The sequence below is a fragment of the Collimonas sp. OK307 genome, assembly GCF_900113705.1.
Taxonomy (GTDB): domain Bacteria; phylum Pseudomonadota; class Gammaproteobacteria; order Burkholderiales; family Burkholderiaceae_D; genus Collimonas.
In genome coordinates this window covers 115344-161330 of the sequence record NZ_FOQI01000014.1, presented here as the reverse complement: position 1 = coordinate 161330, position 45987 = coordinate 115344, and the positions used below count along the sequence as shown (strand labels likewise).

Annotated in this window: 37 protein-coding genes, 1 tRNA gene, 1 rRNA gene and 1 pseudogene (1 of these 40 cut by a window edge); 17 read left to right on the top strand and 23 right to left on the bottom strand. The window is 55.7% G+C overall.

Translation table 11 applies throughout. The features are described from left to right. The first annotated feature begins 64 nt into the window (after positions 1–64). Positions 65–177: ribosomal RNA gene (gene rrf, locus BM205_RS17990) — 5S ribosomal RNA — on the top strand. Between the two features lie 298 nt (positions 178–475). On the opposite strand, the gene katG is transcribed toward rrf, so the two are convergent. The 3 genes from katG to BM205_RS17980 all read right to left on the bottom strand — a co-directional run bounded on the left by katG (position 476) and on the right by BM205_RS17980 (position 3923). Then, positions 476–2620 carry a catalase/peroxidase HPI gene (gene katG, locus BM205_RS17985; protein WP_092416232.1) on the bottom strand — a complete coding sequence of 715 codons (2145 nt, stop codon included), beginning with the start codon at positions 2618–2620 and terminating at the stop codon, positions 476–478. Between the two features lie 36 nt (positions 2621–2656). Next, entirely contained in the window at positions 2657–2854 is a 198-nt protein-coding gene (locus BM205_RS24095; protein WP_139227315.1) for a hypothetical protein, read from the bottom strand. A gap of 175 nt (positions 2855–3029) precedes the next feature. Beyond that, entirely contained in the window at positions 3030–3923 is an 894-nt protein-coding gene (locus BM205_RS17980) for a LysR family transcriptional regulator (RefSeq protein ID WP_092416231.1), read from the bottom strand. A 112-nt stretch (positions 3924–4035) separates the two neighbouring features. Here BM205_RS17980 and BM205_RS17975 point away from each other — a divergent pair, with 112 nt between their 5' ends. Together BM205_RS17975 and BM205_RS17970 are read left to right on the top strand one after the other, a co-directional pair. Beyond that, the gene (locus BM205_RS17975; protein ID WP_092416230.1) at positions 4036–5454 is read left to right on the top strand and encodes an aldehyde dehydrogenase family protein; all 1419 of its coding nucleotides are present in this window, start codon (positions 4036–4038) and stop codon (positions 5452–5454) included. A 247-nt stretch (positions 5455–5701) separates the two neighbouring features. Next, positions 5702–7936 (top strand): NADP-dependent isocitrate dehydrogenase, encoded by a 2235-nt coding sequence (locus tag BM205_RS17970; protein ID WP_092416229.1) that lies wholly within the window; start codon positions 5702–5704, stop codon positions 7934–7936. Positions 7937–7997: 61 nt separating this feature from the next. Here BM205_RS17970 and BM205_RS17965 read toward each other — a convergent pair whose 3' ends face one another. Next, positions 7998–8204 (bottom strand): SymE family type I addiction module toxin, encoded by a 207-nt coding sequence (locus BM205_RS17965; protein ID WP_092416228.1) that lies wholly within the window; start codon positions 8202–8204, stop codon positions 7998–8000. A 355-nt stretch (positions 8205–8559) separates the two neighbouring features. On the opposite strand from BM205_RS17965, the gene BM205_RS17960 reads away from it, so the two are divergent. Both BM205_RS17960 and BM205_RS17955 read left to right on the top strand, forming a co-directional pair. Continuing rightward, positions 8560–9627 (top strand): DUF2157 domain-containing protein, encoded by a 1068-nt coding sequence (locus BM205_RS17960; RefSeq protein ID WP_092416246.1) that lies wholly within the window; start codon positions 8560–8562, stop codon positions 9625–9627. Then, complete coding sequence (locus BM205_RS17955) at positions 9624–10463, top strand: DUF4824 family protein (protein ID WP_092416227.1); 840 nt, start codon at positions 9624–9626, stop codon at positions 10461–10463. Before BM205_RS17960 ends, BM205_RS17955 begins: the two co-directional genes overlap by 4 nt. A 45-nt stretch (positions 10464–10508) precedes the next feature. Here BM205_RS17955 and BM205_RS17950 read toward each other — a convergent pair whose 3' ends face one another. The 3 genes from BM205_RS17950 to BM205_RS17940 all read right to left on the bottom strand — a co-directional run bounded on the left by BM205_RS17950 (position 10509) and on the right by BM205_RS17940 (position 15097). Further along, on the bottom strand, positions 10509–10955 hold the full coding sequence (locus BM205_RS17950) for a hypothetical protein (protein WP_092416226.1): 447 nt from the start codon (positions 10953–10955) through the stop codon (positions 10509–10511). A 101-nt stretch (positions 10956–11056) separates the two neighbouring features. Beyond that, on the bottom strand, positions 11057–12985 hold the full coding sequence (locus BM205_RS17945) for a diguanylate cyclase domain-containing protein (protein WP_092416225.1): 1929 nt from the start codon (positions 12983–12985) through the stop codon (positions 11057–11059). A gap of 366 nt (positions 12986–13351) precedes the next feature. Next, positions 13352–15097: an autotransporter outer membrane beta-barrel domain-containing protein gene (locus BM205_RS17940; RefSeq protein WP_092416224.1), complete on the bottom strand. Its 1746-nt coding sequence runs from the start codon at positions 15095–15097 to the stop codon at positions 13352–13354. A 158-nt stretch (positions 15098–15255) separates the two neighbouring features. Here BM205_RS17940 and BM205_RS17935 point away from each other — a divergent pair, with 158 nt between their 5' ends. Together BM205_RS17935 and BM205_RS24345 are read left to right on the top strand one after the other, a co-directional pair. After that, on the top strand, positions 15256–16245 hold the full coding sequence (locus BM205_RS17935) for a helix-turn-helix transcriptional regulator (protein WP_092416223.1): 990 nt from the start codon (positions 15256–15258) through the stop codon (positions 16243–16245). 266 nt (positions 16246–16511) lie between these two features. Further along, positions 16512–16616: pseudogene (locus tag BM205_RS24345) on the top strand (NADP-dependent isocitrate dehydrogenase); the annotation flags it as partial. A 120-nt stretch (positions 16617–16736) separates the two neighbouring features. Here the strand turns inward: BM205_RS24345 and BM205_RS24785 are convergent. The 9 genes from BM205_RS24785 to BM205_RS17890 all read right to left on the bottom strand — a co-directional run bounded on the left by BM205_RS24785 (position 16737) and on the right by BM205_RS17890 (position 27237). Next, the gene (locus BM205_RS24785) at positions 16737–16943 is read right to left on the bottom strand and encodes a SymE family type I addiction module toxin (RefSeq protein WP_092416222.1); all 207 of its coding nucleotides are present in this window, start codon (positions 16941–16943) and stop codon (positions 16737–16739) included. Between the two features lie 402 nt (positions 16944–17345). Continuing rightward, positions 17346–17636 (bottom strand): BrnA antitoxin family protein, encoded by a 291-nt coding sequence (locus BM205_RS17925; protein ID WP_092416221.1) that lies wholly within the window; start codon positions 17634–17636, stop codon positions 17346–17348. Then, a complete protein-coding gene (locus BM205_RS17920; protein ID WP_092416245.1) occupies positions 17611–17889 on the bottom strand; it encodes a BrnT family toxin in 279 nt (92 codons plus the stop codon). The genes BM205_RS17925 and BM205_RS17920 overlap by 26 nt, the downstream gene beginning before the upstream one ends. 698 nt (positions 17890–18587) lie before the next feature. Further along, positions 18588–19232: a hypothetical protein gene (locus BM205_RS17915; protein WP_139227314.1), complete on the bottom strand. Its 645-nt coding sequence runs from the start codon at positions 19230–19232 to the stop codon at positions 18588–18590. 227 nt (positions 19233–19459) lie between these two features. After that, positions 19460–20356 carry a trypsin-like peptidase domain-containing protein gene (locus BM205_RS17910; protein ID WP_175511309.1) on the bottom strand — a complete coding sequence of 299 codons (897 nt, stop codon included), beginning with the start codon at positions 20354–20356 and terminating at the stop codon, positions 19460–19462. A gap of 129 nt (positions 20357–20485) precedes the next feature. Then, positions 20486–21682, bottom strand: coding sequence for a GIY-YIG nuclease family protein (locus tag BM205_RS17905; RefSeq protein ID WP_092416218.1), 1197 nt, complete (start codon positions 21680–21682; stop codon positions 20486–20488). After that, positions 21675–23795: a DEAD/DEAH box helicase gene (locus tag BM205_RS17900; protein ID WP_092416217.1), complete on the bottom strand. Its 2121-nt coding sequence runs from the start codon at positions 23793–23795 to the stop codon at positions 21675–21677. Before BM205_RS17900 ends, BM205_RS17905 begins: the two co-directional genes overlap by 8 nt. Continuing rightward, a complete protein-coding gene (locus BM205_RS17895) occupies positions 23792–26593 on the bottom strand; it encodes a class I SAM-dependent DNA methyltransferase (RefSeq protein ID WP_092416216.1) in 2802 nt (933 codons plus the stop codon). The genes BM205_RS17900 and BM205_RS17895 overlap by 4 nt, the downstream gene beginning before the upstream one ends. Before the next feature lie 567 nt (positions 26594–27160). Then, positions 27161–27237 (bottom strand) — tRNA-Pro (locus BM205_RS17890). 150 nt (positions 27238–27387) lie between these two features. On the opposite strand from BM205_RS17890, the gene BM205_RS17885 reads away from it, so the two are divergent. Beyond that, positions 27388–28509 carry a M14 family metallopeptidase gene (locus BM205_RS17885; protein ID WP_092416215.1) on the top strand — a complete coding sequence of 374 codons (1122 nt, stop codon included), beginning with the start codon at positions 27388–27390 and terminating at the stop codon, positions 28507–28509. Positions 28510–28616: 107 nt separating this feature from the next. On the opposite strand, the gene BM205_RS17880 is transcribed toward BM205_RS17885, so the two are convergent. Then, positions 28617–29321 (bottom strand): isochorismatase family protein, encoded by a 705-nt coding sequence (locus BM205_RS17880; RefSeq protein WP_217646059.1) that lies wholly within the window; start codon positions 29319–29321, stop codon positions 28617–28619. Between the two features lie 109 nt (positions 29322–29430). Continuing rightward, on the bottom strand, positions 29431–30303 hold the full coding sequence (locus BM205_RS17875; protein ID WP_092416214.1) for a pirin family protein: 873 nt from the start codon (positions 30301–30303) through the stop codon (positions 29431–29433). A gap of 135 nt (positions 30304–30438) precedes the next feature. Here BM205_RS17875 and BM205_RS17870 point away from each other — a divergent pair, with 135 nt between their 5' ends. After that, the gene (locus tag BM205_RS17870; protein ID WP_092416213.1) at positions 30439–31344 is read left to right on the top strand and encodes a LysR family transcriptional regulator; all 906 of its coding nucleotides are present in this window, start codon (positions 30439–30441) and stop codon (positions 31342–31344) included. 306 nt (positions 31345–31650) lie between these two features. On the opposite strand, the gene BM205_RS17865 is transcribed toward BM205_RS17870, so the two are convergent. From BM205_RS17865 to BM205_RS17845, 5 genes are all read right to left on the bottom strand, one after another. Further along, complete coding sequence (locus BM205_RS17865) at positions 31651–32904, bottom strand: DUF2863 family protein (protein ID WP_092416212.1); 1254 nt, start codon at positions 32902–32904, stop codon at positions 31651–31653. 385 nt (positions 32905–33289) lie between these two features. Next, the gene (gene acnA, locus BM205_RS17860) at positions 33290–36001 is read right to left on the bottom strand and encodes an aconitate hydratase AcnA (RefSeq protein ID WP_092416211.1); all 2712 of its coding nucleotides are present in this window, start codon (positions 35999–36001) and stop codon (positions 33290–33292) included. Between the two features lie 26 nt (positions 36002–36027). Further along, positions 36028–36525: an MliC family protein gene (locus BM205_RS17855; protein WP_254783937.1), complete on the bottom strand. Its 498-nt coding sequence runs from the start codon at positions 36523–36525 to the stop codon at positions 36028–36030. Between the two features lie 50 nt (positions 36526–36575). Next, the gene (locus BM205_RS17850; protein ID WP_092416209.1) at positions 36576–37547 is read right to left on the bottom strand and encodes an HpcH/HpaI aldolase/citrate lyase family protein; all 972 of its coding nucleotides are present in this window, start codon (positions 37545–37547) and stop codon (positions 36576–36578) included. An 80-nt stretch (positions 37548–37627) separates the two neighbouring features. Beyond that, entirely contained in the window at positions 37628–38617 is a 990-nt protein-coding gene (locus tag BM205_RS17845) for a malate dehydrogenase (RefSeq protein WP_092416208.1), read from the bottom strand. A gap of 463 nt (positions 38618–39080) precedes the next feature. Between BM205_RS17845 and BM205_RS17840 the strand changes: the two genes are divergently transcribed. From BM205_RS17840 to BM205_RS17805, 8 genes are all read left to right on the top strand, one after another. Continuing rightward, positions 39081–39875 (top strand): GntR family transcriptional regulator, encoded by a 795-nt coding sequence (locus tag BM205_RS17840; RefSeq protein ID WP_092416207.1) that lies wholly within the window; start codon positions 39081–39083, stop codon positions 39873–39875. 243 nt (positions 39876–40118) lie between these two features. Further along, positions 40119–40529 carry a succinate dehydrogenase, cytochrome b556 subunit gene (gene sdhC, locus BM205_RS17835; protein WP_092416206.1) on the top strand — a complete coding sequence of 137 codons (411 nt, stop codon included), beginning with the start codon at positions 40119–40121 and terminating at the stop codon, positions 40527–40529. 2 nt (positions 40530–40531) lie between these two features. Then, the gene (gene sdhD, locus BM205_RS17830; protein WP_092416205.1) at positions 40532–40900 is read left to right on the top strand and encodes a succinate dehydrogenase, hydrophobic membrane anchor protein; all 369 of its coding nucleotides are present in this window, start codon (positions 40532–40534) and stop codon (positions 40898–40900) included. A gap of 2 nt (positions 40901–40902) precedes the next feature. Next, positions 40903–42681: a succinate dehydrogenase flavoprotein subunit gene (gene sdhA / locus BM205_RS17825; RefSeq protein ID WP_092416204.1), complete on the top strand. Its 1779-nt coding sequence runs from the start codon at positions 40903–40905 to the stop codon at positions 42679–42681. Positions 42682–42764: 83 nt separating this feature from the next. Then, the gene (locus tag BM205_RS17820; RefSeq protein WP_092416203.1) at positions 42765–43478 is read left to right on the top strand and encodes a succinate dehydrogenase iron-sulfur subunit; all 714 of its coding nucleotides are present in this window, start codon (positions 42765–42767) and stop codon (positions 43476–43478) included. A gap of 129 nt (positions 43479–43607) precedes the next feature. Then, the gene (locus BM205_RS17815) at positions 43608–43877 is read left to right on the top strand and encodes an FAD assembly factor SdhE (RefSeq protein ID WP_092416202.1); all 270 of its coding nucleotides are present in this window, start codon (positions 43608–43610) and stop codon (positions 43875–43877) included. A 104-nt stretch (positions 43878–43981) separates the two neighbouring features. Further along, a complete protein-coding gene (gltA, locus tag BM205_RS17810) occupies positions 43982–45286 on the top strand; it encodes a citrate synthase (RefSeq protein WP_092416201.1) in 1305 nt (434 codons plus the stop codon). Positions 45287–45626: 340 nt separating this feature from the next. Further along, positions 45627–45987, top strand: partial view of a 2-oxoglutarate dehydrogenase E1 component gene (locus BM205_RS17805; protein ID WP_092416200.1) — the 5' portion only. The gene runs 2495 nt beyond the window's last position; only the first 361 of its 2856 coding nucleotides appear in the window; it begins with the start codon at positions 45627–45629; its stop codon lies off the right edge, out of view.

Genomic DNA, 45987 nt, shown 5'->3' with positions numbered 1-45987 from the left:
TACTTCTTCTAGATTGCGTTGTGCGTTGCTCCACCTGGAGAACGAACAGCGGTTACAAGTTATGCCTGATGACCATAGCGATTTGGTACCACCCCTTCCCATCCCGAACAGGACCGTGAAACGAATTTGCGCCGATGATAGTGCTGCAACCAGTGTGAAAGTAGGTCATCGTCAGGCTTTTATTAAAAAACCCTCTGAGCTTATCCTCAGAGGGTTTTTGCTTTGCGCGAACGCTTTGTACAACACCTGAAAAGCCGCGGAATACGATGCCGATATATACATCCGCCCCGGGCAAATTCACGAGTGATACACGATTATTACAGGCATAAAAAAGCCAGTCAGCTTACGCGACTGGCTTTTTGCTTGTTCATTCTATCAATCGTGATGTTCGTCGCTAGCCGGAGCGCAAGCCTATCGACGCTGGCGCAGCAGGCCCTGTCTGTCCTTGAACCAGACAAGGCCCCTGCAGTCGACATTACGCGAGATCGAAGCGGTCCGCGTTCATGACCTTGACCCAAGCCGCGACGAAGTCCTTGGCGAACTTCTCCTTGGCATCCGCAACTGCATAGACCTCGGCATAAGCCCGCAGCACCGAGTTGGAACCGAAGATCAGATCGTTGCGCGTGCCTGTGTACTTGACCGCGCCGGTCTTGCGGTCGCGTCCTTCGAACAATTCGGCCTCGCTGTCCACGGCTTTCCACTCCAGGTCCATGTCCAGAAGATTGACGAAGAAGTCATTGCTGAGTACGCCGACCTTGTCGGTGAACACGCCGTGCTTGCTACGATCAAAGTTGGCGCCGAGTACCCGCAGGCCGCCGACCAGCGCGGTGAGCTCCGGTGCAGTCAGTGTCAGCAACTGAGCCCGGTCGACCAGCAACGCTTCGGTCGCAGCACTGGACTTGCCCGGATTGTAGTTGCGGAAACCGTCGGCGAGTGGCTCCAGCACGGCAAAGGCCTCGACATCCGTCTGTTCCTGTTTGGCGTCGGTGCGGCCCGGAGCGAAGGGCACCTCGATTGAGATCCCACCCGCCTTGGCTGCCTGTTCAACACCAACACCGCCGGCGAGCACAATCACGTCAGCCAGCGAGGCCTTGCCCGAAGCCTTCTGAATGTCGACCAGCTTTGGCAAAACACTCACTGCCGTCGCGTTGACTTCCCAGTCCTTCTGAGGGGCCAGAGCCAGGCGTGCGCCATTGGCGCCGCCGCGTTTGTCACCGCCACGGAAGGTGGAGGCGGAAGCCCAGGCCACCGACACCAACTCGGCTACCGATAGACCGGAGGCTGCGATCTTGGCCTTGATATCGGCAATGTCGGCCGGTGAAGGCTGGTGCGTCGCAGCCGGCAATGGGTCCTGCCAGAGCATATCTTCCTGCGGCACTTCGGGGCCGAGGTAACGTGCCTTTGGGCCCATGTCACGGTGGGTCAGTTTATACCAAGCGCGCGCAAAAGCTTCTGCAAAGGCTTGCGGGTCCTCATGGAAGCGCTTGGATATCTTGCCGAACTCCGGGTCGAAGCGCAGCGTCAGGTCGGTGGTCAGCATGGTGGGCTTGTGGAACTTGCCTTGTATATGCGCGTCGGGAATGATGTCCTCGGCATTCTTGGCCACCCACTGTTTGGCTCCAGCCGGCGAATGGGTGAGCTCCCAGTCGTACTTGAACAGGTTCTCGAAGAAGTTGTTACTCCACAATGCCGGGGTTTTGGTCCAGGTCACTTCCAGGCCACTGGACACGGTGTCTTTGCCGTGGCCGCTGCCAAAGTTGCTGTTCCAGCCCAAGCCCTGGGCTGCGATGCCTGCGCCTTCCGGTTCGGGGCCCTTGTGCGATTCGGGCGCGGCGCCGTGCGCTTTGCCGAAGGTGTGGCCGCCGGCGATCAAGGCAACGATCTCCTCGTCGTCCATGGCCATGCGGCTGAAGGTGGCGCGAATGTCCTTGGCTGCAGCCATGTAGTCGCCACTGGCGTTCGGGCCTTCCGGGTTCACGTAGATCAGGCCCATGTGGGTGGCCGCAAGGTTGTTGTCCAGTTCGCGGTCACCATGGAAGCGCTTGTCGGTCCCCAGCCAGGTGGTCTCGGCGCCCCAGTTCACGTCCAGATCCGGTTCCCACACGTCTTCACGGCCGCCAGCGAAACCGAAGGTGCGGAAGCCCATGGACTCCAGCGCCACATTACCGGCCAGGATGAAAAGGTCGGCCCAGGAGATTTTCTGGCCATACTTTTGCTTGATCGGCCACAACAGGCGGCGCGATTTATCAATATTGACGTTGTCCGGCCACGAATTGAGCGGTGCGAAACGCTGTTGTCCACGACCGCCGCCGCCTCGGCCGTCGAGGGTGCGATAGGTGCCGGCCGAATGCCAGGCCATGCGGATGAACTGCGGACCATAGTGACCAAAATCGGCCGGCCACCAGTCCTGGCTGTCGGTCATGAGTTTGATCAGATCTGCCTTGAGCGCCTTGTAGTCAAGTTTCTTGAACTCTTCAGCGTAGTTAAACTTCTCGCCCAGCGGATTGGATTTATTGGAATGCTGGTTCAGCAAATCAACGCGCAGCTGATTCGGCCACCAGTCTTTGTTCGTTGTGCCGCCGCCGGCGTGGTGGAAAGGACATTTGGCTTCAGTTGACATGGGGATCTCCTTTGTCGTGGGTAAGTTGGGTGATTACTACAACATCTCTTTAACCAAGTCGTTCGGGCCAACAGTTTGTAAACTTTGATTATCGCCTATTACTGCGCCCTTATCCCGAGTGGGAGCTGCTGCAATACTTGGACCGCTGCCAAGGGCAATGACCGCCACTGCGATGGTCGCTAGACATAGAGCTGGCAGCCCGATATAGCGCCCGGGAAGTGAAGTATTTTTCATGAAGCATCTCTTGATTATCAAATGGCGTATTTATAATAATTTCAATTCACTGATAAATGAAATTAATTATTTCCATTAAATTGATAGCTATATGCAATCACTTTAATTGCAATCACTCTGATCGTACGCTCCGCCATATACAGAGCTTTCTTAAGTGCACTATTTACCGGTGATGCTAGTCGCTAAGCTCATGAACCAAGTCAACCAGCGCGCGCAGGCCTGCGGCCATGTGCCGGCCTTGCGCGTAATAGAGTGCCAGACCGGGAAATGATGGCGTCCAATCGTCCAAGACACGTATCAACCGCCCAGCCTCGATGTCTTCAGCGACGTACCACTCGCCCAAATACGCTAGACCGGCACCCACGCGCGCGGCATCGTAAATCAAATTGGGCTCGTCAAGCGTGAGCACCCCGGGCACATCGACGCTAATCGTCTCGCCACGCCGCGCAAACTCCCAAGGTGAGGCTGCACCGCTGGGAAACCGAGTGCGAACACACCGATGCGCGGCAAGATCGGCCGGCGACACGGGGATCGGGAACTCAGAAAAGTACCCGGGAGACCCAACCACCGCCATGCGCAGTTTCGCGCCGATAGGCACCCTGACCATATCGCGCGGAACCATTTCGCTCAGCCGGATGCCGGCATCGTAGTCTTCACCCACGACGTCAATCATGCGCCCCTCGGTAACGATTTCCACTTTCATTTCTGGATAACGCCGCAGGTACTCCGCGATTACCCTCGAAAAGACCATCCGCGCCGCTCCGGCGGAGGCATTAAGGCGCAGCGTTCCTTTTGGAGTCTGCCGGTGCTCGTTAATTCCCTCTATGGCGCCGTGAATCTCAACCATGGCCGGCGCAACGCGCGCAACGAATTGCTCTCCTGCCTCCGTCAGGGCGACACTTCGTGTGGTCCGGTTAAACAAACGCACACCGAGTCGCGCCTCCAGCCCGGCCACCGCATTGCTCACGGCGGTCGTGGACATCCCAAGCGCTGTCGCCGCTGCCCGGAAACCGCGGCATCGGGCCACGGCAAGCACCGCCTCCAATTCGATCAAACCTGATTTATGCATTGTTCCGATTTTCGTAATGATTAATCATGTTTTATCTATCTTATCAGGCTAGTTGCTCGCGCGTAGACTTACAAGCACAAGCCAGGTTTGGCTGCACTTCAAAGGAACAATCATGCGACTTCTCGACCAATTCTATATTGACGGTGCCTTCGTGGCGCCACACGGCACGGACACCTTCGACGTTATCAACCCGACCACTGAACAGGTCATAGCCATAGTCACCTTGGCCGACACCGAGGACACGCAGCGAGCCGTCGCTGCGGCAAATCGAGCTCAACCCGCATTTGCCCGGACCACCAAGGCGGAGCGCATCGCGATGTTGACGCGACTGCACGCAGCCATCTTGGCCCGAGCCGACGCGCTGCGTGACGCCACGATTGAGGAATACGGTGCGCCTGTGTCGCGCGCAGCCTGGATTGCAAATTTCTCAGCGCAGTCCTTCCTCGACGCTGCCCAGGTATTGGAGAGCTACGGCTTCACCCGGCAAATGGGGAGCTCAATCGTGACGATGGAATCGGTAGGCGTTGCTGCACTCATTACACCGTGGAATAGTTCTGCAGGGTCCATCTGCAGCAAGCTGGCCATGGCAATCGCGGCGGGCTGCGCTTCAGTGATCAAGCCTAGCGAGATGAGCGCCCTCCAAAACCAAATCGTAATGGAAGCGATTCACGACGCCGGATTGCCGGCGGGTGTCGCCAATGTGGTAACGGGGCGCGGCGACATCGTAGGTGGTGAATTGAGCACGAATCCGAACGTTGCCAAGATCTCCTTCACAGGCTCGACAACGGTTGGCCAGATCATCCAGCGAGCGGCTACGGCTACCATGAAGCGGGTCAGCCTTGCACTAAGCGGCAAGTCGCCCACCCTCATTCTGGACGATGCCGACCTCTCGCAGGCCGTTCCCCTCGCTCTGAACGCGGCCTTCATGAACAACGGCCAAGCCTGCATTGCCGGCTCTCGTCTGATCGTGCCGGAGGGGCATTTAGCCGAAGTGATCGAAATCGTCAAAGCAGTCGTTGCTCAAATGAAGGTGGGCGAGCCGAGTGACCCGGCTACTGTTATTGGTCCGCTCGCCAGCCGAGCTCAGTTCTCGCGTGTGCAAAACTACATCCAACTTGGGTTGCAACAAGGCGCCACACTGATTGCTGGCGGTGAGGGCCGGCCGGAAGGTCTTGAGACGGGTTATTTCGTCAAGCCGACTGTCTTTGCAAACGTTCGCAACGACATGGCCGTTGCACGTGAGGAGATATTCGGCCCCGTGCTCTCCATTCTCACGTATCGAAGTGAAGCCGAAGCCATTGAGATAGCGAACGATACGATCTACGGGCTTCAGGCCTATGTGCATTCGACCAGCGTGGAACATGCCAAGGTAGTTGCCACGCAGCTGCAGGCCGGTCGTGTATTGATAAACTGCCTCCAGCACGATCCGCTCGCGCCATTTGGCGGCTTCAAGCAGTCGGGGATCGGTCGCGAATATGGCGTGCTCGGGTTGGAGTCGTACCTGGAAGCGAAAACGTTAATTGGTGCGTAAGCACCGAAATATGATGCGGAACACCTGCGCAACGGATTCAAGGTAAACTGCCGGCTGAATTTTTGTTTGGCGCTTAAACGGCAGGTCGAATAAACTTCACCTCTTGGGAAATGTGGCTTGCATTCAAGGATACGTTGTCTCCATGTAATCGCAGTTTCCAGACTAATTCAGCGCGCCCTCAAGGGGGCAGGACGCACCAAACCAATGCGGCAGCGCCAACCGACACATCAACCGCAAGGAGATTAAAGTGACTGCAGGTAAATCAACCATCATCTATACGCTTACCGACGAGGCACCGCTTCTGGCAACCGCTTCTTTGCTGCCTATCGTCAGGACCTTCGCCGCAGCGGCCGATATTGACGTCGTCGAGAGTGACATCTCGGTATCGGCTCGGATTCTTGCCGAATTCTCCGATTGCCTCGCTGATGACAAGAAAGTGCCGGACAATCTGGCCGAGTTGGGACGCCTCACTCAGGAACCCGATACCAATATCATCAAGCTGCCGAACATCAGTGCCTCGGTGCCGCAGCTGATCGCGGCTATTCGCGAACTGCAGGCACGCGGCTACAAGATCCCCGACTTCCCCGAAGACCCGAAGACCGACGAAGAAAAATCCATACTGAAGCGTTATTCAAAGACGCTGGGTAGCGCGGTCAATCCGGTGTTGCGCGAGGGTAATTCCGACCGCCGTGCACCAGCGGCGGTGAAGCGCTTTGCGCGCAAGAACCCGCACTCCATGGCCAAGTGGAGCCCGGCATCCCGCACGCACGTATCCCACATGCACGGTGGGGATTTCTACGCCAGCGAAAAATGCATGACGCTATCCAAGGCCTGCGACGTGAGGATGGAGCTGGTCGCCAAGGATGGCGCAGTCACAGTCTTGAAGAACAAGGTATCGCTGCAGGAAGGCGAGATCATCGACAGCATGTTCATGAGCAAGAAGGCGCTGTGCGCATTCTACGAAGAACAGATGGAAGACGCGCGCGAAACCGGCGTGATGTTGTCGCTGCACGTCAAGGCGACGATGATGAAAGTCTCGCACCCCATCGTTTTCGGGCATGCGGTAAAGATTTTCTACAAGGACGCCTTCGCCAAGCACGGCAAGCTGTTCGATGAACTGGGCGTCAATGCGAATAACGGTTTGAGCAGCGTCTACGAGAAGATCGCGACCCTGCCGGAATCAAAGCGTGATGAAGTGATCAAGGACCTGCACGCTTGTCATGAACACCGTCCGGAACTGGCGATGGTGGACTCGGCCAAGGGTATCTCCAATCTGCATGCGCCTAACGACGTGATCGTCGATGCTTCGATGCCGGCCATGATCCGTCTCGGCGGCAAGATGTGGGGTGCGGATGGCCGTCCGAAAGACACCAAGGCGGTGATCCCCGAAAGCACGTTCGCCCGGATCTATCAGGAGATGATCAACTTCTGCAAGACCAACGGCGCGTTCGATCCGACCACCATGGGCACCGTGCCGAACGTCGGTCTGATGGCGCAAAAGGCCGAGGAGTACGGCTCACATGACAAGACTTTCGAAGTTCCGGCTGATGGCGTGGCGCGCATTGTCGACCTGGACGGCACCGTGCTGCTGGAGCAGAACGTCGAGCAGGGCGACATCTGGCGCATGTGCCAGGTCAAGGACGCGCCGATTCGCGACTGGGTCAAGCTGGCGGTGAACCGCGCCCGCCTGTCGGGCATGCCGGCGATTTTCTGGCTGGACGAGTACCGCCCGCACGAAGCCGAGCTGATCAAGAAGGTGAAGACTTACCTGAAGGACTACGATCTGACTGGTCTCGACATCCAGATCATGTCGCAAGTGCGCGCCATGCGTTACACCCTGGAGCGCGTGATCCGCGGCAAGGACACCATCTCGGTGACCGGCAACATCCTGCGCGACTACCTGACTGACCTGTTCCCGATCATGGAACTTGGCACCAGCGCCAAGATGCTGTCGATCGTGCCGTTGATGGCTGGCGGCGGCATGTTTGAAACAGGCGCGGGTGGCTCGGCTCCGAAGCATGTCAAGCAGCTGGTGGAAGAAAACCACCTGCGCTGGGATTCGCTGGGCGAATTCCTGGCACTGGCGGTGTCGCTCGAAGATATCGGCATCAAGACTGGCAACAACAAGGCCAAGATCCTGGCGCAGACCCTTGATGACGCTACCGGCAAGCTGCTGGAGAATAACAAGTCGCCTTCACCACGCACCGGTGAGCTTGATAACCGCGGCAGCCATTTCTATCTGGCCATGTACTGGGCACAGGCGCTGGCGCAACAGACTGAAGACGCAGAACTGCAGGCGCAGTTTGCTCCACTGGCCAAAAAACTGACCGAGAACGAGCAGGCCATCCTGGCGGAATTCAAGGCGGTGCAGGGTAATCCGGTGGATATCGGCGGCTACTTCATGGTCGACCAGGAGAAGCTCAAGACAGTCATGCGGCCAAGCGCAACCTTCAATACCGCGTTGAACGCCGCGGGCATCTGACGGTAAGGTAATACGGATCTGCAGCAATGCTGCAGATCCGTACCGGCGATGTCAGTGAAATCTAGTCACTGGTAATCATCAGGCAACCGGTCATGACCCTGACACGCACGTTTGCATCGGGGCTGAAACCTGTTTGTTTGATCCCGTCGCCATGCAGGCGAATCCAGAGTGTTTCAGGATCATCATCCTGATAGAAGGACACGTTGAGCCGTTGTGCTGCGTTTACTATCGATGTGCTGGTATCTCGCGTACTATTGCGCTTAGCCATATTCAACTCCGGTTTAGTTGCTTGTGGTTAGCGGGTCATGGGTGCTGGTACACCTCTGATCCGCGTCTATTTGCTGCTCTGCATAACGCTCGTTACTCCGAACGCATTCTTAAAAATAGCACGTGCGCATGTTTAAAGACATCGTTATCGTGCATCGATAGATTTTTAAGAAAATGCAGATACTTGGGGTTGTTGGCATCGACATCGGCGGAGCGTTATACCATCGGCATATCAGAGGTTAATAAGAAAATACCACGGCAAGCTATAGATTATCCGCGTTAAAACATGAAATGTGTCATTGCAAGGCTTGCCCCCGATCTCGCTGACGCAACACCATACAAATGACGACGAGACCATGAGCATACCCACGCAAACAGAAGCGCAGCGCCGTGTAGATGAAATCAACGTATTCCAGCAAGAACTGGGACGGCTGCAACAGGGTGGCGTCCTTACGCTATCAGAAGAGCAGCAGCATTCAGTGTCGTCGCACTACCAAGCATTGCTCGCTGACCTTTCCCGTACGTTCGATATAGACCGAAACATCCAGTCCCGGCAACTCTCGTCAGGAATGCGCATCGCTTCCTTTTTAGGGGCATTAGCGTTAGCCGCGAGTATTTTCTTTCTGTTCTATCAGTTCTGGGGAACGCTATCGACTCCTGTGCAGGTAGCAATCCTGGTCTTGGCGCCGCTTGGTACTTTTCTAGGCACGATGTGGGTACAAAAGCGCGACTCGACCGGCTATTTCGCCAAACTCGTGGCCATGGTGTCCTTTGCCTGTTTTGTGCTCGACATAACCATGCTCGGACAGATATTCAATATCACGCCGTCCGACAACGCCTTGATTGCGTGGGCTGCGTTTGCCATGCTCTTGGCATACACGTGCGAACTGCGCTTGCTGCTGGCAGCAGGGATCATTTGTCTGATCGGCTTTGTCTCCGCCCGTACCGGAACCTGGTGCGGCATGTATTGGCTGGATTTTGGCGAACGCCCGGAAAATTTCTTTCCGGTGGCCATCATGCTATTCCTCATTCCGCAATTTGTGTCGCATTCGCGGTTTGCCGGTTTTGCGACGCTATATCGCGTGTTTGCTCTTCTGAGCCTGTTTTTGCCGATGCTGGTATTGGCCGACTGGGGCGGAAACAGCTATCTTGATATTGACACCGATTTCATCAGACACGGTTACCAACTCGCGGGATTCCTGTTCAGCGCGGGCGCGATCTGGCTGGGCATACGCCGCCACTGGCCAGAAGTGATCAACACCGGCGTGACTTTTTTCGTCATTTTCCTGTACACCAAATTTTTTGATTGGTGGTGGGAGTCGATGCCCAAATACTTGTTCTTTTTAGTGCTTGGGTTGACTGCCGTTCTGGTTCTGGTGATTCTCAAGCGTTTGCGGACAATGCAGGCCGGGGAGGGAGCATGATGAGCTGGACTCGCCGATATTCCATGATCACAGGGGTGGCGCTGATCCTCCTGGCGAATCTGATCGCGCTGCTGGGCGTCATGTTCAATCGTAGCGGATTGGCAGACAGCACCCTCCAGTTGTCTCAACGTGAATTGCAAATCCCCTACCGCAGGACGCAGAATAATGACAATAACGGGATCTCGCTCGGACTGCAATGGCGGCTCCTGGGCTCCGTGAATCAATACCAGCAATACCGCGGCAACGATCCTGGCTGGCTAGACAAAGCGAAGCTGGCGTCATTGGGTTTCAATGTTTCGATGCCGATTGATACTGAGCGTGGTCGGACGGCTTATCAAAAGCAGCTTTCTAAACCGGTGTTCCTGGTCATGGAATTCGATGGCCCCGCATATCAACAGTCCATCGAACTTGCAAAACAGGAGGATGCGGATGACTCAAAGAAAAAGGCAGAGGATGACAAAAAAAAGAATCAGCCGACAGCTTTGTCACAAGAGTTGAATTTGAATAGCCGGCTATTCATCGTCGATGCCAGTTCGGATCGTGAAATGCTTCGTGCGAAATACCCGGATACGCATCACTACAGCATTGTGCGCGGTCAGATTCAACCGAAGGTGAATTACAACAAGGAAAAGCAGCCGCTGATGACCGGATACATAAAAGATGTTAGCGCGCAAAGCATCAATGTACCTTTTGAATTCCGAGACGTGTTCGAGCCGACGCTGAGGAAAAGTCAGAAATATGGTTACGCCGGCAATGACAAACTGCCTTCCATCGAAGCGACGGTTGCGTTCGGCAGGCGGCTCGAACCTTGGATAGTGGCGGCTTCAACAAAGTAATAACGGCGGCCATTGCGGGATCCAGCTGATAGCCGCACGAAGGCGTCATTCGCTCGGCTTCAAATCAACGCCTTCCAGGTTATTGACAATATCCTTCCCGCCAGAACAGTTAACAGTCGCCACAGGTTTATTGTCGATTGAGACGTTTACGCCACTTTCAATGTTGTGGTCGCCAAGCTTGTCAGATGAGAAAAAGACGCTGTATGTTGTATTCCCGTTCGGGATATCAACCGAGTAGGTCATATCCCGCCCGATGCCCTGGTACTGGCTAGTTGATGCAAACTTGCGCGGAACCGCCAGGGCGATGTCAGGTTTACTTTGTGGTTTTCCGAAGGAATAGCTGATCGTACTTCCTGCATCGCAAACTTCTATTTGTTTACCGCTTTTCGCAGAGCACGAAAATAGCGTCTTGCTACCCCCCTCACATTTTGCATAAGCAAAGCTTGAGAACATGGCTGCTATTACAGGAAGTGCGATCAAATATTTATACATTATTTTTTTTCATGGGAGGCTCATTGTTGATGTGGCGGGGCAGGAAATTTATTGGTTAACCGTGGCGCCAGAGAGCGTGATCGTCACGTTGAAAATAGCCGTCAGTACTCAATCCCGTGCTCACTGAATCGCTCCTCATAGAATCGAAATTGTCCCTTGCCTGCGGACTTGGCAGAATACATGGCAATATCCGCATTCCTGAGCAGTGTTGCTGAATCGTTGCCATCGTGCGGGAATAGACTTATTCCGATGGACGTACCGACGAAAACGACTTTTTTTTGCTCTGAAATTTCAAAGGGTACGGAAAATTTCTGGTTGATGCGTGCCGCTACCTGAGCAACTTCTTCCTGGCTGGCGAAAGAATCGAGTAATAACGTGAACTCGTCCCCGCCGAGGCGAACCACCTTATCTACCGGCCTCAATACTGACTGTAGTCGTATCGCTGCTTCCTGCAACAACTGGTCTCCGGCTTCATGGCCCAACGTATCGTTGATAGCCTTAAAGTTATCCAGGTCAATGAAAAGAATGGCAAACATCGTATTGCGCTTTCTTGCCTGGTTTAGTGCCGCGGGTAAAAATTTCATCAGCCAATGACGATTGGGGAGCGAGGTGAGGGCGTCTATATTCGCCATCTTCAACAGAGCTTGTTCGTAAGATTTTTTCTCGGAAACGTCTCTTATCGTCATCGCCAAACCGCGTCCCGAGCGGACTAGTCGCCGAAACATCCAAATAGTTTGCTGCGAATTATTATTACGATTATGCGAAGCCTTGAATTCGTCTTCATAAAAACCAATCTCCATCGCCCTACGGAAAATGGCGAGTACGCGCTGAGAAACCGCGCCTGAATACAGGTCGGAAAATTTTTTCCCGACGAGTTCTTCCTTTGTGTAACCAACCAGAAGAGCGCCGCGGTCGTTACAGTCCTTTATCATGAAGTCGACCACATTTTGTTGTGGATCGTAGAGCGCGCGCACCATGTAAAAACCCTCGCGAGCGCCGTCGATTGCCAGTTGATAGGTGTTTTTCACTTCATTCGCTTGATATTTTCGCCAAGCCAGTCGCGATAAAAGGAAAATGCCGGCCGTAGCAAGCAGAAGCAAAAGCGCGCTGCCCGCAATCGCAATATTGCGATAGTTATCCGCGGTAGGCTGATACGCGGCAAGCGCAGCTGCGTCGGATAAACTGACGAAGGAAACAAGCGGATAGCTACTTAGCTTTTGCCAGGCAACGATGCGCGACTCGCCGTCAACAAATTTATCCCCCGGTATGCGCCTGATACCGCCAGGCAGTTCAAATACCTGAGGAGAGCGGTATATCGTAGGCAATGACCTGATGCGGTCACCCATTTTGGCGGCCAATACGACGCCATCCGTATCTTTTATAGCCAGACTATCGCTCGTTCCCAGGCTTGACTCGTCGGTGAATGCGGCAAGAAAACCTGGTTCGATACCGACTACGACTATGCCATCAAATGAGCCGTCTGCATTGTCCAGTCGTCGCGTAAAGCGAATGACTTTTCTCCCGGAACGCCCCCCTTTGCCTGGTTTTTCAATACGCAGGATGTTTTCTGGATTCAACTGCCGATTTTTGAAATAATCCCTCTGAGCGATATTGGGCGCAGTGGCCTTATCTAGAGTACTGGTCACAATCGTTCCATGACTATCTATGATTGAGGCATAAATTTGCGCCGACCTTGGGTACAGTCCCTGCTGCAATTGATCTTCCAGCTTTAACGCCCCGTGGAATGTCTGCCAGCCGTATTTAAGATTTCGCGTTATCTGGTCGATTTGATCAACAGAACGAGACAGTTGTTCGGTATAGGCCTTTGAGAGTTGCGTCGCTTTCGTGAAAGTATTCTTTTCAATCTCAGCCTTGTCGCTTTGAATTTTTGCCAGCGATATCGTCCAGACCAAAGCTCCCAATAACACGCACGCCAGAAACCACGCCAGGAGTATGCCCATGCTGCCGCGGAGGAATTCAAATCGTTGAATTTGGCGAGTAAGGCGCTTAGCTAGACTGCTATCAACCATGAAGCGATATCCATTTTGTAGGACGGTCGTAGAAAATAGCAGCAGGCAGGATTTATGTCAGATGGGATGCTTGCTATTCAGCTTCACACACTAATTAAAAGCATATACCGAATGCTTAGCGGGCTTTTGCAATGTAGCAAAAAAATTACGTCTGGGCAATCAATGTTGTGAGTTGCTAATAATGCAAATAAAATTCCGGGCTAATTTGATTTTGGTATCGCGAATTGATTTTTACCGGCCCGACAAGAACCCAAGAAAGCCAGGGTCAGATACCGTCTTGAATAGCAAGCCCGTTGGTTAAATAATTTGGGGCGAGGGCGGTCATCTCCGGCCCCAACGCAGCTGCGGTGGGGCCGGCAGTGTTGATCAGGGCTGGTCTATGCCCATCTGGAAGGCGTTGAAGCTGGGTACCGATTGCACCGATACGCCCATGCCACGCAGGTTCAGGCTGGTTCGCTCGCGCACCGCTACGCTCGCGCCAGCGGCGCTGGTGGCCGTGGTGGCGGCGCGGAAGTTGTAGCCGGCCCGCGGATTGTTCAGGACGATCGTCTGGTCATAGGTATCGGTACCGCCGGGGCTGACTAACACGGTGCGCGTTACGCTGCCGGTGCCGGCATCGACAGCGGTGACGGTGTATCCGGTGTCGTTGGACAAGGCATTTGCCACTAGGCTGTTGCTAGTGCGTACTGTCCAGTTGCCAGCGCCGAGCGAACCCACGGCAGGCTGGCTAAGAGTGCGCTTCTGTGTCCAGGTCGACACGCTGCCGTTACCGGCGATTTCCACCAGCATCATGTCGCCGTTGCCGGCGCGGTAGGCAAACACGCGGTCTGTCCAGGTATCGCTTACCGCCGTGCTGGTCAGGTCGAAACCGCCGGTGCTATTGCTGCTGAAGCTCGTGCTGGGGCTGACGGTGGTGCAATTGGAACTGCTGGTGGCGCCGTCGCAGGCCGTCACGGTGCTGACTATCCCAGTGCTGCCGACCGTGGCCGAAAAGCTGTCGGTGGCATAGGCGGTACCGGCATCGTTGAGCTCAAAACCCAGACCGTTCCAAGTACCGGCCAACTCCGATACGGCAATGGTTTGCTTGGGGATGGCAACGCTCAGACGGTAGGTGCCATTAGTCAGCACCCGCGCCATCAGCACGCCGGCCTGTGACACGACAACGTCGCTGACGCCGTCAGCAGCCAGGTAGCGGCAACTGGTGCTGCTGGCGCTGAGCACGGTCGAGCTGCCCACCAGATTGGTCATGGTTTTGCTGGCCACATCAAAGCTGCCGCTGGCGAACTGGCTGGAAATGCCGCCGCTCATCGTCGGGCTGATGACCCAGTAGTCGCCAGTGCGTAGCGCAGAGCAGTTGCTGTCTGCTGCCTTCAACAACAGAGAGGCGGGCAGACTGGCCACGTTGTTGTTGCTGTTCGTCGTGGTGCTGGCAGCCGGCGATGCGGCTGCCACGGTGGTGGCCAATGCGTCTAGCGTTGTGCCGCTGGCGGTGAGCCGGGCTTTCAGCGCGTCCAGTATCTGGTCATAGACATTGCCACCGGTGCTGGACGTGGCCGGCACCAATGCTCCGGTCAGCAGATCAGTCAGGCCGGATACATCTAAGCCGGCATTGCTCAGTGTGGTCAGGACCGCCGTTTGAGCGGTGCTGACGTTGCTGGCTGTCACAGTGCCGGCATTGGCGCTGAAATTGGTGAAGAATGTCGCGGGGTCAGTGCCGGCCAGGCTGGCGACCAGCAGTTGGGTCAGCGGGGTGATGTTGGCCACCTGGCCAGTGCTGGCGCTGCTGCCGGTGGTGCTTGGCGTGGTGACGGAATAAAGCACCATGTTGCCATCGCTGCTGGTGGCTTTGAGTACGCAGGGCAGGGTGACGTCTGTAATGTCTTTGGTGTAGCTACCGTTGGCGGCAGTGGTGGCCGTACCTGTACCGCTGGCGCAATTGATGCTGACCGTGGCTCCCGCCATGGCGGCGCCGGTGGCGGCAGTGCCGCTGAAGGTGGTCGCGGGTTTGGCGACGGCCGCCGGCGAGACGTCGCTTCCGCCTCCGCCGCAGGCGCTCAAGCCTAACAAGGTTGTGGTAGCGAGGGCCAGGCGCCATTGAGTGAGATGATTCATCGAGAATCCTTTTTATAAGGTGGTTGGTGGATTTTTCATTGAGAATTTCCCCCGCAGGAGGTGAATTACGGGCTCCCGGATCGCGTATTGATGTAAAGTATCAATCTGGTTACAAAATGTAACAATAGTGCAATTGCACTATGGAACGGAGGCGGCGGATGCGTCATCACGGGAAGATTTCGGCAGACTTCAACACCCTGCTACTGCGGCTGTACCGCCTGTCGCAAGAGTTGCCGATCCAGTATTTCCAGGATGCCGCCCTGGCACAGATCAAAGAGGTGCTGCCGTTTGATTCATCGATGTGGGGCACGGCGACGACCACGCCAGCGGGTATCGATATCCACACCGTGCATTTGCACGAAATCGCGCCCGAGATGCTGGTGGAGTATGAAGCGCTGAAGCACCAGGATGTCACGGCATCCATGGTCTTGGGAGAGTCTGAGGTCACTTACTCGATCAACATCGAAACCCTCTACGCCGGCCGTGCAGCGCGTGAGTACCGCGACTTCTCGCAGCGCTTCGGGGTGGAAAACATGCTTATTGCTGCAGACAACAATCCCCGCACCCAATTTGTCCATTGGATCAGTCTGTACCGCGCCGACAAGGACGCACAGGGCAGCAAGGAGGAGCGCCAGCTGTTGGGCCAGTTGGCCCCACATGTGATGCAGGCGCTGGCGCTGAATCGCGTCATGCATCTGGGCCAGCTCGATGCCGCGGACAAGGCCATGTCGCCCTATGGCTCAGCGATTGCGGATGCACGTGGTGTGCTCTACCACGCAGACCCGCAATTCAGCGGACTGGCGCAAACCGAGTGGGATGGCTGGAGCGGGTTGCATCTGCCTGCGCAACTGATGGTCGATCTGTTGGCCGGCCACGAGCGTTTCCTGGGCCGAGCGATCGTCGTGCACCGTTACTACGAGCACGGCCTGCTGTTTCTCAAAGCCCGTGCACGTTGCCTGGCCGACCAACTCACGCAGCGCGAATGGACGATTGCGCAACTGATTGCCAAGGGTGAAAGCCACAAGGAAATCGCCCAGGCGCTGAACCGCTCGCCAGCCACGGTACGGAACCAGATCCAGGGGATTTATGAAAAGCTGCAGGTCAGCAGCATTGCCAAGCTGATTGACGCCTTGCGGCGCGCAGAGTAAGCCTGCCTCTGTTAGAGCCCCGTCGCACGACCTTGATAGTGGCGGGTTCTGGGTTGCAGCGCACTTGGCATAAGCAAGCCCGTCTTAAAATCGTCGATAGCAGTCTGGGAAAGGCAGGGTCAGATCTTGCAGTGACATGTTTATGTTAGCAAGTTCAAAGATTATAGAGATACATCAGTCATCGGTAACATGCACTTTGACGAACCTGTGAATCGCTGCTTGATCTTCGTGCATGTGTCATTGCAAGACTTGGCCCCCGATCTCCCGATCTGACCGGTCTTGACATCCAGATCATGTCGCAGGTACGTGCCATGCGCTACACCGTGGACCGCGTGATCCGCAGCAAGGATACCATCTCGGTGACCGGCAACAACAAGGCCAGGATCCTGGCACAGAAGAGGTTCGAATTATTGTGAGCGACACACAATTCCCGGCTCCGTTTAGCGCGGAGTCGGGAGCAGCCTTCTGTTTGCCGACGATGTCAGTGAAATCTAGTCACTGGTAATCATCAGGCACCCGGTCATGACTCTGACACGTACGTTGGCGTTAGGGGTGAAGCCTGTTTGCTTGATCCCGTTACCATGCAGACGAATCCAGAGTGTTTCAGGATCATCGTCCTGATAGAAGGACACGTTGAGCCGTTGTGTTGCGTTTACTATCGATGTGCTGGTATCTCGCGTACTATTGCGCTTAGCCATATTCAACTCCGGTTTAGTTGCTTGTGGTTAGCGGGTCATGGGTGTTTCAGCACCTCTGGCCCGCGTCTATTTGCTACTCTGCATAGCGCTCTTTACTCTGAACGCATTCTTAAAAATAGCACGTGCGCATGTTTAAAGACATCGTTATCGTGCGTCGATAGATTTTTAAGAAAATGCAGATACCTGGCGTTGTTAGAATCGACATCAGCGGCTGCCAGGCCGGCGTCATTACCGCGCGCAATGGCAACAACATTGGCAGTGCCATAGTGATCAACCGTGAATATGCCAGACCAGGTCTTTGCGCGAAATATGCGAATATGCTCTGTGGCTTACCTTGACTTATCTCCCCGATGCTACGAGCGAAGATTCGCCGTCCTGCTTAATTGCACGACGGGTTTTTATTTAATGAGTGATCAGATCCGCGGGTGAATGTTCTTTAAGCCAATCGGCAAGAGCTGCATCGACGCGCGTTTGCCAACCTGGGCCGGTCGCACGGAATTGCTCGACCACGACAGGAGACAGTCTGATGGTGATGCGTTCTTTGGTAATTTCAGCAATAGGGCGACCACGCTTTTTAAGTTTGGCTTGAAGCGACGAGGACAGGCCAGAGAACGAGGTCATGTTTACGATGTCGTCCTGGGAGAGCTTGCGGACTTCGCCGCTTGCATCAGTCAGTGGCTTTTTGCGTTTCATAGTCTTTTACCTCTCTTGAGTTTGCTTTGCGAAAACTGATTACGCGAATGCCTGATTCAGTTTCAACAAAGCACAGCACATGCAATCGGCTATCGAGGTAACCGATCGCAACGATACGGGTTTCGCTGTAATCATGGCGATCATCAACGGCGAACAGCGCGGTATCGAAATCAAAGTCGGCGACGCGATCAAAAGACAGCCCGCGCTCAGCGATGTTGCGGTTGCTTTTGTTTGCGTCGTATGTGATAGCCATATAATTACTGTATGCACAATAAATAATCTTGTCAATGATTATTTGTGCATACAATAATCGAACTGCTGTTGATGAAAAACTTGCACTGGTTCGATATTACGGAGACTTCCACGTGGGTGGCGAGCGACCACTGTCAAAACAGAGAGTGGAGGGAGAGAGTCGGGGAATGACGCTGGGAATTGGGCTGCGGTGTGATTCCGCTCACCGGCGCAGGGCGTGGCTCCCCCGCACACTGCCATCATTGTAGGCAGAAAAAAATTCAGCCAAACTGAGGGGCAGACTTGGCGATATTGGCGAATTTGCAAAGTTAGACTCTAGATCTTGCAGGCTAAGTACAAGTCATGGTTAAACAAACCCTATTTGCGCGCAAGCTCGGCTGATTAAGTGTAATGCCTAAGTGTTACGCTGGCGTATACCCTATTTTTACTGTATGACTGCTCACTGTAATCCGATTACAGTGAGGTCAGATATTCGGTCTACCGGAACTGGCCAAAACCACTCATGCATTGGCAAGCGGCGGCCCACGACGGTCAAATTTCGTTAGTGCGTCGCCTTCCGGCTTAATATCGCCGCCAGTGGTCGCACCAGTTGTCGAGCTATAGCGTTGAGACATAGCCTTTGTGACAACTGCTGTCGGATAACACAGAAAGTGAAAACTGTTTCAAGTTAGTGAAAAAAGGCTTCTGAGCGGTGCCTTTTCATTGTTGCTCGGGCACGGTAGCCGACGCCCATATGGCCTCGTAGATTGACGACACTGCGGCAAAGGCGTCTGTAATTTGCGTTAGCGTTGCTGGCGCTTTTTTTGCTGCGTCTTTAAACGAAGCTCCCGATTGATAGCACTCGCGATGATCGATAAATATATATCGATCATGAAAGCCATCGGCAACACGCAGTTCGACATTGATCCGTTCTTGCACCTTGAATAACTCCAAGGCCGGAACTAAAGTTTTTAAACACTTGTATCCTAGCAATCTAACCGTAGTACCTGAACTGACATGGGGCAAATAACGGGACACAAATTCGGCATCTAAATATGGATCGACAAAGAAAATATCGGTATTGCTAGTTTCAATCACTTTGCGAACTTCGTTATAGTAATCGAACACCCGTGTTGCCCCTACGGCCACCGTAAGTGGTCCAACCGTCGACAAGCGTAATTCAGTTCGCACCTGATGTAATGTTGTCAAAATCGCGTGCAATGCCACTTTTGGGTCTTGGGCGCGGAAGCCCACAAGCTTTTCGACCTCCCCTTTAAAAATGACCCCGCGAACGCGGTCCCACAAATCAACGCATGCAGTTGCCCTTCCGAGCCAATCCTCATTTTCCGGGAGAGCGTGGGACATTTTTTCTCGCGACGGCATACTCCTGAGTACATCCTCGACTTCACACAAAAGTTGCTCGTGGGGTATTTTTATCAAAATGGCCAATCCTCTCTATATTTTGGACAATATTTATTTCCGATTGGACATGATATCGCCACTACTTCCGTCATCGTCAAGCCTAAGACAATCCACCTCTGTGAATCGCGGTGCAATAGTTCTAGGCACAGCGCTCTTACGCCTAGAAAAAGTCATTGCGTAGGTCCAGTTCCTGGATGCTGGACGCCGGTAATTCCGGGGAATATCTGTTCGTCGATTTCTCGAATGGCATCGGCATGCAGCGCGATTGCCAGGTTCAGTGACGTGCTGATGACAGGGACCTGCTTCAGAGAGGAGGGAATTTCTACAACTTTTAGTTCGCCCTCCACGCTCGACTCAATTATTCCCCAAACGACACCAATGAGTTGCACTTTTGTACCTGGAGTGAAGGAGCCGTCGGCTTGCCGGAACATCGGCGCTTCATAGGAAAATACAGGGGAGCCACTGGAGCCTTGAAACGCCGCCACATCGACTAAGAATTCTCTCTTGTTCTGATAATGAGCGAGAGGATGGGTAGCCGTAGTGCCAAGTCGCGCGATTGGCATGTTGTTGTGGTGGTCCCACACCCCCCTCGGATAACCAATAACGAGAACCTGCTCGACATCACGCATGTTTTTCTTGTCGATGGACTGGGGTAGCCAGTGCGCATCAAGGCACATCATTCGCAATTGATTGCCAGTCCCCATCACGTTGCCTACCGGAATGGTCACATCGATTCCGCAGAGATCGATCCCTGTATCAGGGTGGGGATAAAGGTTCCCCTCAAGGGGCCAGGCTATTTCCAGGTCCTTGCGACCCACCGGTTGATGTTGTTCATTCAGATCGGCAGCGGACGTTGCGAAAGACAAGACGAAGTGAATGACTTCGGCTCCGCGAACAACATGTTTGTTTGTAATAATTAGTATTTTGGCAATGTTCGCTGTAGGTTCGACGACTTTATAGAAGAACCCTGTTCCTACAGAGGTTGGCGGCGCACCGCTGAAACCGGCACTGAGACGAACTGTGGATCGAACTAATGCGTGTTCGATAGGCATTTCGGCGGGAGTCATTAGCTGTGTCTCTTTTAGTTTGATGGGTAATGATGTTGTCGGCTTGGGTCTCATGCGCGGTTTCGATGAGGCTGGTTTGCCCGTGTTGGTTGCCACAGGACCGCTGCCACCGCGCTATCGCAATCGTTACTACGCTTGGCCGATCAACTGGGCGGTCTTAGGGTCGTAGACCACATCGGTAATCGACCCATCCTGAATTCGCTGAACCGCTTCGTCAATTGCTTGGAGCGGCACTAAGAACCACTCCCTCGGCTTGACCGGATGGCCGAAGCGATCCTCGATGGTCAAGTCTAGCTGTGCTGCGCCGAATAAGCGGTGGAAGATGTTTTCCAGCATGGTGCGGTTCAGGTTGTGGAGCTTGTAGGTGGCGACCACCTCCACGCCGGCCAGCAGGTAGGTGGCATCCTTTTCTGCGCCTGCGATTCGGGCTTCCACCTTGCCGCCGGTTACGCCGATCTTGTGGATCAGTTCGCGGTGTTCGGCGACGAATGGATGGCTGGATAGGCTACGCAGTACATAGATGGTTCCGCTCTCGATGTCCTCAGGCTCCGCTACGTTGCCAAACAGCGGGCCATCGTCCTTCATGATAAGGCGGCGACCTACGGGCGTGTCTCCGTCAGGATAGAGCGAACGCGAAAGGGAGCGCAGCAACAGGTTGCTCTCGGTATGATTGTCAAAAATGACTCGCAGTCGCGGGTTGTCGCGTCCATCCTTGGTCTTAGTGCCCCCATCCATTTCGGCTACGTAAGCTATCTGGCCGCCAATGATGAAGAAATCCCCCAATTCAATACTGGCGTTCTTAATGAAGGGTTTGGTCATCCAGGTGCCAACCTTGAGACCAGCTCCAGCCTCCTCGAACAAAGGCTCGTAGCGACCGAAATCCGCGCAGGGCGTGCGGTTGGCAATTTCTTCCGCCGCCTTGATTTCGACATAAGGACGCACATGGCGCAGCACGGTGATGTCGCTCTGACCGGCAGATTCATTATCAATCCCCAACTCGGCCAGCAAGGCGTCTTCGTCCAGCGTGTCCACGTCGACCTGGGCCGCTGCCGTCCCGGACAACAATCCAGGGCCATCCAGTTCGGACAGCAGTGCCAGCGCTTCCGGCAACTTGCGTAGCTGATCTAGGCGCACGGCATACAGGCGCTCGAAGATGTCACGGTCCTCTCCGTGCAGCGGAGCGCGGCCATGGGCGTGATGAAAGCGCAGGATGTCCTCGAAGCCGGCAATGATGCGTTCCTCACGCGGAGTTCGGCTGGCGGATTTTAGCGTGGCGACTTCTACACCCAGCGCATCCAGCAGTTCGTCATCGTTCATCTCAGCCATTGCCAGACTCCCCCTGCGCTTGTACTGCCTTAACCTGCGCACGGTGACGTGCCAGCGCGGCTACTCCCTCTGCCATGCGCTTTTCCCATGCATCGGCGGAATTGATGTCTGGCAAGCGGCCACGCTCGTGCTTGAACTGCAAAGCGCGCCTTGCCAGCTCACGAGCTTCATCTTCGGGAATGCTCACCTTCTTGGCGGCAATACTTGCCTGCACCTGGCGCAGCGATTTCTCATCCATCGCTTTCGCCAGTACCGCATAGGCGGCATCGAAGGGATTGATGCGGTCGATCAGGTCGATGTCCAGGTCACGCACATTGATGAACTTGCGGACCCCATCTACCAATGCCGTATTGCCCTGCGCCGTGCCGCCGCCGTTGGCATCGGCGTGGGCCAACGCCAACTTGGCCTGCTGCGTGATGTTCATGGCAGCGATGGCATGTTGTCGGATGGCCTCTTGGTCGGCCTCGCCCAAGTCTGGGTAACGCTCGCGCACTATTTTGCCCATGCGTAGCTGAGTAAGCTCTTCGGGCAGGGTGTTTTCCTTGTCGAACAGGCCGCGCTCCAACACGGTTTTGTCCTGCAAGAAACTGGTGACGACTTCGTTCAAGTCCTCCTTGCAGATGCGCGTGGCTTCCGGGCTTTGAGGCGTTGCCAGCCCATTGATCTCCACGTGATACTGGCCGGTTTCCTGATTTATACCGATGTTGTGTCCGCCTTCCTTGTAGCCGTCCTCGCCATAAGTGAAGCCATCAATCGGACCGCTATTCTTTGGCGTAAACTCATAGCGCGGGGCCAGTACCTGTTCCATCAGCAGGCTGGCGGAAATGGCTTTGAGCATATCGTTAACCGCTTCGGCCACGGCGGATTGTTCAGCCGCAGGTTCTGCTATCAAGTTAGTGAAGCGTGACCGTTCCTTGCCCTCTGCATCACGGGTGGCGCGGCCAATGATCTGCACGATTTCGGTCAGACTGCTGCGGTAGCCAATGGTAAGTGCATGTTCACACCAAATCCAGTCAAAACCTTCCTTCGCCATGCCCAGTGCAATGATGACATCCACGCTGTCGCGGTTGTCCTTCTGCGCCGGGTCTTTCAACGCAGATAGCACTTTGGAGCGCTTGGCCGGATCGCTGTCATCCACCAAGTCCGCCACTTTCAGGATACGGCCATTGCGAGCCTGCACCAGATGGAAGCCGGTGGCCGGGTCAACGCCTTTCCATTCGCCCAAGCCCTCCATGATTTCATTCACCTCGCGTTCCTTGTCTTTGAGGCTTTCACGGGCATTAACATTGGGAATATGGACGATGGTTTTCAGTGCCGGGTCCAACACCTTTGCGATGGCATTAACGTAAGGACCTGTGTAAAAGAAGTAGCCGATGTCAAGCGACTTGAGCCAGCGATAGCCGTTGAGTTGCTCGTAGTAGGTGTAAGTGATCGTCTCGAACCTGGCCTCATCCGCCGGACCCAACACAGCCTCGCTGTCGCCACGGAAATATGAGCCGGTCATGGCCACTAGATGCACCTTGTCGCGGACGATGAACGCGCCCAACTGGCTACCCAACTTGTTTTCCGGGTTGCTGGAGACGTGGTGAAACTCATCGATGGCGATTAGGCGGTTATCGAACGCTTGGACACCCAATTCTTCCACCGCAAAGCGGAAGGTGGCGTGCGTACAGACCAGCGCCTTGTCGGTACTCTCAAGGAACTTGCGCACCGCATCCACCTTGGATTTCGCCACGCGTGGCTCGTCCACGCCAGGAGCGTTGCACAGGTTCCACTGCGGGGCCACCTGCCAATCCCAATAGAAGCCGTGTTGACTCAGTGGTTCATCGGCAAAACTGCCGCCAATGGAACGCTCCGGCACCACGATGATGGCCTGCTGCAAGCCTTGGTTGTTGAGTTTATCCAGCGCGATGAACATCAGTGCCCGGGACTTACCTGATGCCGGCGGCGATTTGATCAGCAGATACTGCTCGCCGCGCTTGGCATAGGCGCGCTCCTGCATGGCGCGCATCCCCAGCGCGTTGGCCTTGCTGGACGCGCCGGTACGCGCCGTGGTGATGGAGACCGACGGCACGATGTAGGTGTTGGTCGGGTTGCTGGTTTGCTCGCTCATGCGTTCTTTCCCCTTGTCTTTTTCGTTGCGGGCTTGGACTTGGCGCCTGCCGCCGTCATCTTGGTGTAAAGGTCAAACAATTTTTCGAGCCGTTCGGTGTCGTTCTTGAATCGCCGGCCGATGTAGATACGTTCCAGCACTTCGTCGTTGCGTTCGTGGGCACGGCGCAGGTTTTCCGGCATATTGTCCGGGTCGTAGAGGCCGGCGATGGTGGCGGGGAAATGCGCTTCGCGTGCCAGAAGGATACCCTCGGCGCAGGTGGTCAGGTCAGCCTTGTTCTGCTCGGTCAGCAGCGGCACGGGGAAGGTGTTCCAGCCGATGGTGTTGGAGTAGCGAAAATCCGTTTTCAGCTTGCCGCAGACAGTACCAATCCAGACCAAATGCAGTCGGGAGGCGATAAGGGCCATGTTCCAGAGCGGCGCGTCGTAGAGAGCAAAAGCAAGATTGGTAACTGTTGATTCTTGATCAGCGAGTCCGACAGGCAAATACTCCCGCGACTCTGATGACACGCACGGCATTACAATGGTCTGAGTCAGACCAATATTCATTTCACGCATCTGATGCGGCCGGGTCGCCATATCATTAGCACCTTTATCTCGACTAGCCAGTCGCATCGCTCGCACGCCTTCAATACGCTGCCGTATGGGCGCGATGCGCATGGCTTCATCAAGATGCAGGTCTTCAATCCATAGGCAATAGCGCCCCAAGCCACGAATGAACTCCGCCGAGCCGTAGATACGGCGAATAAAGCGGACCTGTTGCTCTGGCGTCAGGCCAAGTGCATAAACTTCATCTCTGGATAGCAGTAGATGTCCACCATCGTATGGCATATTCCCACGTAGCATTTCTGTCAATTCACCAAATGGGCGAGATGCCTTTTCCACCATCACATTTGCACCAGAGGTCAGATAGGCGTTGATGTGTTCCACTTCCTTCACGTCCATTGCGTCGCCGCCACTACTGGCGATGGAATAAAGGCGTCGCAGCGTTTTGGTTTGCGACGACATGCCCACTATCACGACCGTCACGCCCGCGTTGTGGCTGGCGAGGTTGGCCCACTTGAACGAGCTGTGCGCAAATACGATCTTGTTACCCGTGCTGAAAACTAGCGGCCAAAGAATGGGCACTTGTTGCCCTTGGCAGATGGAGTTGGTGGACACGAACGCAGCGGCGGCTTGGGTCCGAGTGCCGTAATCGGCGGCTTTCATGAACCAGCCTGCCACATAGTCCAGCGACTTCCAGTTCTTGGTGCGTGTAGCGAAGATCGCTTGCAAGTCCGCCTTCTGCTCGTCGGTCTGCCAAGTCGAGCCAAGGTACGGTGGATTGCCGCAGATATATGTCTCGCCACCTTCGTTCTCGAAGTCGATTTCCGTTTGATTGAGTGGCGTGTTAAATAAATCATTTGCCGCCAGCTTTACGCCCGTGCCCGTCGGCGGACACACACTCAGCCAATCCAACTGCAAAGCGTTGTGGCAAACAATCCAGTTCTGCGCGTCCAGCGGCAAAAACTCATCCAGTGCGTCCTTCTGCCCGCGATACAGTACATCGCACTGGTACTCGGCAATGATGAGCGCCAGGCGGGCAATCTCTGCCGGGAAGTCGCGCAACTCGATCCCTCGGAAGTTGGTCAGTGGAATTTCGCTGCCCAGGTGCGGTTCTCTCCGCCGTTGGTTGATTTCCGCCTCGATCTTGCGCATCTGCTTGTAGGCGATAACCAAAAAATTACCGGAACCGCAGGCTGGATCGAACACGCGGATGCGCGCCATGCGCTTACGCAGGTTCAGCAGTTTGCGTTCGTTATCGGCAGCCTCTGCCAATTGATTACGCAGGTCATCCAGGAACAATGGGTTCAACGCCTTCAGGATGTTGGGCACGCTAGTGTAGTGCATGCCCAACGCGCCGCGTTCTTCCTCATCGGTCACGGCCTGGATCATGCTGCCGAAGATGTCCGGGTTGATCTCACGCCAGTTCAAGCCGCCCGTGTGCAACAGATAGGTGCGCGCCATGCGGGTGAAGTGCGGCACTTCGGTGCTGCCGGAGAACAAGCCGCCATTCACGTAGGGGAAGCGATTGGCCCAGTTCGGCAAACGGGATAGAGCATTGGCGCGCTCGGCAACCTTGATGTTCATGGCTCGGAAGATGGCTTCCAGAACCTCATGGGTATTGGAGCCGTCGCGTTCGCTTATCTGCTCGACGGTTTTGGTGAACAGACCATCTCCGCTGAAGATGTCAGTGTCTTCCGCAAAGAAGCAGAACACTAGTCGGGCCATGAAGTGGTTCATGTCGGCGCGGCGTTCCTCCTTGGCCCATCCGGGGTTTTCGCTCAGCAGCTCGACGTACAGCTTGTTCAGGCGCCCGGTGGCGCGCACGTCGATAGGATTGTCCTTGATTTCCTTGATGGTGGAGATGCCAGCCAGCGGCAGGAAGAAGCCGAAGTGGTTAGGAAAGTCCGGGTATGCTGGAGCAATGGCTTCGCCGCTGGCGAGGTCTTCCGCCTCCAAGGTCTGTCCGTCGGTCGCGAGGATGAACTTGGCCTTGGCTTTTGTGGTGGCCGGGCTGGTGCGTAATGCCTTGAGGGTTTCGCTTACGGTGCCGACTTCGCACACGGCGATATGGATGTTGTTGCGTTGGAGCACGCCGCCGGGCACATCCGAGGCGTTGTTGTTACCTGTGCGCAGGCGCTTGAGTGCCGTGTCCTTATTGCCGAAAGCGGCCAGGAACGCGAACGGGAACTCCGCCACGTCTAAGGGCTGAAAGGCCAGTTCCGATATGGCTGCTTCGATTTCTACTACATTCATGGGGCATCTTGCCTATATGACGTCTTGCATACACTTCCCGCCGGGGGACAATTGCTGTTGCGGAGTTGCGGGACACGATCTCGTAAACGGTTGCCCTCGGCATCGAAGCCCTTCAGCATGACGGTGAACGAGATGTAGTTCTGCACATATCGGAAATGTCTTCGGCCGACTCCATGTTTGCGCGCAGCTTGTCGGCGGTGGCCCAGAGTATTTTCTTGATGTCTTCGATCATGCGGAGATGTTAATAATGGCGGTTGGTGAGGAAGCCATCTTATCCCATCTCTTGTATTGCAGACATGAAACCTCATCAAATTACATGCCAGATATGCGGCCCATTTAATCAGCATGGTGGAGTAGGGGGCCGCTCAGATACGGAAACGCTACTTGGTCGGTATGTAACCAGGAAGAGCGTGCTTACCCACTATCTTTGTAATAAGGGGGATCAGGAATGGGCGCAGTTGCTTATCGGCGCACAGCGGTGGTGCGCGATTTAAGGCACGGTTAAGGCACGAAGGTCAAAAACGAGGAAGGGGTTACAGACCGAAATCTGTAACCCCTTGATTCTACTGGTCGGGGCGAGAAGATTCGAACTTCCGACCCCTTGCACCCCATGCAAGTACGCTACCAGGCTGCGCTACGCCCCGACAAGCCTGCTATTATATCAGAGCAAAATTGCTTTGTTTCCAAGGCGATACATAAAATTTTAACTGTTTGTTCGCTCGACAATAGCGGCCCATAGCGCTTCGCAATGCACCGCCAGATCGCCCAGCCAACAATCCTCATTAAATAATCATATGCCAATAAAAATTAGCCAGCAGTTTGACGCCGCCGCAATCGAAGTATTGCGCGCCGATAGTCCTCAGCAGATTGAATTGAAAATCCGTAGCGATTCGCATGCGGATTTCACGCAATGGTTCTATTTCCGCTTGCAGGGCGCCCGTGGCGAGGCTTGCCGCATCCGTTTCATGAATGCCGGCGCCACCACCTATCCCAAGGGTTGGGAAAACTATCAAGCGGTGGCCAGTTACGATCGCGAGACCTGGTTCCGTGTGCCGACCAGCTTTGACGGCGAGGTGATGACCATCACCCATACACCCGAGCGCGACAGCGTGTATTACGCTTATTTCGAGCCGTATTCCTGGGAGCGTCATCTGGCGTTGCTGGGGCACGCAGAGGAATCACCATTGGCACGGGTGGAGGATCTGGGCAGCACGGTTGACGGCCGCGATATGAATCTGCTGGTGATCGGCAATCCGGCTGCGGCCAAGAAGGTTTGGGTGATCGCACGCCAGCATCCGGGTGAAACCATGGCGGAATGGTTTGTCGAGGGTATGGTCGATGCATTGCTTGATCGGGCCAATCCATTGGCGACCAAGGTGCTGCAGCACGCGGTGTTCTACATCGTGCCGAACATGAATCCGGACGGTTCGGTGCGCGGCAACCTGCGTACCAACGCTGCCGGCGCCAACCTGAATCGCGAGTGGATGACGCCGTCGCTGGAGCGTAGCCCTGAGGTATTTGTGGTGAAGAACAAGATGCACGAAACCGGCTGCGATCTGTTCCTGGACGTACATGGCGATGAGGCTTTGCCGTATGTGTTCGTGGCGGGCTCGGAAATGCTGGAAGACTTCACGCCGCGGCAGGGCGTGGAGCAGCAAAAATTCATCGACGATTTCTTGCGCGCCAGCCCGGATTTCCAGACGGAATACGGCTATGCGGCGAGCAAGTACAGTAGTGATGTGCTGACTCTGGCGTCGAAATATGTCGGCCACACGTTCAAGTGCATATCGCTGACCCTGGAGCTGCCGTTCAAGGACAACGTCAACCTGCCGGATGCGCAGGTCGGCTGGGATGGCGCTCGTAGCGCGCGTTTGGGCGCGGTGGTGTTGCAACCGATATTGCGGGCGTTTGAATAATTCCTGTTGCGTGTAATTCGAACACCTGTTGTGAAAAGCCGGGCATGTCAGACATGCCCGGCTTTTTTTATGCTGCGATGGCCAAGTCCCTATGGCCAGGCCTGTGATCAGCCTTTTGCTGTTGCGGCTTCCAGCAGTTCCAGCTTGGTTTCACGGCCGTTCTGTTGCACGCTTTGTGCTTTTGCATAGCTTTCCATCAGTGCCTGATAGCCCGGCACGATGTGGTCGGTCATGATGCCGGCGAATTCCATGGCGTCGGGGCGATTCCAGGTGCTCATGATTTCAGCCAGGGCGGCATAGGTGTCGATTGGCACGGCGCCAGCCTGGGCTACGCGCGCGAGGGTCAGGTCGGTGGCCATCTTGGACCAGTTTCCAGAGGCGTCGATAATGGTAAATACCTTGTAGCCGGCGGCCAGCGCACTAATAGTCGGAAACGCCATGCAGACGCTGGTCAGCGTACCGGCGATCAGCAATGTTTTACGCTTGGTTTTTTCGATGGCGGCGACCCATGCCGGGTTGTCCCAGGCGTTGATCTGGCCGGTGCGCGGTATGTAGACGGCATCTGGATTGTGACGATGGATTTCCGGGATGAGCGGGCCGTTGGGGCCGTCTGGCACCGAGGCGGTGGTGAAGGTCGGGATCTTGGCCAGATGCGCTACTTTTGCCAGCGCTGTAACGTGGTTGCGCAGGGTGGGCAGTTCGATGTCTTTGACCAGTTGAAACAAACCGCTTTGATGGTCGATGAGTAACAACACGGTGTCATCGGGATCGATCATCGGGGTCTTGCCGTTGAAGTTGGCTGGTGTGCTCATGGTGTTGCTCCTGGGGGTGGATGAAGCGGTGGATGAAACGTGCGCGGATGTGCGCTGTCTGCTTGAAAAAAAACCATGCCGGTCGGGATGACCGGCATGGCCAGAACTACTAAGCTTGCTCAGCTATCTGCGCAAAGCGCCCGCTGTTGAAGTCGACGATCGCCTGGGCGATTTCTTCCTGGCTGTTCATGACGAACGGGCCATGGCCGACGATCGCTTCATCGATCGGCTCGCCGCTAAGCACCAGCACCACGGCGTCGTTGTTGGCCTCGATGTCGACGCTGGTGCCGTCGGTGTCGAGCAACGCCATTTGCGCTTCGCGTGCCACGGTCTCGCCGTTGATGAGCACGGTTCCGTGCAATACCACCAGTGCCGAATGCCAGCCTGTGGGCAAGGACAGCTTGGTGCTGCTGCCTTGGTTCAGGCGCATATCCCACACATTCATCGGTGTGAAGGTACGTGCCGGACCGGCATGGCCGTCGTATTCGCCGGCAATCACCCTTACCGTGCCGGCGCCGTCAGGCAACGCAACGGCAGGGATGTCGTTATCGACGATGGCTTGATAACCAGGTGCGGTCATCTTGTCCTTCGCCGGCAGGTTCACCCACAGCTGCACCATTTCGAGCGTCCCGCCGGAGCGCGTGAACGATTCGGAGTGGAACTCTTCATGCAGGATGCCGCTGCCTGCTGTCATCCATTGCACGTCGCCGGGGCCGATTGTGCCGCCATTGCCGGTCGAGTCGCGGTGCGTCACTTCGCCCTTGTAGACGATGGTGACGGTTTCGAAGCCGCGATGCGGATGCGAGCCGACGCCACGTGGGCGGGTAGCAGGGGCGAACTCAGCGGGACCGGCGTAATCGAGCAGCAGGAACGGGCTCAGTTGCTTGCCGTGGCTGGTGTACGAAAACATCGAACGAGCAGGAAAACCGTCGCCGACCCAATGTTGGCGAGGTGCGCTGTAGATGCCGAGGACTTTTTTCATGATCAATTCCTTGTGGTGGTTGCAAAATTTGTTGCTGGTAGTAGATTAATCCAAGGACAATGAGGGCGGTAGTCTGTAGAATTTGCCTTCACTGTTCTATTTTGTGAACGATGCAGCGCCCACCCAGGAGTTCTCATGCAGGATTTGAATGATCTCTACTATTTCGTCCAGGTAGTCGACCACGGCGGCTTCGCTCCGGCGGGACGGGCCTTGGGGATGCCGAAGTCCAAGCTGAGCCGGCGCCTGGCGTTATTGGAGGAGCGCTTGGGGGTGAGGTTGATCCAGCGTACTACCCGGCAATTTTCCGTGACGGAAGTCGGGCAATCGTATTACGAGCACTGCAAGGCGATGCTGGTGGAAGCAGAGGCGGCGCAAGACGCGGTCGAGCTGACGCGGGGTGAGCCGCGCGGCATTGTGCGATTGACTTGCCCGGTAGCTTTGCTGCATGCAAATGTGGACGTGATGCTGGCAGATTTCATGGCGGCCAACCCGCGCGTGACGGTGTTGCTGGATGCGACTAATCGGCGGGTGGATGTGGTGGCCGAGGCGGTGGATATTGCTATCCGGGTACGGCCGCCGCCGATTCCTGATAGCGATCTGGTGTTGCGAGTGCTGGCTGAGCGTAGCCAATGTCTGGTCGCCAGTCCGCTACTGCTTAAGGAGCGGTCGCTGCCGGCGTCGCCTGCCGATTTAAACGACTGGCCGAGCCTGGGGTTGGGGACCGGGCAGCAAAACCATATCTGGACATTGTTCGGGCCGGATGGCGCGAAGGCGGCGATTCATCACACGCCGCGTTTTGTAACCGGTGATATGGTGGCGTTGTTGCGGGCGGCGGTGGCTGGTGTCGGTATTGTGCAATTGCCGACGATGATGATTCGCGAACAGATCGCACAAGGCACGCTGGTGCATGTGTTGGATGACTGGCGGCCGCGATACGAAATTATCCATGTGGTGTTCCCGTCGCGGCGGGGTTTGCTGCCGTTGGTGCGTACGCTGATTGATTATCTGGTGGCGCGTTTTCAGGCTCTGGAAGAAGATTAAGACGGGCCGCCGTGTGGAGTGTGTTTTTTACGGTCTACGCGATGAGCAGCACGAACTAACCGGGGTCAGAGTGAACTTTCGGTATGGTTTACCGCCGAAATTTCACTCTGACCCCGCTTAGTGGGCCACGGAGTAGAAGTAGTAAAAGCGTAAAGAAACAAACCGCCGATAAGTGAGCTGCCTTTCTCCGAAGCCGTGATGTGGGGTCAGAGTCGAGTTTCGCGATAGAGCCTGCGAAAGTCGACTCTGACCCCACATCACTAGGTCGTCGAGGCGCAATTGACTGGTGAGCTCGGAGCTCCGGTCTCAGTGGAAATGCGCCGAGCCGCTTGGCGCATCGTCGGGCATTTCCGGATGCACCAGATCGCCTTCGCGATCCGGGTAGAGCGGGGTGCCGCAATCGTCGCAAAATTCCATCGCAAACATTTCGGCATGCCGTTGAATATCGTCGATGCCGCATTCGCGTAGCAGGCTCAGGATTTGTTCCAGCGGGGTTTCCGGTTCGGCCGTCGCTTCGTCGCTATCGCTGGCGCGGGTAATGATTTCTTCTGTCGCTTCTTCCTGTCCGTACAGCGGCCACACCACACCGTAGATCACCTCATTGGTCTGGCCCAGCGAGAAGCCGATCCGGTATTCGTCGACCCGGCCGCTTTCCGGCTGCTCGCTGAAACGGCCGATGCTGGCGTGCAGGTCTTTCGATGCGATGTCCAGCGTGTGCGACAGGTAGTAGCTGGCGGCGCGCAGGGATGCCGGGCGGATTTGCAGGTCGGCTTCGCGGCAGGCGGCAAAGTAAGCTTCGGGCAGCAATACCTGGACGCCGCAACCCGGCAGCAAACGCGTCAGGTTGGGAGTGACTTGATTACGCCATTGCTCGAGCGCCCGTTCTTTGTCGGTAGCGATATGTCCAGCTTGCCCACGCGCCAGTTGCCAGTGGAACAGCGGCATGCCGATGGGGACTACCAGGGCCGCCAGCAGGTAGCGGGTATCGGCCAGGAACGGTGCGGTCTCCGGCGGATTGGCCGGGCTGCGCACCGGTGCGTCGGTCAGCGCAGCATGCGACAGTTGCTGCAGCAAGGTAAAGGTTTCGCAATGCGTGCGCGGCAACTGATCGATGGCGTACAAGGTCGGCACGATGGCGGTTTGTACTTCCGGCGCCAGGATGTGGGCGTGCAGATGGGCGTTCAGCGTCATTACGACGTCGGCCGGAATCGGCCCTGATCCGATCGAGAAGCGCGTCCATGCCAGCAGCGGAATGCCAACCAGCAGGCAGTCGTATTGCTTGCCCTGGTATTCGATGGTGCTGGATTCGCTGCAGGCTTCGACTACGTCCATCAAGGCGTCGTAGGCATCGGGCTGAGTGGGGAACAACTGTTCCAGCGCGCCGTCGATAGGCTCTTGATGATGGGCTTTGAAATGCTTGTTGAGCAAGACTTCAATCTCGCGTTCCCATGCGCGCTCCTCAAGACGGCTGGAGGCTTGAATCAATGCTTGCGCCAGCTCGGCCAGGCGGTGGCTGTCGGCGGAAAATTTTCGAGAAGGTTTTTTTGACGGGCGGCGCATAGTGAATAGAGTAAGGGCTGATGACAACATAGTCAAAATCTTACTGCGCGACCGTAGTGGATGCATGCATCCGATGACCGGCAACTGAGACGCTCACATATTCATTGATGACATTGGGGAATATGCTCCGCTTTTCTGCGCTGCCTTCAGGCCTACGACCGCTTGCTGAGAGTGTTCAACGACTCTGAGGCAGGAAGACTGCAAGATCCTATTGTAGTGGATTTAACGGTATGTTGAATAATTACCGTAGATGAATGGCAACGATTTCTTGATTGACGCCGAAAACGAGAAACGCCGGCATGGCCGGCGCTTTTTGATGACTTTATTGAACCATTCAACTTCCAACCCGCCGTCCAGGCTGAACGGGCGGCGGGCCGGGTAGTTGTTACGCTGCCAGCAACTGGCGCAGCACGAACGGCAGGATACCGCCGTGTTTGTAGTAGTCGACTTCGATTGGTGTATCGATGCGCAGCAGAACCTTGACTTCCTTGGTTTCGCCGTTGGCACGATGGATCACCAGGGTAGCGTCTTGCTGTGGCTTGATTTCGCCTTCGATGCCTTTCAGGTCGAAAGTCTCGTGGCCGGTGATGCCCAGGGTTTGCACGCTGTCGTTGCCGATGAATTGCAAAGGAAGAACGCCCATGCCGACCAGGTTGGAGCGGTGGATACGCTCGAACGAACGCGCAAACACGGCCTTCACGCCCAGCAACTGAGTACCCTTGGCTGCCCAGTCACGCGACGAACCCGTACCGTATTCTTCGCCTGCAAACACCATCGTTGGCACGCCGTCTTTGACGTACTGCATCGCTGCGTCATAGATCGATGTTTCTTCGCCGGTTGGCTGGAACAAGGTGATGCCGCCTTCAACTCGCGAACCGTCCGGTGTAGCAGGAATCATCAGATTCTTGATACGGACGTTAGCGAATGTACCGCGCATCATGATTTCGTGATTGCCGCGACGCGAGCCGTAGGAGTTGAAGTCAGCCTTCAACACGCCGTTGGCGATCAGCCATTTACCGGCCGGGCTGGATTCCTTGATGGAGCCGGCTGGCGAGATGTGGTCGGTAGTGATCGAATCGCCGAACACGCCCAGTGCGCGCGCGCCGGTGATGCCGGTTGCAGCTGCCTTCGGCACCATGGTGAAGTCTTGGAAGAACGGTGGCTCAGCGATGTAAGTCGATTTAGGCCAGTTGTAGACTTCGCCGCCGGCGACGCCCTTGATGGCTTCCCACAGCTTGCCCGGTGCGCCCTTGACGTCAGCGTAGTTGGCTTTGAAAGTCTTGGCATTCATCGCGAACTTCATCAGCTTGGCGACTTCTTGCGAAGTTGGCCAGATGTCGCCCAGATAGATATCCTTGCCGCCTTTGCCCTTGCCGACAGGCTCGGTCATCAGGTCGCGTGTCATGTTGCCGGCGATCGCGTAAGCAACTACCAACGGTGGCGAAGCCAGGAAGTTGGAGCGAATGTTCGGGTGGATCCGTGCTTCGAAGTTACGGTTACCGGACAATACAGCCGATGCCACCACGTCGTTCTTGACGATGGCTTCGTTCATGGCCGGTGTCAGGTCGCCGGCGTTACCGATACAGGTGGTGCAACCGTAGGCAGTGACGCCGAAGCCGAGTTTTTCCAGGTACGGCAGCAGGCCAGCCGCTTCCAGGTATTCGGTGACGACGCGCGAGCCAGGGGCCAGCGAAGTCTTGATGTGCGCAGGTACCTTGAGGCCGGCTTCGACCGCTTTCTTGGCCAGCAAACCAGCCGCCAGCATGACGCTCGGGTTGGAAGTGTTGGTGCAGGAAGTGATTGCAGCAATCAGCACATCGCCGTTTTGCAGCTTGACGCCGTCAGCGTTGGTGTAAGTCGCATCCAGGTCTTCAATTTTCTTGTTGAAGCCGTTTTCTGCGATTGGCTTGCTGAACAGTTCTGCGAAGTTGGCTTTGACATTGCCGATTTCGATACGGTCTTGCGGACGCTTCGGACCTGCCAGCGACGGCGCAACTGTAGCCAGGTCCAGCTCGACGACAGTGGTGTAGTCGATGTCGCCAGCCTTTGGAATGCCGTACAGGTTTTGTGCCTTGAAGTAACCGGCGAATGCGTCGATTTCAGCTTTGCTGCGGCCAGTGCCCTGGAAGTATTCGATCGTCGCATCGTCAACCGGGAAGAAGCCCATGGTGGCGCCGTATTCAGGCGCCATGTTGGCGATGGTAGCGCGGTCGGTCAGGCTCAGCGAGGCAGTGCCTTCGCCGAAGAATTCGACAAACTTGCCAACCACTTTGGCTTTGCGCAGCAGTTCGGTAATGGTCAGCACCAGATCGGTTGCGGTAACGCCTTCACGCAACTGGCCGGTCAGGTTGACGCCGACTACGTCTGGTGTCAGGAAGTAGACCGGTTGGCCCAGCATGCCGGCTTCCGCCTCGATGCCGCCCACGCCCCAGCCGACTACGCCGATGCCGTTGATCATGGTGGTGTGCGAGTCAGTACCGACCAGGGTGTCCGGGTAGTAGACCGAATCCTTCTTGTGGACGCCGCGCGCCAGGTATTCCAGGTTGACCTGGTGGACGATGCCGAAGCCAGGAGGCACGACGCCGAAAGTGTCGAATGCCTGCATGCCCCATTTCATGAACTGGTAGCGCTCGTTGTTGCGCTGGAATTCCAGTTTCATGTTGAGGTCGAGTGCTTTCTTTTCACGGAAATGGTCGATCTGTACCGAGTGGTCGACTACCAGGTCGACCGGCACCAGCGGCTCGATGTTCTTGGCATTCTTGCCTAGCGAGGCGGCGACGTTACGCATTGCGGCGAGGTCGGCCAGCAGTGGCACACCGGTAAAGTCTTGCAGCACGACGCGCGCCACGACGAACGGGATTTCGTCGGTGCGGGCTGCGTTGGCGCCCCAGGCAGCCAGTTGCTTGACGTGCTCTTCGGTGACCTTCTTGCCGTCGCAATTACGCAGAACGGATTCCAGCACGATACGGATCGACACCGGCAGGCGCGAGATGTTGATGCCGAGTTTTTTCTCCAGGGCTGGCAAGGAGTAGAACTTGCCTTTCTTGGAGTCGGAAATCTTGAATTCCTTAAGTGTATTCAGCGTGTTGCGAGACATGATTCCTCCTGAGTTTTTCAATTTAATTACAAGCTATGTGCTGGGTCGACAGGTGCAGGGGCCGGCATGGCTTCTTGCGCTGCGGATTTACATTCGTTTGCCAGTTGATGCCCTGTTTTTGAATCAAGCAAAATGCCTTTGGACGGGATGCCGATCCAGAGCAGGCCGTATTTGCGGTTTTCAAAGCGGTTGGCGCCGGTGGTGGTCGGCACGCGCGACAGACGGTGCAGGGCTTTGCCCCAGCGCAGTGCGATGTGCTTGTCGTCTTCGGCGTTGGTATAGATTGTCAGGCTGTTGCCGAGCTCGCATTTGTAATCGATGGAAACGGAAGTCTTGACATCCGGTGTCCCTTCGTCTTCGCCATCGTCGACTTCTGTCGGCGCAGCTTTTGCAGCTGGTTTCTTGGCGGCCTTCTTGGTCGTTTTCTTAGTAGTGGTCTGGGCTTGAACCTGCGGCACTGCAACTGCCAGGCTGGCGCCCAGCAAAACCAGCATTGATAAACTCGTCGACAAACTCTTCTTCATTTTCATTGCTCCGTAGTGCATCCCGTTGTCTCAATAAAGGCGGGGTGCGGTTATAACAAAGTTATTGCTTCTTCAGGTAGTGCGACGCCGTTATTTTTTGCGCGCTGCAGAACACTCCAGTAATAACGGTAACTGGCGCGGTCATGTAGCGTGCCCTCGTGTTGTATTGGTCCCCATGCCGCTTGCCTGGCCGCAAGCAGGATTTGTGCCGCCGTGGCAATCTCAGATGGCGGCGGGGTAAATGCGTTCAATATCGGTTTGATCTGTTGCGGATGGATGCTCCACATCCGGGTATAGCCGAATTCAGCCATGGCGCGGCCGGCATCTGCAGCGACGGTGCTGTTGTCCTTGATGTCGGTGGTGACGTTATGCGAAGGTATCTTGCCGTGCGCGTGGCAAGCCGCGGCAATTTCCAGTTTGGCGCGCGTGACCAGCGGATGGCTGAACTGCGCCGGCGAACGCATTGCCGCGCTTGGGATGGCGCCGTAATGCGCTGAAACAAAATCCATGATGCCAAACGACAGCGACTGTACTTGCGGCAGGGCGGCAATGGCAAACACGTCTGCCAGCGCGCCGTGGGTTTCTATCAGTACATGGACCGGCAACGCCTGCCGTCCGGCCTGGCTGCTGTGGTGATCTATCAGGGCCAGCGCGGCGTTGACGTCGGCCAGGCTCTCGGCCTTGGGCAGCATCAGGTAAGCCAGCCGGCGCGCTGCGCCTTTGCAGATGATCTCTACGTCTTGTTCGAAAAAAGTGCTGCCGATGTCGTGTACGCGAGCGCCTATGCGCTCAAAGCGATTGTCGGCGCCGGCGACGATGTCGGCGACCAGTTGTGCGTGTGCTGCTTCGTTGCCGGCGCTGGCGCCGTCTTCGCAGTCAAGTGTGATGTCGAATACCGGACCCAGCTCCTGCTGCAAGGCGACCGATTTACGCATGAGCTTTTCAGCGCCGGCGTAATGATCGCAGACCGGTAGCGAGACCGGTTGTTGCTTGCCTAGGAATAAGACCTGGGTAGGATGCATTGCGAAGTTCTTAATAATAATTGCGGGGCAGGGTGGACACGCGTAAGTGCAGCGCGTCCACCCTACATTGAAGCAGTTGCTTAGCCGACCAGGTGTTTCACGCCATCACGCTCTTCTTGCAGTTCTGCCAGAGTGATGTTGATGCGCTCTTGCGAGAAAGCGTCGATTTCCAGGCCCTGGACGATTTTGTATTCGCCGTTTTCAGTAGTTACCGGGAAGCCGAACATGGTGCCTTCAGGGATGCCGTAGGAACCGTCCGATGGCACACCCATGGTGGTCCACTTGCCGTTGGTGCCCAGAACCCAGTCACGCACGTGATCGATCGCTGCGTTGGCGGCCGAAGCAGCCGACGACAGGCCGCGCGCTTCGATGATGGCGGCGCCGCGCTTGCCGACGGTTGGCAGGAACACATCTTTGTTCCAGACTTGATCGTTGATCAGGTCTTTGACCGATGCGCCGTCCGCTGTCGCGTAGCGATAGTCAGCGTACATGGTTGGCGAGTGATTGCCCCAGACGAACAGTTTTTCGATAGCCGAAACTGGCTTGCCGATCTTGGCCGCGACTTGCGACAGGGCGCGGTTGTGGTCCAGGCGCAGCATTGCGGTGAAGTTCTTGGCTGGCAGGTTAGGCGCCGATTTCATGGCGATGTAAGCGTTGGTGTTGGCCGGATTGCCGACCACCAGTACCTTGACATTGCGTGAAGCGACGGCGTCCAGCGCCTTGCCTTGCACGGTGAAAATCTGTGCATTGGCTTCCAGCAGGTCCTTACGTTCCATGCCTGGGCCGCGTGGGCGGGCGCCAACCAGCAGGGCAACGTCAGCATCCTTGAATGCTGTCATCGGATCGCTGTGTGCAGTGATGCCGGCCAGCAGCGGGAATGCGCAATCGTCGACTTCCATGATCACGCCCTTCAACGCTTTTTGTGCTTTTTCGTCAGGGATTTCAAGCAGTTGCAAAATGACCGGTTGATCTTTGCCGAGCAGGTCGCCGTTGGCGATGCGGAACAGAAGGGAATAGCCGATTTGACCAGCGGCGCCGGTAACGGCAACACGCAGAGGGGACTTAGCCATGTTGAATCTCCAGAGAAGTGATAAAAATGTGTGCGGGGCAAAGTTCAAGAGCCGCCCGGTTAAACCCTGCGGCGAATGACTCTGCCCTTAACCGTTCAATTCAAATAAGAACGACGGTCAAATTACAAAAAATCCCAGCCAGGCATGTAGGCCAATACAAATACATGCCAAGATACAAAAAGCGGCGACTTAAATACGCAACCTCTAATCATACCGGCGAAAACCGCGTGCGTCAGTTTGTTTTGCGTTGTGCCGGGCGCCAAAATTTACGGCTTGCATCTCTGCCATGAAAATCGATTTGCACGAAACAAACACCAATCAGCGATCACCAAATACTGCTTATGCCCGCGAGTTTAGGCTCGGCAACATGGTATGTCAATCAATATCTTATGTCTTATATAAGACATATAATTGAACATTTTTTTCTGGACGGCAGTGGGCTTTTATGGTGAAATCTATGGTTATGAGTTCCATCCCGTCCAATGTGAGTAGTGACCCCGTCGGCCAGAGCGCTGCGGTCCCTGCGTCTCCCTCAGTATCGTCTCCGACCTTTAGTCCCCTCTACCAGCAAATCAAGGCGCTGATCATGCAGCGCCTGCAATCCGGTGAGTGGAAGCCGGGCGAGCTGATTCCCAGCGAAGTCGAGCTTGGCAACCGTTTCAAGGTAAGCCAGGGTACGGTGCGCAAAGCGATTGACGAACTGGCCGCGGAAAACCTGCTGGTGCGGCGTCAGGGCAAGGGCACGTTTGTCGCCACCCATCACGAAGCGCGTTCGCAATTCCGCTTCCTGCGCCTGATGCCGGACAGCGACCAGCCGCAAGTTACCGATAAAAGAGTGATCGAGCTGAAGCGCTTGCGTGCGCCGGCGGAAATCGCTCGCCTGCTGGGCATGAAATCGGGCGACTCGGTGGTCTATGTCAAACGTGTCATGGCATTTGACGGCGTACCGACGATACTTGAAGAATTGTGGCTGCCGGGCGCGTTGTTCAAGGCGCTGACGCTGGAGCGGCTGGTTGAGTACAAGGGGCCGATGTACGGCCTGTTTGAAACCGAATTCGGCACGCGCATGATCCGTGCCACCGAGCAGATTCGCGCCGCCAGCGCCGATGCCGACGCGGCCGAGTTGCTGGGGGTGGAAAAATTATCGCCTTTATTGTGTGTGGAACGCGTGTCCTTTACCTATGGCGACAAGCCGGTGGAAGTGCGGCGCGGTTTGTACGTGACCAATCGCCATCACTATCAGAACGAATTGAGCTGACGGGTTGGGGTAGTGATCTGGAGTAGCGAGTTGGAATGGTCATCGGCTGACGATAGCGGCGACTGGTGGCAATATGAGCAAGCTGACCAAGTGCAATCAATCAAGCGTAAGCAAGTGCAGGAATACCCGCCGCTAGCCATTATTTGCAATATTGAATAATAACTATTGGTGTGCTGCACAAAAATAGGCGAAAATTGCGGGATTGCGCTTGCTCTAAAATTTTAAACTGAGGAGAACCCTGTTATGTCTGAAGCCGCGAAACCCAATCGGCCACAGTTTCGTAATATAAGCATTACTCAAATTGTCGGCTACCGCTTTCCGTTGGCAGCCCTGGTTTCGATTTTGCATCGTATTAGTGGCGTGTTGATGTTTTTGCTTTTGCCTTTTATCTTGTACATGCTGGACAAGAGCCTGGCATCTGAAATTTCCTTCGATTACTTCAAGGGTTTTACATCGGGCTGGTTCGTCAAGCTCGTCATCCTGGCCCTGTCCTGGGCATATCTGCACCACTTCTGCGCCGGCATCCGCCACCTGATCATGGATAACCATATCGGCCTGGATAAGGATAGCGCGCGCAAATCGGCTGCCGGAGTCCTGATTATCAGTGTGCCGCTGGCGTTGATCGTTGCATTGAAACTGTTCGGAGCATTCTAAAAATGGCTGATAACAAGAATATTGGCGCCAAGCGCCTGGTAGTAGGGGCCCATTACGGCTTGCGCGACTGGCTGGCGCAGCGCATCACGGCTATCGTCATGGCGATTTATACCGTCATCCTGCTGGTGTCGTTCCTGACCGCCAGCAATTTCACTTATGACGGCTGGGCGGGGCTGTTTGCGCATCAGTGGTTCAAGATGGCTACGTTCGTAGCGCTGATGGCACTGTTTTTTCATGCATGGATTGGCGTGCGTGATTTCTGGATGGATTATATCAAGCCGGTCGCTCTGCGCCTGGTCTTGCAAGTTGCCACAATCCTGTGGTTGGTCGGTTGTGCCGGATGGGCGGCGCAGATTTTGTGGAGAGTGTAATCGTGGCAGCTATTAAATCCACAATTCCTACACGCCGCTTTGATGCGGTAATCGTTGGGGCCGGTGGTTCCGGTATGCGTGCTTCGCTGCAGTTGGCGGAAGCTGGTTTGAATGTAGCCGTCTTGTCGAAGGTGTTTCCCACCCGTTCGCACACAGTTGCGGCGCAGGGCGGCATTGGCGCCTCGCTGGGTAACATGTCCGAGGACAGCTGGTACTGGCACATGTTCGACACCGTCAAGGGCTCGGATTACCTGGGCGACCAGGACGCGATTGAATTCATGTGTCGCGAAGCGCCTAAGGCTGTGTATGAGCTGGAACATTTCGGCATGCCGTTCGACCGTAATGCCGACGGCACCATTTATCAACGTCCGTTCGGCGGCCACTCGGCCAACTTCGGCGAAAAGCCGGTAGCGCGCGCTTGCGCAGCTGCCGACCGTACCGGCCATGCGCTGTTGCACACGCTGTATCAGCGTAACGTCCGTGCCAAGACACACTTCTTCGTCGAATGGATGGCGATCGACCTGGTGCGCGATGCCGAAGGCGATGTCATCGGCGTAGTAGCGCTGGAAATGGAAACCGGCGACGTCATGATCCTGGAAGCCAAGACCACGGTGATGGCTACCGGCGGTGCAGGGCGTATCTGGGCGGCTTCGACCAATGCCTTTATCAATACCGGCGACGGTATGGGTATGGCGGCGCGTGCCGGTTTGCCGCTGGAAGACATGGAATTCTGGCAGTTCCACCCGACCGGCGTAGCCGGCGCGGGCGTGCTGATTACCGAAGGCGTGCGCGGCGAAGGCGGCATTCTGATCAACGCCAACGGCGAACGTTTCATGGAGCGCTATGCGCCAACCTTGAAAGATCTGGCGCCGCGCGACTTCGTATCGCGTTCGATGGACCAGGAAATCAAGGAAGGCCGTGGCTGCGGTCCGAACAAGGATCACGTGATGCTGGATCTGCGCCACATCGGCGCCGAAACCATCATGAAGCGTCTGCCTTCGATTCTTGAAATCGGCCACAAGTTCGCTAACGTTGACGCTCTGAAAGAGCCGATTCCAGTCGTGCCGACCATCCATTATCAAATGGGCGGTATCCCGACCAACGTTTACGGCCAGGTTGTAGTGCCGAAGAACGGTATCCCGAACGCAGTAGTCAATGGCTTGTACGCCATCGGCGAATGCGCTTGCGTATCGGTGCACGGCGCCAATCGCCTGGGTACCAATTCGCTGCTGGATCTGGTGGTGTTCGGCCGTGCCGCCGGCAATCACATTGTCGACAGCAAGCTCAAGGAACGCAGCAACAAGCCGTTGCCGGCGGATGCAGCCGACGTCGCCCTGGCGCGCCTGGCCAAGCTGGAAACCAGCACCGGTTCCGAGCGTGTGCAAGACGTGGCCGGCGATATCCGCAAGACCATGCAGCACTACTGCGGCGTGTTCCGTACCGACGAATTGCTGCAACAGGGCTACAAGGAAATCATGGTGCTGGACGAGCGGCGCAAGCACGTTTCGTTCAAGGACAAATCCAAGGTATTCAACACAGCACGTGTCGAAGCGCTGGAACTGGACAACCTGATCGAAACCGCCAAGGCCACCATTACCTCGGCTGCAGCTCGTAAAGAATCGCGCGGCGCGCATGCGCATCGCGATTATGAAAAGCGTGATGACGAAAACTGGATGAAGCACACCTTGTGGTACTCCGAAGGTAATCGTCTCGACTACAAGCCAGTGGTTACCAAGCCGCTGACAGTTGATACGTTCAAGCCAAAGCCACGTACATTCTAATTTGTCGGGGCGGGGCAAGGCGCGCCAAACCATACGGGCGCCCGGGCTCTGCTCCACAATAATTAAAAACAAGAGGTATAGCCATGTCATCACGTACTTTGAAATTTAAAATCTACCGCTACGATCCTGATAAGGATGCCAAGCCTTACATGCAGGACTTGACGGTAGAGCTGCTGCCAACCGACAAGATGCTGCTGGATGCCCTGCAACGCATCAAGGCCGACGTCGACGATTCTCTGGCGCTGCGCCGCTCATGCCGCGAAGGCGTGTGCGGTTCCGACGCCATGAACATCAACGGCAAGAACGGTCTGGCTTGCACCACCAACCTGAACGAACTGAGCGAGCCGATTATCTTGCGGCCGTTGCCAGGCCTGCCGGTGATCCGCGACCTGATCGTCGACATGACGCAGTTCTTCAAGCAATACGAGTCGATCAAGCCGTTCCTGATCAACGACAGCATTCCGCCGGAAAAAGAGCGTCTGCAGTCGCCTGAACAGCGCGAAGAGCTGGATGGCCTGTACGAGTGCATCCTGTGCGCATGCTGCTCGACTTCCTGCCCGTCGTTCTGGTGGAATCCGGACAAGTTCGTCGGCCCGGCCGGCTTGCTGCAAGCCTACCGTTTCATCGCCGACAGCCGCGATGAAGCCACCGGCGCCCGTCTGGACAACCTGGAAGATCCGTATCGCCTGTTCCGTTGCCGTTCGATCATGAACTGCGTCGATGTCTGTCCAAAGGGTTTGAACCCGAATGCAGCGATCGGCAAGATCAAAGAGCTGATGGTTCGTCGCGCGGTATAAGAGAGTAAGCAAGAGAGAATAAGCAGGGCGGCGAAACTTTCAAGTCTTCCCGCCCTGGTTTTTGCAACAGTTTTAGAACTGTTCGTCGAAAGCGCCGAACGGCGATATCAAATAGAATAAGTGGTTTCCATGCCTATCATCCATCAAGCCGATCCAGCCAACCGAGCCCGCCTGCGCTGGCGCGCGCGACGCGGCCTGCTTGAAAACGATCTGATACTGACCCGTTTCCTGGATGCAAACGAAGCCAGCATGACGGATGACGATGTTGACGCTTTTTCGCGTCTCATGGAGCTGTCCGACATTGAACTAATGGATTTACTGCTAGTCCGTAAAGAACCGGACGGCTTGCTGGATTTGCCGCAAGTGCATGCACTGTTAGCCAGAATACGCACTGCTTAAGCCGGTATCTCCGCTGGCGGCGACGGCCGCGGGAGATGTCGATCTGCTAGCAGCGTCTTTTGTTTTTTTTGATTTAGAGTCACCTTTTGATTGAGGGAAGAGCCATGACCACCGCTGATACAAAAGCCACGCTATCGTTTTCCGATGGCAGCCCATCCGTAGAATTTCCTATTTACAAGGGCACCGTCGGCCCCGATGTCATCGATATCCGCAAGCTGTACGGCGCCACCGGTAAATTCACTTACGACCCGGGTTTCATGTCGACGGCAGCATGTAATTCGTCGATCACCTACATCGACGGCGACAAGGGCGAACTGCTGTATCGTGGTTACCCGATCGAGCAGCTGGCGGTCAATTGCGATTTCCTGGAAACCTGCTACCTGTTGCTGAACGGCGAACTGCCGACCGCAAAGGAAAAGGAAAAATTCGACGCTACCGTGACCCAGCACACCATGGTGCACGAGCAGATGCAATTCTTCTTCCGCGGCTTCCGCCGCGACGCGCATCCGATGGCTGTCCTGGTCGGCACCGTCGGCGCCTTGTCGTCGTTCTACCATGACTCGCTGGACATCACCGATCCGCACCATCGCGAAGTATCGGCGATCCGCCTGATCGCCAAGCTGCCGACGCTGGTCGCCATGGCCTACAAGTACAACGTCGGCCAGCCTTTCGTCTACCCGCGCAATGAACTGTCGTACAGCGCGAACTTCATGCACATGATGTTCTCCACGCCGTGCGAAGAGTACAAGGTCAACGACGTACTGGTGCGCGCACTGGACCGTATTCTGACCTTGCATGCCGATCACGAGCAAAACGCCTCGACTTCAACCGTGCGCCTGGCAGGTTCCAGCGGCGCCAATCCGTTCGCCTGTATCGCTGCCGGTATCGCTTGCCTGTGGGGCCCGGCACACGGCGGCGCCAACGAAGCGGCACTGAACATGCTCAAGGAAATCGGTACTGTCGACAAGATTCCAGAGTTCATCGCCAAGGTGAAAGACAAGAACTCCGGCGTCAAGCTGATGGGCTTCGGTCATCGCGTCTACAAGAACTTCGATCCGCGCGCCAAGCTGATGCGCGAAACCTGCTACGAAGTGCTGAACGAACTCGGCCTGCATGACGACCCGTTATTCAAGCTGGCGATGGCGCTGGAAAAAGTGGCGCTGGAAGACGAATACTTCGTTTCCCGCAAGCTGTATCCGAACGTCGACTTCTACTCCGGCATCGTGCAGTCGGCACTGGGCATCCCGACATCGCTGTTCACCGGTATCTTCGCCATGGCGCGTACCGTCGGCTGGATCGCGCAATGGAACGAAATGATTTCCGATCCTGAACAAAAGATCGGCCGTCCACGTCAATTGTTCGTCGGTTCGCCGACCCGTGACGTACCGGCAATCGACAAGCGCGGCTAAAGGTAAGGCTGGCGTGAGTCGGAAATAGGTAATAGCAACACAAAAACAGCGAATCCACGGATTCGCTGTTTGCATTTCTGCAGGTTATGCTATGCTCCTATTCTGTGCCGATTTATATGGTCACAGCGTAGTGAGTGTATGCAATGAGGCATGCGATGAGCATGTTTTGAAGGGCAGGCGCAAAGAAGTACCGTAGTACCCGAATTGAATTTGCAGTAAAGAACACAGTAATAGAGCCCTTCCCCACAACTTGATGTGCAATCCGCTAACCGGTCAGGCCGTGTCGCGGAAGGTTATGTTAACCCGCTAATCTCGCGAAACGCGAAGAAAGGTGAGCAAGATGATGCAACAATACCGCTCTAATTCTTATCTCTTCGGAGGTAATGCACCGTACATTGAAGAGCTGTACGAGTCTTACCTCGACAATCCCGGTTCAGTTGCCGATAACTGGCGTGCATATTTTGACGCTATGCAACACGTGCCTGCCGTCGACGGCTCCGATAAGCCTGACGTAGGCCACGCCTCCGTCATCGCCTCGTTTGCCGAGCGCGCCAAACACGGTCCGATCCGCACTATCTCCGCTTCTGCCGATGCTGAAATGGGACGCAAGCGTGTTGCTGCAACGCAACTTATCGCTGCCTACCGTTACCTGGGTTCGCGCTGGGCCAACCTGGATCCGCTGCAACGCCAGGAACGTTCCG

Excerpts from the sequence above, each read along its gene's own strand:
- gltA (WP_092416201.1), top strand. The coding sequence starts at position 43,982 with ATGACCACCGCTGATACAAAAGCCACGCTATCGTTTTCCGATGGCAGC.
- BM205_RS17975 (WP_092416230.1), top strand. The coding sequence starts at position 4,036 with ATGCGACTTCTCGACCAATTCTATATTGACGGTGCCTTCGTGGCGCCA.
- BM205_RS17915 (WP_139227314.1), bottom strand. The coding sequence starts at position 19,232 with ATGTCCCACGCTCTCCCGGAAAATGAGGATTGGCTCGGAAGGGCAACT.
- BM205_RS17935 (WP_092416223.1), top strand. The coding sequence starts at position 15,256 with ATGCGTCATCACGGGAAGATTTCGGCAGACTTCAACACCCTGCTACTG.
- acnA (WP_092416211.1), bottom strand. The coding sequence starts at position 36,001 with ATGTCTCGCAACACGCTGAATACACTTAAGGAATTCAAGATTTCCGAC.
- BM205_RS24095 (WP_139227315.1), bottom strand. The coding sequence starts at position 2,854 with ATGAAAAATACTTCACTTCCCGGGCGCTATATCGGGCTGCCAGCTCTA.
- BM205_RS17815 (WP_092416202.1), top strand. The coding sequence starts at position 43,608 with ATGCCTATCATCCATCAAGCCGATCCAGCCAACCGAGCCCGCCTGCGC.
- BM205_RS17940 (WP_092416224.1), bottom strand. The coding sequence starts at position 15,097 with ATGAATCATCTCACTCAATGGCGCCTGGCCCTCGCTACCACAACCTTG.
- BM205_RS17980 (WP_092416231.1), bottom strand. The coding sequence starts at position 3,923 with ATGCATAAATCAGGTTTGATCGAATTGGAGGCGGTGCTTGCCGTGGCC.
- BM205_RS17870 (WP_092416213.1), top strand. The coding sequence starts at position 30,439 with ATGCAGGATTTGAATGATCTCTACTATTTCGTCCAGGTAGTCGACCAC.
- BM205_RS17965 (WP_092416228.1), bottom strand. The coding sequence starts at position 8,204 with ATGGCTAAGCGCAATAGTACGCGAGATACCAGCACATCGATAGTAAAC.
- BM205_RS17955 (WP_092416227.1), top strand. The coding sequence starts at position 9,624 with ATGATGAGCTGGACTCGCCGATATTCCATGATCACAGGGGTGGCGCTG.
- BM205_RS24785 (WP_092416222.1), bottom strand. The coding sequence starts at position 16,943 with ATGGCTAAGCGCAATAGTACGCGAGATACCAGCACATCGATAGTAAAC.
- BM205_RS17855 (WP_254783937.1), bottom strand. The coding sequence starts at position 36,525 with ATGAAGAAGAGTTTGTCGACGAGTTTATCAATGCTGGTTTTGCTGGGC.
- BM205_RS17875 (WP_092416214.1), bottom strand. The coding sequence starts at position 30,303 with ATGAAAAAAGTCCTCGGCATCTACAGCGCACCTCGCCAACATTGGGTC.
- BM205_RS17845 (WP_092416208.1), bottom strand. The coding sequence starts at position 38,617 with ATGGCTAAGTCCCCTCTGCGTGTTGCCGTTACCGGCGCCGCTGGTCAA.
- sdhC (WP_092416206.1), top strand. The coding sequence starts at position 40,119 with ATGTCTGAAGCCGCGAAACCCAATCGGCCACAGTTTCGTAATATAAGC.
- BM205_RS17820 (WP_092416203.1), top strand. The coding sequence starts at position 42,765 with ATGTCATCACGTACTTTGAAATTTAAAATCTACCGCTACGATCCTGAT.
- BM205_RS17840 (WP_092416207.1), top strand. The coding sequence starts at position 39,081 with ATGAGTTCCATCCCGTCCAATGTGAGTAGTGACCCCGTCGGCCAGAGC.
- BM205_RS17950 (WP_092416226.1), bottom strand. The coding sequence starts at position 10,955 with ATGTATAAATATTTGATCGCACTTCCTGTAATAGCAGCCATGTTCTCA.
- sdhD (WP_092416205.1), top strand. The coding sequence starts at position 40,532 with ATGGCTGATAACAAGAATATTGGCGCCAAGCGCCTGGTAGTAGGGGCC.
- BM205_RS17925 (WP_092416221.1), bottom strand. The coding sequence starts at position 17,636 with ATGAAACGCAAAAAGCCACTGACTGATGCAAGCGGCGAAGTCCGCAAG.
- BM205_RS17905 (WP_092416218.1), bottom strand. The coding sequence starts at position 21,682 with ATGGCTGAGATGAACGATGACGAACTGCTGGATGCGCTGGGTGTAGAA.
- BM205_RS17885 (WP_092416215.1), top strand. The coding sequence starts at position 27,388 with ATGCCAATAAAAATTAGCCAGCAGTTTGACGCCGCCGCAATCGAAGTA.
- BM205_RS17960 (WP_092416246.1), top strand. The coding sequence starts at position 8,560 with ATGAGCATACCCACGCAAACAGAAGCGCAGCGCCGTGTAGATGAAATC.
- BM205_RS17945 (WP_092416225.1), bottom strand. The coding sequence starts at position 12,985 with ATGGTTGATAGCAGTCTAGCTAAGCGCCTTACTCGCCAAATTCAACGA.
- katG (WP_092416232.1), bottom strand. The coding sequence starts at position 2,620 with ATGTCAACTGAAGCCAAATGTCCTTTCCACCACGCCGGCGGCGGCACA.
- BM205_RS17865 (WP_092416212.1), bottom strand. The coding sequence starts at position 32,904 with ATGCGCCGCCCGTCAAAAAAACCTTCTCGAAAATTTTCCGCCGACAGC.
- BM205_RS17895 (WP_092416216.1), bottom strand. The coding sequence starts at position 26,593 with ATGAATGTAGTAGAAATCGAAGCAGCCATATCGGAACTGGCCTTTCAG.
- BM205_RS17910 (WP_175511309.1), bottom strand. The coding sequence starts at position 20,356 with ATGACTCCCGCCGAAATGCCTATCGAACACGCATTAGTTCGATCCACA.
- BM205_RS17850 (WP_092416209.1), bottom strand. The coding sequence starts at position 37,547 with ATGCATCCTACCCAGGTCTTATTCCTAGGCAAGCAACAACCGGTCTCG.
- BM205_RS17920 (WP_092416245.1), bottom strand. The coding sequence starts at position 17,889 with ATGGCTATCACATACGACGCAAACAAAAGCAACCGCAACATCGCTGAG.
- BM205_RS17880 (WP_217646059.1), bottom strand. The coding sequence starts at position 29,321 with ATGAGCACACCAGCCAACTTCAACGGCAAGACCCCGATGATCGATCCC.
- BM205_RS17900 (WP_092416217.1), bottom strand. The coding sequence starts at position 23,795 with ATGAGCGAGCAAACCAGCAACCCGACCAACACCTACATCGTGCCGTCG.